Source organism: Clostridium liquoris (genome assembly GCF_002995785.1).
Taxonomy (GTDB): Bacteria; Bacillota; Clostridia; order Clostridiales; family Clostridiaceae; genus Clostridium_AO; species Clostridium_AO liquoris.
Genome location: NZ_PVXO01000047.1, coordinates 57,672 through 115,342, shown reverse-complemented (window position 1 = coordinate 115,342; position 57,671 = coordinate 57,672). Strand labels below are relative to the sequence as shown.

The following is a 57,671-nucleotide window of genomic DNA, read 5'->3' as shown; positions in this document are numbered from 1 at the left end:
TTACATGAAGGTACCCTTCTAAATCAATGCTTTTTTTCTCATCATCGTAAAAATTATATATATTTATAGAAGCTAAATTACATGAACTATCATCCAAGAAAGCATATTCTCCGCAAGGATTTGTAGAATTTATTCTATTATGTTTAGCATTGTATAATCCATCTTCTCCACATGGGCATGTATGCCATGCATTAAATGTATCTGAAAATTGAGGAGCAGGATCAGCACACTGCCAAGCGGAATTAATAAAAGCATCCCATAGAGTTTTAACTTTAACTTTCTTATTTACAGAAGTATCTGCACGTCCTGATAATTCTATAGTAGCTTCAGGATCTTTATGTAAATTTTCAACTTTTCTCATAAATTCATCTGAAAATCTTACAGAGTTGTTACTGTTTTGACCAGATACAGTTTCATAAGCTTCTCCATCAATATCTGTGTCATATCCCATTTTACCAAGGGCTCTTACTTTATCTTCTTCATGAGCTTTCCATGTTATAAAATCTAATATTTCAGGATGATCTATATCAAGACATACCATTTTAGCTGCACGTCTTGTAGTACCTCCAGATTTTATGGCTCCAGCATTTCTATCTAATCCTTTTAAGAAACTCATAAGACCAGATGATACTCCACCGCCAGATAGAAGCTCGCCTTTAGCTCTTAGTGAAGAAAAGTTAGTACCTGTCCCTGAGCCACCTTTGAAGAGCTTTGTTTCAGTTACAAATTGCTCTGAAATAGAATGATGTCCTAAAAGCTTATCTTCTATTGATAGTATAAAACAGGCGGAAGCTTGAGTCCTAGTATAATTATCTTCGCTTTCTACAACTTTTTCTAAGGTTTCATCGTAATAATAATTTCCCTGTTTATTTCCTTTTATACCGTAGCATAGGGACAGTCCTGTATTAAACCATTGAGGTGAATTAGGTGCATACATTTGAGCAAGTAAGGCATACACCATTTCATCATAAAATATGATCTTTTCCTCTTCTGTTTTCAAAATGCCCTCATCAGTTAAAGCTTCACACCAAAAGGTTACCATTCTATGAGCTACCAGTTTCATACTATTTTCATATCCACATTCATTTGGGACTCCAGCTTTTCTGAAGTATTTTGAAGCTATGATATCACATGCGTTTTGTGAGTAATGTTCCGGAAACTCCAAATCCTTCATATCTACTAAAACTTTTCCCGTTTTATGATCCTTCAAAAATACATCGACTTTCTTCCAGTTGAATAAATCATAAACTGACAAATTTTTATTTTTTTCCAACTCCTTAGTAAAATACCTTTTTACAATTTTATGAATAGAATCTATTCCTTTTAAAAATTCCAAGGTTTAATACCTCCCTTTAAAGTAATGCTTATTTAGTATACAATAATTATTTAAAATGTAAAAGTACCATTTGATAGCATATATAGTATTATACCATATTTACATATACAATATATTGTGCTTAAACCTTATTTATGACGTTTCCGTTAATTTATAAATATTTTTTAAAATAATAAATAAAAAATTATAAAGAATAAATATAGAAGCTTTATTATGTTAGTAAGCTAAAAAAGAGTATTGACATTTATTTATGTAGATAATAATATAAAGAGGACTATATAAGTATAGTTAATGTAGAATATAAATAATAAGGTGATGAATTATGAATATAACTCAAGAAGCGGATTATGCTATAAGAGCTGTTTTAATATTATCCAAAGAAGGAGAAGGGGCGAAGTTAGATGCTAAAACTATAGCTGAGAGGGGCTGCGTACCTTTAAGGTTTTTATTAAAACTATTAAGAAAGTTAATAAAAGCAGGTATAATTAAATCCTTTAGAGGAGTAAATGGAGGATATGCTCTTTTAAAGAATAGTAAAGACATAAGTTTAAAGGAAGTTATAGAAGCTATAGATGGCCCAATAGCTATTAATCGTTGTTTAAAAAATGATAGTTTCTGTAACGCAAATAGAAACTTCAATTGTAGTGTTCATAAACACTTAGATACCATTCAAAAGGTACTTGAGGATGAACTTGAAAAAGTCAATTTTGAAGAGCTAAAAAATAATTAAAATAAAAGTGGGAGTAAAGAGCGGCTACATCCCTAGATAACGGTTTCCAAGCTTTAAGGGAAGTAAAAGCTTCTCTAAAGCTTAGAAATCTGTTTATTTTAACATACCAAAAATTGCACCGGATATGAAAGGAATTAGCCAGATAATCCACACAAAAATGCTAAACTTATGGAAATTAGACTTTGCTTTTTCATCATTTTTAATTAAAACAAAAGTCGCCCAAAGTGCATGGAAAAGCATTAAAACTATTGCTAATAAACCTGTTATACCATGAAAATTAAATTTAAAGCCTCCATTAGCAATGTTGCCCATAATGGTTGTCCCCAAAGTGTCAAATACTAGACCAATCCAAAATACAATTAGATGCCACCTCTTTAATTCTCCTTGTTTCTTTTCACTCCATACTCCTATTGTATAAAATAATAGGGCTAAATTGATAGATATTACTGCATAAGCTAACATAATAATCCTCCTATAATAATTCAATCTTTTAGATATGATTTATTTTAGTAATTCTTTTAAAAAACATTCAAAGGATGAATATTGAAAAAGAGGCATACGTATCATTGTAATAAAATTCATTAAGATAAATTTGGCTGTTTCATAAGAATCTAGTTTAATATGAATTGCAGAATTTTTATTAGAAGCTTCCTTTATTAAAATATCTTCAATTTTTCTGATTAATTTTTCTATGTAAATCGATTCCTTTTCCACTCCGCTTGTTATATAATCAGGGGTATCATAAAATTCAGCTTTTAGCCATACTTCCTTAAAGGTCTTAATAAAAATGCTAAGTTCATTGAAAATATTATTTAGCTTTATATAAAAATTATCATTTGAATTTATTAGTTTTTCAACTACACAAAAATATTCTTCCCAATATTCAGTCATCATTTCTATAACTAGATCTTTTTTAGTAGAATAGTAATTATAAATTGTTCCAATAGCTATATTGCAAGCTTTGGCAATATTTCGCATACTCAATTTTTTATAACCTTCAGTATATAAAATTTCCTTGGATTTATTTAATATAAGCTGTTTAGGATTTTCAATCATTTTTGCCAAATAAAACACCTCATAAATACATATAATAAAATTCATTTGAACAACGTTCATTATATATTTTTTATATATTCTTGTCAATATTACATTAAAATTTTATTCACATATGGATGATAAAAAAATAAACTAATAATAGTAACAATAATATTGTGGTGGATTTTATGAGAGTTTTAAAATTAGGTTCTAAGGGTTCAGATGTAATGGGAATACAATCAATGCTAAAGAAAATAGAAGATGTAGTTCAAACAGATATTAATTATACCTATGATGTACTAATCAATGACATAGAAGGGCTGAAGGCCAGATACCCTTTTATAACTATAGGGGTAGCGGGGAAAAGCCTTTTAGGAAAAAATTTATATTATATAAAGCTTGGAGCTGGATCAAATCAGGTCTTTTATAATGCTGCGCATCATGCTTTGGAATGGATAACTTCCCCTCTATTAATGAAATTTATAGAGAATTTTGCTAATAACTATGCATTGGGGAGAAAAATGAGAGGATATGATGTTGCTGATATATGGAGTAAAAGCAGTATTTATATAATGCCTATGGTTAATCCTGATGGAGTGGATTTAGTATTAAATGGACTTAGTAAAGATAATCCTTATTATAATGATTTAATAGTGTGGAACAATGGAAGTACTGATTTTTCAAAGGACTGGGAAGCTAATAATAGGGGAGTAGATTTAAATCATAATTATAATGCTTCATGGCAGCAATCTAAAGAAGCAGAAAAGTTATATGGAATTTATGGACCGGGTCCTACCAGGTATTCAGGACTTTATCCAGAATCAGAGCCAGAAACCCAAGCTGTAGTAAATTTTACAAAGAATCATAATTTTAGACTAGTTATTGCCTATCATAGCCAAGGTGAGGTTATATATTGGCAGTATGATAATATAATTCCACCGGGTTCAAGAAGAATAGGCGAACTATTTTCAAAGGCTAGCGGATATAGTTTAGAGGAGGCTTCTGGCATAACTGCATATGCAGGCTATAAGGATTGGTTCATAGAAGCCTTTAGAAGGCCAGGATATACAATAGAAGTAGGTAAGGGCAAAAACCCTCTTCCTATATCTCAATTTGATAAAATATATAATGATAATGAAGAAGTATTACTTTTAGCATCAATAGTTTAGCAAAAAGGATATGCATGTGATAAATATGGTATTCACTGCATATCCTTTTTAGTTATTGAAAAACATGGACACTTTGTATATAATAAAATGATTACACTATAAAAATATTGTGCAGCAATATTTTTAGATTAGGAGGGGATTGGTTGGATAGATCAAAACAGTTAGGAGAAGAGAGTATAGGAAAACTTTTATTAAAATTCTCTATTCCAGCTATTGTAGGAATGTTAGTTAATGCATTATATAACATGGTAGATAGAATATTTATAGGAAGAGGGGTAGGTTCTTTAGCTATATCAGGTATAGCTGTAGGATTTCCTCTTTCCATAATCAACATGGCCTTTGGAATGTTAGTAGGAATAGGTTCTTCTACTATGGTTTCTATAAAACTTGGAGAAAAGAAAAAAGATGAAGCGGAAAAAATACTAGGAAATGCTTTAGTATTGGATGTAGTAATATCATTGATTATAAGTGTGCTAGGGGTAACTTTTTTAGACAGTATACTTAAAGTATTTGGTGCTAGTGCAGATACCTTGCCATATGCTAGAGATTACATGAAATATATAATTGGAGGGGCGCTGCTTCAAAATATAGGTTTTGGTATAAATAATATTATTCGTGCAGAAGGAAATCCTAGAATTGCTATGGCTACCATGATGATAGGGGCAGTTTTAAATACTATTCTAGATCCTATATTTATTTTCATTTTTAAAATGGGAGTAGAAGGAGCGGCTATAGCTACTATATTATCTCAGGCTGTATCATCAGCATGGGTACTATATTATTTTTTAAGTGGCAAAAGCACATTAAAATTTAAGAAGGAAAATTTAAAATTAAATGCACCTACAGTAAAAGACATTTTTTCTGTAGGAGTTTCACCTTTTGCTATGCAGTTGGCTTCAAGCCTTGTTACTACCCTATACAATAAGGAACTAGTAACATATGGTGGAGATTTGGCAGTAGGAGCAATGGGAATTATAAATAGTATAATAATGCTCTTTTTTATGCCTATGTTTGGAATAAACCAAGGTTATCAACCAATTGTAGGATATAACTATGGAGCAAAGCAGTATGATAGAGTTAAGAAAACATTAAAAATTGCAGTAACTGCAGGAGTTATTATAGCTACCATAGGATTTATAATTATACAGTCATTTCCAGAAGCTTTAATAAGCATATTTAACAAGGAAGATACTCAACTTATTGCTATAGGAGCCCATGGCATAAGAATTGACATGATAGCTTTGCCAATCATAGGATTCCAGATAATAAGTTCAAACTATTTTCAAGCTATAGGAAAGGCTAAAATAGCTATATTCTTAAGCCTTTCCAGGCAGGTAATACTTCTCATTCCAATGCTAATTATACTTCCGCCAATATTTAAATTAGATGGAGTATGGATGGCTGGACCAATATCAGATGTTTTATCAGCTGTGTTAACTGGGGCTTTTTTATATAGGGACATGAGACTTTTAAATAATATGGAAAATAATCAAAAGCGTAATATGGAAATTAAATTCGGAAATGATGCTACTAACTAATAAAATCTCCAAGTCTAATATTTAGATTTGGAGATTTTATGTTTATTTGAAAATATAAAAATTGTCCACTGTCAACTTAAAAAGTGCTAAGCACTTTTTAACCACCATCTCTCTCGTCAATTAAGCCCTTTCTATAGGCTACAAGTAGTTTTTTTAAATCATTAATTTGATTTTTAATTTCTGCTCCTATATCTGTGTCTTCAACTCTTTTTCTTGTAGCAGCATGTTCTAGTATAACAGTAGATGAAAGTATGTCCTTTTCCTCTTCTATGGCCTTTTTGGTTGATTCAAAAGGCTCGTGGGAGGATAATAAAAAACCATAGGAATTATAAATTAAAGTGTATCCTGCAATTCCGGTTTCGGGCTGATAAGCTCTACAGAAACCTCCATCTATAACTAATAATTTACCATTAGCCTTTATAGGACTTTCGCCATCCTTTGTTTTTACAGGTATATGTCCATTTATTATATGAGAATTTTCAGGATCTAAATTAAATTCTGCAAATATTTTATTAGAAAGTTCTTCTTCGTCTCTTAATTTATAATAAGTATTTCTATTTTCCTTATGGGTTTCTTTTTCGTCAATAAAATATCTTTCAAAAGTGGTTATTCTTTCTTTTCCAAACAAAGGTGAATAAGGGCCACACCATAGGTACCACATTATATCCATGGCATAATTTTTAACAGCCAAATCATTTTTATAGAAATAAGCTTCTCTAGCATATCGCTCAAAGACATCTAGTAGCGATTTCCCGCTAAAGTTTTTTCCCTCTATTTCTAATGTTTTAAATGAACCATCATCAGCTAATGGTATACAACCATGGAACAGTAAATTTGAGTTATAAACTAAATATAGACTTCCTTTACTGTACAAAAATCTAATATGTTTTTGAAGCCTTTCACTATTTATAAATGAATTTCTAAGTTTATTTATAACGGCTTCCTCTTGTTGTGTTAGCTTAAAAGGATCTGATGGATCAATTGTAGGAAAATTAGTATCATTTAATTTATATTCTTTACCATTTACCACTACAGTACCTTTTTCAAAATCTATTTTATCTAAAAGGAGCATATAGTCCATATGAAATTCAGGATGTCTTAATATTTTTTGCCCTTCTAATTTAAACTGTATAATGGATATAGCCTTATGCATTTTTGCAAATAAAGCTTTGTCATTATCGTTCAATACTTTATCTAAAGTTTTAGGAATAAAGCTATTGCAGGGATCATCTGTATAGGTTTCCATAGCAAAACTAGCTAAAGGTAAAAGGTTTATACCATAGCCATCTTCCACTGTGGTCAAATTTGCATATCTTAAACATATTCTTAATACATTGGCTATACAAGCTTTTGAACCAGAAGCTGCTCCCATCCATAAAATATCATGATTACCCCATTGAATATCAATAGAATGATGATCCATAAGTGCATCCATAATAATTTCAGCACCAGGACCTCTATCATAGATATCACCAACAATGTGAAGCCTATCAACTGCAAGTCTTTGAATTACCTTTGATAGAGCAATTATAAAGGAATTAGCACATCCAATATCTATTATGGTGTTAATAATGCCAGTGTAATATTCTTGTTTATTAATTCTATCTGCTTGCTCATTTAGTAATTCTTCAATAATATATGCAAAATCACTTGGTAGAGCTTTTCTAACCTTTGAGCGTGTATATTTTGAAGATACGGATTTGCATACTTGAATTAGTCTATATAATGTAACTTTATACCACTCGTTTAAATCGATGTCTTCTTCCTTTAGTAATTCTAACTTTTCTTCTGGGTAATAAATTAAAGTAGCTAGACTAGCTTTATCTTTTTCCATAAGGGAAGTACCAAATATATCATCTAATTTTCTTTTAATTACTCCAGAAGCATTTTTAAGCATATGGGTAAAGGATTCATATTCCCCATGAATATCGCTTATGAAATGTTCTGTTCCCTTAGGTAAATTTAAAATAGCCTGTAGGTTTATAATTTCTGCACTGGCAGAAGAAATAGTAGGATACTTAGTACTTAATAATTTTAAGTATCTTAAGTCATCTTTAATAATATTTATATTGGTCTCATCATACAATGTCATAGGTAGTCTTTCCTTTCCCTTCCATATTTTTAAAAAACATATTATATATTATATAATAATATTCATGTAAATTCTATATATAATAATGATTTATTTCATATTAATATACAACATTTAAATTAATAGTATATGCTAATTACGACTAAAAATATGGAAAAGGGGTATCATTTTACAAATATATGCAATTCATGCAAGAGCTATATTGTATGAATAGGAGAAATTTTTATTTTATATTTATTTTAGTTTCATATTGCTTCTTAGCTCTTATCCTTAACTGTCCACTGTCAATTGTCAATTGTCAACTTATAAGGCATACTCCCTATAAGTCATCCATCTAAAATCCTGCCATTTAAGTATGGATATGTTATCAAAATAGGTGTTAAACTGTGGATTATAATTATTTACATACTCCCATATAGAGGTAAAGCTATTTTCTCTTAAGCGAGTAACTATAGTGCAGTGAAATATTTTTTCCTTGCCTTCGTGTCCTTTCCAATGAAGCCATGATACTTTTTTTAATTCATCAATAAAAGTATCATGAAGCTTAATTGCTCCATTAGAAGGAATAATCTTCATAAACACTACATCTGTTCTAAAATGACCAAAACCATCAATGAGAATATCTTCCCTGCTTTTATCCTTTATGAAATTTTCTATAGTGGTTTCTATTTCTTCTATTTTATCTGTTTCAAAGGGCGCTTTTATTGTAAAATGAGCAGGAAGCTTTTGCTTTTTAACCTTGTATTTATCACAGACCTCCTCTACCAGTTTTTCATGGAATTTAAGAGTCTCTCCCTTTAGTAAGCAGACTATGACAAATCTATCCATAATAAATCACTCCTTGTTATATCAATTATCATACTATTATTATTAACTATATGAAATCTTTTAGTAATGAATAATTTCAGATATTTTTATCTGTGCAATAAATGTTACATAAATCGTTATCCTTAATTTTACTTATATGGTTATAATAATACACCTTTTAGCATTAAAAGAATGCATAAAAGTGAAATTCATGAATCTTTCAAGCATGTATAGGGTATAAATGCAGAAACGAGAGGATAAAAAATTTAAATAATCAATAGAATTTTACAAAATATTCTTACTATTAGGTATATAATCTTAAGTGTAGGAACAAGTTAATAGCCTACAAAAAAGTTAAAAAATGGGGGTGCCGTTTATGGTAAGAGAATCTATACTTAGGTATAGAATGAATTCAGAAGATGCTCATTATTTAGGAGGAGTTGTTCAGCCTAATAAGCATCTAGATATTTACGGTGATGTTGGAACAGAGTTATGTGTATTACAGGATGGAGACGAATCATTATTCTTAGGCTATGATGACGTTGAATTCCTAGCTCCAGTTTATGTAGGAGATATTATTGAATGCAGAGGAAAAATTATAAAATTAGGAAATACATCAAGAACTTGCAAGTTTCAGACTTATAAAGTTGCTACTCCAGCAAAACGTTTAGGAAAAGAAAACGCTGCTGAAAACGATGTAGTAGCACTTGATCCTCCAGTATTAGTTTGTGAAGCAATTGGAACACTAGTAGTTAAGAAACCTATGCAAAGAGGTGTACAACCTAGCGGAGTTGTAGAAAATAAGTGGGATTAATCACTAGACCTAAATTAAAATAATTTTAAAATTATGGGGGTGCTTTAAATGGCAGATGTATTTGTAAAGCCAGAAAAGGATTATGAAGCTATGATACGTGTTCGTATGTCATCAGGACATGCTCATTATGCAGGAGAATTAGTTAATGGTTCATATACAGTAGAATTAATGGGCGATGTAGCTACTAACTTATGTGCAATGTATGCTGGCAATGAAGGCGAATGTAAAAAATATGAAAATATTAGATTTACAGCTCCTACATTTGCAGGAGACTTCATTGAAGTAGATGGAAGAATAGTAGGTGTTTGTGGAAATAAATTAAAGATTCAATGTAGATCATTTAAAATAGCTGAGAATGCAAGAATCCCAGAACAGAATTCAGCAGTTAATGTATTGGAAAAGCCTGTTATGACATTAGAAACTTTTTCAATTTATGAAGTTCCTGCAAGATAATAGCAGGCTTATAAAGAGGTTATCCCATTGGGGTAGCCTCTTATATTAATACCTATAGCACTATTATAGTATGGGAAGGAAAGTAAGCAAAATATATAAAAATAATCAAGTGAATAGCTTGAATTATTAAATAAGGGGGATAATTTATATGGATTTTAAATTAACAGAACAACAACAATTAATACAGAACATGACAAGAAATTTTGCTGAAGAAGAGCTTAAACCAATAGTAGTTGATTATGATGAAAGAGGAGAATTTCCTTTAGATGCTTATAAGAAAATGGGAGAGATGGGTTTAATAGGGCTCCCTTATCCAAAGGAATATGGTGGATCAGGTGGAGACTATCTATCCTATGCATTAGCTGTTGAAGAAATTTCAAAAATATCAGGAGCTATGGGTATATCATATTCAGTTGTAACTTCATTATGTTCAGGGGCAATATATTCCTTTGCTACAGAAGAACAGAAGAAAAAATATCTGCCAGACTTGTTAACTGGTAAGAAACTTGGTTCATTTGGATTAACTGAACCAAACGCAGGATCAGATGCAAGTGGAATTAGAACTGTAGCTGTAAAGGAAGGAGACCATTACATACTGAATGGCTCAAAATGCTTCACCACAAATGGACCTCTATCCGATACTTTTATGGTTGTAGCCATAACTGATAAAGAAAAAGGACCTAAAGGAATATCAGCATTTATAGTAGAAAAATCCTTCCCTGGATTTAAGGTGGGAAAAATTGAAAATAAATGTGGTATCAGATCAGCTCAAGTTTCAGAAATTTTCTTTGAAAACTGCATAGTTCCAGCTGAAAACTTAATTGGAGGGAAAGAAGGTATAGGCTTAAAGGTGGCTTTTAGTACATTGGATGGTGGAAGAATTGGAGTTGCTGCTCAAGGACTTGGAATAGCAGAAGGTGCTTTCAATATAGCAAAACAACACTTGAAAGAAAGGATTCAGTTTGGAAAACCATTATATAAGAATCAGTATTTAGCATTCAAAATGGCTGAATTAGATCTTGAAATTGAACAAGCTAAATATATTCTTTACAAGGCAGCTATTGATAAACAGGAAGGAAGACCATTTAGTGTTTCAGCTGCTAAAGCAAAACTTGCTTGTACAAATGCAGCTATGCATGTAACTACTGAAGCAGTTCAGATGCTTGGTGGATATGGATACATGAGAGAATATCAAGTTGAAAGAATGTTTAGAGATGCTAAGATTACTCAGATTTACGAAGGAACAAATGAAATTCAGAAATTAATTATTAGTGGAGATTTATTTAAATAATTAAAATCTGATTTAAGCTTTATAAGCTATATGGCATTGCAAATATATAAGGGGATAATCATAAAATAAGAAAAATAATAAGATGGGGGTTCTTGAATTTTTAGAAAATTTAAGAACCCTTGTGTAAATATTGGTAGCATTATATTTGAAGAATATGTTATACTAATGTAAATTAGTAATTATGAAATGAGGATAGGCATGATGGTAGATATTTGATACACCAAAAGTGGTTTTTTAAAAGACCTTTAATTAAGGTCTTTTTGTGATATATAAAAATCGGAGGGTGTATCAAATTGAATAATTATAAGAAAAATTTATATATAATGTGCATTGCAGCTTTTTTGCAAGGCCTTGTTTTTTACGGGCCTATAGCTACTATTTTTAGACAATATAGAGGACTTAATTTATATCAGATATTTTTATTACAATTTATATTTACTTTATCTATGATTCTTTTAGAGGTGCCTTGGGGACATTTTAGTGATAAATTTGGATATAAAAAAGCCCTTATAGTATCATATTTTTTATTTTTTATATCAAAAATAGTATTTTATAAAAGCTATGATTTTTATGGATTTCTTTTAGAGTCCATTGTGGTTTCTATGAGCATATCAGGAATATCTGGATGTGATTCGGCTTTAATATATTTATCTGTGGGAGAAAAGGAATCAGAAAGGGCTTTCAGTTTGTATAGTGCAGCTAGTGCAGGAGGATTTTTCACAGCATCTTTTTTATCTACCTTTATGATAAAGAAAAGTTTGGATTTTCCAGTACTACTTACTATATTTCCTTATGGCATAGCTTTTATATTAATCTTTTTTATTAAAGATGTGGAGTATGATAAAAAGGACATCAGTATAAAAAACAGCTTTAAAAATATAGCGCAAAATAAAAATATCTTTATTTTTATAATAGCCATTGCCTTAATAGGAGAAACTACTCATTCTATATGTGTATTTCTTAATGGACCTAAATATTTAAATGTAGGTATAGACTTAAAGTATTTTGGATTATTAACAGCTTTTATGCAAATAATATGTTTAGCATCCGCTAAATCATATAAGCTAAGTAAGAATTTTGGACATAGAATAGTGTTTAATTTTTTATTATTTATGATTACAATAGCTTCATTTTGGTTAGCTTATTCTAATAGTGCTATAATTACTATAATATTAATAGCTGTTATAGAAGGGGCCTTTGCTTTAGTACAGCCATTGAGCTTAGATATACAAAACAAATCTATTAAAACAGCAGATAGAGCTACTATGCTTTCTATGTATGCTATGATAAGTGATGTAATAGCATCAGCGGCTAATATAGCCATTGGTAAGGCGGCGGATATTTCTTTAGAATTTAGTTTTACCATTTGTGGGATTCTAAGTTTAGCAGCATTAATTTTTATAATTATATATTTTAATTATATTGAAGAAAGATCTTTATTGAAATTTAGTTTTATAAAAAAATTGCTAATAAAATAAACTAGTATAAAATATTTTGGAGGGACATTTGTGATAAAAATAGGAGAATTTAATGAATTAACTGTAGCTAGAAAGGGAGCTCCAGGCTACTTTTTAGATGCAGAAACAGGGAATACAACAGATGACATATTATTACCTTTTGGCAGCTGTCTGGAAGGTGAATTAGAAGAAGGACAAAAGGTCAGGGTATTCATATATAGAGATTCCCAGGATAGATTAATATCTACCATGAAGGAACCTTTGGCTAAGGTAGGAGATGTAGCTCTTCTTAAAGTTAAAGACAACACAAAAATAGGTAGTTTTGTGGATTTTGGACTGGAAAGGGATTTGCTTGTTCCTTTAAAAGAAAGAAAGTATAATTTAGAAGAGGGAAAAGAATATTTATTTTATGTTTATGTAGATAAAACAAATAGACTTGCAGCTACACCAGATGTAGATGAGTACTTAGAAATAGCTGAGGATTATAAAATTGGAGATGAAGTACAGGGCAGAATAGTTGAACTTTATAAAAGTGAAAATTTAGCAGTGGCTGTGGAAGATAAGTATAAAGGTATATTGTTAAAAAATGAATATTTTATGGATGTTAATATGGGAGATACATTAAAACTTAAGGTTAAAAAAATATATGAGGATGGAACTTTAGGCCTTACTCCTAGAATAACAGGTAAGGAAGAAAGAGATAAGCTTCAGGAAGACATACTAAAATATTTAAAAGAGCATGATAGCTTTATGCCCTATAATGATAGCTCTTCACCTGATGAAATAAGGGAAGTATTTCATGAAAGCAAAAATTATTTTAAAAGAGCATTAGGCGGGCTTATGAAAAAAGGATTAATTAAGCAGGACGATGAAGGAACTAGGCTTATTAGGTAAACTAATAATGACTAAATAGCATATAAACTCTTAAGGAAGGAATTCTAGAAAGGATTCCTTCAAATTATTTTTTGACCCAATATTTTACTCCTTTGAAATTAAACCATAAATAAATATATTAGATTGTAATAGAAATACTAATATTAAATGTAACAAAAGAAGGTGAAAAAGTTGAGATACTTAAAGAAGATATGCTATGTTATTGCAATTTCTATTATTCTATGTAGTTTAAAGGTTTATGCAAAGGAAAAGTATGAAATACATTTCTTAGATACAGGACAAAGTGATTGTATTCTAATTAAGGGGAAAAGTTTTAATATACTAATAGATACCGGAGTTAATTCTACAGCTGATAAGGTTATTAAATATTTGGATAATGAAGGGGTAAAAACAATAAATTATTTAATACTTACTCACTATCATGATGATCATTATGGTGGATTAGAGAAAGTCCTTAGTAATAAAAAAGTTGAAAAGCTATATATACCTATCTATCCTAATTCCATGAGAGATATCATATATAGGCATGCATATTTAAGCCATATAGAAGTTAAATATATAGAAAAGAATTTTATCATAGAGGAAAAGGAGTTAAGCCTCAAAGGGATGGTACCAAATGAATATGATGAGCATATAGAAAATAATAATTCTATAGTATTATTAGGGAAAATTAAAGGTAAAAAATATTTATTTGCTGCGGATATAGAAAAGAAAATGGAGGAGGAAATTGGAAATAAGTATAAAGAAGAAATAAATAATTGTGATATTTTAAAAGTGCCTCATCATGGTTTAAATACTAGTTGTAGCCAAGAATTTTTAAATATAGTGAATCCCAAAATGTCTATAATAACTTGTAATGGAAGGGAAAGTCCTGAGAATGAAACACTAAATAGATTAAAAAAAATAAATACTAATATATTAAGAACAGATATAAATGGAAATATTATAATACGTTAATTATCAATGCCACTAATAAAGGAAGTTTTCTATAAGTAATGTATCTAATGTATAATAAATATATGTGTATAATAAATATATGGCTGGCATGATTATCATAATTCTCTAATATTTTGGGGGTGGAGTGATGAAAAAGCTTTTAACTATGTTCTGGAGCTTTTTTAAGATAGGAGCTTTTACTTTTGGTGGAGGCTATGCCATGATTCCTCTTATTCAAGGGGAAGTTGTGGATAATAAGAAGTGGATAAGTAAGGAGGATTTTTTAGATATATTGGTAATATCTCAATCCTTTCCTGGAGCTCTAGCGGTAAATACTTCAATTTTTATAGGATATAAAATAGGAGGAGTAATAGGCGCAATTATGGCACTTTTGGGTACAGTGCTGCCTTCTTTTATGACAATACTTTTAATAGCTGCCTTTTTTATGGAATTCAGAAATTATCATTATGTGGATTTAGCCTTTAAGGGAATTTCTGCAGCAGTTCCAATGCTTATATTGATTGCTGTGGTCAGTCTTTCAAAGTCCGTAGAAAAAAATTATATAAATATTATAATTATTTTAGTTACAGTTTTTCTTATAAGTATTCTTAATATACATCCTGTTATAGTAATTCTAATTGCTGGGCTTTATGGATATCTTTATTACAGGAAGAAGGTGGAGTGATTGGGGATTCTAATTCAATTATTTTTAATCTTTCTAAAGATAGGAGCTTTTAGTTTTGGAGGAGGCTATGCTATGCTTCCATTAATAGAAAGGGAAATAGTAAATAATAAGTCATGGATAAATTATCAGGAATTTAGTGATATAATAGGAATTTCTCAGATGACACCAGGGCCTATAGCTATAAATTCTGCTACCTTTGTAGGTTATAAAGTGGCAGGGTTTTGGGGAAGCTTTGCTGCTACTTTAGGGGTTGTAAGCTTTTCGTTTTTATTGGTATCCATAGCCAACCATTATATATTAAAATTTAAAGAATCTAAAGCATTAGGTGCAGCATTAATGGGAATGAGACCAGCCTTAATAGGACTTATTATTTCCGCCTTTTTATCCTTAGCTAAGGGAGCTTATAAGGATTTTAAAAGCGTATTTATTGGAATAATAATAATGGGAGCTTTGCTTTCCAAAAAAATTCACCCTATATTGGTGATAGTTATAGCAGCAGTTTTAGGAATAATTTTATATTAATTTTTTCTATAAAAAGTTATTGTATATAGGTGGAGTATATGCTATAATTTATCTTACGAAGGGGAGTAGCAAAAGTTTATAACTATTCGTCATGACGGCATATACGCCCGGATAGTTACTCGTAATTGGGATTGCAAGACCTTTGTTCTATTTTTATAGGACAAGGGTCTTTTTTTATTTAAATATATGAAAGGAGAGGATTATAAAAGAGTTTAATAATTTAAATATAATGACAAATAATATAAAAGAGGTGAAGTTTTATGTGGTTTGATAAAAGCAAAGAAGAGGTTATTAAGGAATTATCCGTAGATACTATAAATGGTATTACATCTGAAGAAGCAGCTAAAAGAAAGGAAAAATATGGCGCTAATGAATTAACAGAAAAAAAGGGGAAATCAAAACTTAGATTATTTTTTGAACAATTAAATGATCCTCTTATCTATATTTTATTAGTTGCTGCAGCAATTTCAGGTATTCTTGGAGAAACAGCTGATGCTGTAATTATAGCCTTTGTAGTGGTTTTAAATGCAGTAATAGGAATGGTACAGGAATCAAAAGCAGAAAAGGCTTTAGAAGCTTTAAAAAAGTTAGCAACTCCTAAAGCCATAGTAAAAAGGGATGGAGAGCTAAAAGAAATCCCTTCAGAGGATGTAGTGCCAGGGGATATAATAGTTTTAGATGCAGGCAGATATGTCCCTTGCGATATAAGACTTATTGAAACTGCTAATTTAAAAGTTGAGGAATCTGCTCTAACTGGAGAATCAGTGCCAGTAGAAAAAGATGCAGAACTTATTTTAGATAGTAATGGAACAGCCTTAGGTGACCAGAAGAATATGGCATTCATGTCCACTCTTGCAACATATGGAAGAGGTTCAGGAGTAGCCGTATCTACAGGAATGGATACAGAAATAGGTAAAATAGCAAAAATGCTAGAAAATCAAGAAGAAGACCTAACTCCTCTACAAAAAAAGTTAGCTGAACTTGGCAAAATGTTAGGTATTGCTGCTTTAGGAATATGTGCTGTAATGTTTTTAGTTGCAATAATTCAAAAAAGAGATGTATTTGAAATGTTTTTAACTGCAATAAGTTTAGCAGTAGCTGCTATTCCTGAGGGGTTGCCAGCAATAGTTACCATAGTTCTTGCAATGGGCGTACAAAAGATGATAAAGAAAAATGCCATAGTAAGAAAGCTTCCAGCAGTAGAAACTTTAGGTGCTGTTAATGTAATATGTTCTGATAAAACAGGAACACTTACTCAAAATAAAATGACTGTAACTAGATTCTATGCAGACAATTACCTAGGGAATATAAATACACTAAAAATAGATAATCCAATTCATAGGTTATTATTAGAAAACTTAGTACTATGCAATGATGCAACTTATTCTGAAGATTCTAAGACAGGAGACCCTACAGAAATAGCATTGCTTGAAGCTGGGTTTAAATATAACTTAATAAAAGCAGATTTGGATAAAAAACGTACAAGAGTTAATGAAATACCTTTTGAATCTGATAGAAAACTTATGACTACAGTAAATGAATATGATGATAAATACTATGTAATGACAAAAGGAGCTACGGACAATTTAATAAAGCTATGCAATAAAGCTTATATAAATGGAGAAATAGTTCCAATAACGGAAGAAATTAAGGAGAATATTACTAAGGCTTCTATTGCTATGTCTAATGATGCTCTAAGGGTTTTAGGAGCAGCATTTAAAACTACAGAATCCAAAGATATAGAAATAGATTCTTTAGAAAAAGACTTAGTATTCATAGGATTGGTAGGAATGATTGATCCACCAAGAGAAGAAGTTAAGGATTCCATTGCTGAATGTAAAAAATCTGGCATAAAGACTATAATGATTACAGGAGATCATAAGAATACTGCCTTTGCCATAGCTAAAGAATTGGGCATTGCAGAGGAAGAATCGCAAGCAGTATTTGGAGCAGAAATAGATAAGATAAGTGATGAAGAGTTAGCTAAAAAGGTAGATAATCTAAGAGTATTTGCTAGAGTATCACCAGAACATAAGGTTAGAATAGTTAAAGCCTTCAAAGCTAATGGAAACATAGTATCCATGACAGGAGATGGCGTAAATGATGCTCCTTCATTAAAGATGGCCGACATAGGTGTAGCTATGGGTGTCACAGGCACTGATGTAGCCAAAGGTGCTTCTGATATGATTTTAACAGATGATAATTTCTCAACCATTGTTTCAGCTATTAAAGAAGGAAGAAATGTTTTTAATAACATAAAAAAATCTATAGTATTCTTATTATCTTGTAATATAGGTGAAATATTGTCACTTTTCTTTGCTATACTTTTTGGATGGCCTTCACCATTGAAACCAGTACATTTGCTTTGGGTTAACTTAATTACTGATAGTTTACCAGCTCTATCATTAGGTGCTGATCCAGGAGATCCAGATGTTATGAAGGAAAAACCAAGAGATCCTAATGCTAGTTTATTTGCAGGCGGTACAGGAGCATTTTTGATACTAAATGGTTTACTTATTGGATTCTTAACCTTAGTTGCTTTTGTAGTAGGAATAAAAGTTTATACAGGAAGCACTACTTTATTTCCGTTAGTTCCTAAAGATATACCAGAGGCAGCAGTAACTCATGCTCAGACTATGGCTTTTGTAGTATTAAGTGTATCACAATTATTCCATGCACTTAACTTAAGACATCCAAGCAAATCCATATTCCAAGTAGGGGTATTTACTAATAAATATCTAATAGGCTCTATATTAATAGGTATATTCCTACAGGACGTAGTAATAACAGTACCATTCTTTAGAAATGTATTCGAAGTATTTGATCTTTTACCAAGAGATTGGTTTTTAGTAGGTATATTATCTATTGTACCTTTAGTAGTTAATGAAATAGCTAAGATCTTTATTAGGGCTAGAAATAAATAATTTAAAAAAGCTAGTTTAGAGTTTTTCTCTTAACTAGCTTTTTATATCAATTATTAATTCTTTATATCAATCCCTTTGATTTTAAAAAATTTCTTGCTACTTTATCAGGGTCTTTACCTAGTTTGTCACATTGATAATTCAATTGCCTCATGGTGTCATCATCTAGGACTCCTCCCAAGCTATCTAATAGAGGCTTAACTTCAGGATACTTTTTCAATGTATCTGCTCTTACCACAGGAACAGCTTCATAAGGTGGAAAGAACTTTTTATCATCCTTTAAAACCTTTAAATCAAAAGCTACCAATAGTCCATCTGTGGAGAAAGCATCTGTTACGTCAGTTTTTTTAGAATCTATGGCAGTATATCTTAATCCAGAATCCATGCCTTTAATATCCTTAAAGTTCATTCCGTATTTTTTACTTAGACCTATTAGCCCATCATCTCTACCTATAAACTCATAAGTAGCTCCCAGCACCATTTGATTGCTTATCTTCGATAAATCGGAAAAAGTATTTAAGTTATATTTTTCTGCATCTTCTTTTCTTACTGCTAAAGTATAGGTGTTGTTAAAGCCAAGAGGCTTTAACATTTCTAAGTTATATTTTTCTTTAAATTCATTTTTAGTTAATTTATAGGCTTCAGAAGGGTCAGTTATAATATCCTTCTTTAATATACTTACAAGTGCAGTACCAGTATATTCAGGATATATATCTACTTCACCCTTATTAATGGCTTTGAAAACCACATCTGTACCTGCCAAATCAAATTTTCTTTCAACTTTTATATCGGTTTTTTCTTCAAGTAATATTGCAAACATATTGGCAAGTAATTTGTTTTCAGTGTAGTTTTTACTGCCTACTACAATTCTATCCCCTTTACTAAAGGCGCTGGTAAATAGCGGAATAAGTATGATACCAACAAGTATAGCAGATACTATGGCCATAGATCTTTTCTTTAATTTATTTTTTTTATTTTTAGGTTCTACCATTTTTTCTATTCTACCTATGACAAAGTCCATAATTAAAGCTAGTATACATGAGGGAATAGCGCCAGCTAAAATCATATTGGTATTAACAGTTTGAACTCCTGTATAAATGTAGCTTCCAAGACCACCTGCACCTATAAATGCTGACATAGTCATAAGTCCCACAGCAGTAACAGCAGATATTCTTACACCTGCCATTATTATTGGAAGTGCAAGAGGAAGCTGTACCATTCTTAGCAGCTGACCCTCTGTCATTCCCATGGCTTGTCCTGCTTCTATAGTTGCAGGGTTTATATTAATAAGCCCTGTATAGGTGTTTTTTATTATAGGTAAAAGAGAGTATAAGCATACCATGATTATAGCAGGGACTTCGCCTATTCCAAAAAATGGAATTAGGAAACCCATTAAAGCTAAACTTGGTATAGCTTGAAGCACATTAGCTAATCCAATTATTGGGGGAGCTAATTTTTTCTTCTTTGATATAAGTATACCAATAGGAATTCCTATTAATATAGCAATTATAACAGCTAAAACTGATAGCTGAAGGTGTTTAATGGTAAGTGAAAATATTTCACCTTTCTTATTCATAAAAAAGTTAAAAAAACTACCTGATTTCATAAATTATTACACCACCTCGTATAAAAGTTTTTCTTCAAATAATGTAATTAAGCTGCTCTTTGTTACCAATCCTTTTAAACACCCATTTTCATCCACTATTGGAACAAACCCAACGTTATTTTTATTCATAATCTTTAGTATTTCACCTATGGAATCATCAGTTTTAGCGTAAATTAAATCTTTAGTCATAATAGAGCCTAGTTTTACACTAGAGGAAGTTATATTCCCTTGTATATCCTTAGATGTTACTATTCCAATTAATATATCATTATTGTCTACTACAAGAAGGCTGTCAACTTTGTTTCCTTTCATTATTTCAATGGCTTGAAGTATTGTTCTATTAGGAGAAGAGGTTATAGGATTTCTAATCATTATATCCTCAGCCTTAATAAATTCAGGCTTATTCCATAATCTATTTTTTCCTATAAAATCTTCTACAAAGCTTTTTTCAGGGTTTCTTAATATATTTTCTGGAGTATCAAATTGTATTACATCTCCACCAGCCATAATACAAATTCTATCACCTAATTTTAAGGCTTCATCCATATCGTGAGTAACAAAGATTATGGTCTTTTTTAGTTCCTGCTGAAGTTTAAATACTTGCTCCTGCAAAGAGTTCCTAGTGATAGGGTCTAAGGCACTAAAGGGTTCATCCATTAGAATAATATCAGGATTTGTAGCCAAAGCTCTAGCCACCCCTACTCTTTGCTGCTGTCCACCACTTAGTTCATCTGGATATCTATCTGTATACTTATCTGGATCTAATCCTACTAAGGATAGAAGCTCTTTTGATCTAGCCCTTCTCTTCTCCAAGGGCCATTTTTTTAAATACGGTACAAGTTCAATATTTTCTCCTATATTCATATGTGGAAATAACCCTGTCTGCTGTATAACGTATCCAATATTTCTTCTAAGTTCTATAGTATTCTTTTTGGATATGTCTTCTCCATCTATTAATATAGAACCTGAAGTAGGACTTATTAGCTTGTTTATCATTTTTAAAGTAGTGGTTTTACCACAGCCACTAGGTCCAATAAGTACCAATAACTCTCCATTGTTTATTGTTAAGTTTATATTATTTAATACTGTATTATTTTTAAAGCTCTTATGCACATTTTTGAATTCAATCATTTTTATATCCCCCTCATACAATAAATTCAAAGTAACAACTTTATTACAATATTGGAGATGCTACTTGTAAAATTTATTGTAACACTAAAAATGTTACTTGTAAAATTCTGTGGACAATTATTAATATAATATTAACATTTTATATAAATAGAAAATGGAATGGTTATAATAATATTCTTATAAAATAATAAGTGAACTATTAGGCTTTTTGATATAGAATAATATATAATAGTAATATATAATAAATTATTTATGGTATTGTGAGGGATTGATTATGGAAATATCTAGGGTGGGTAATAGCTCTCCAGTAAAATCTGGTGATAATAAAATTATATCAAATAAAAAAGATTTTTCTCAAAGCTTTAGCTTTGCTAGGGAAAGAAAGTCACAAGCACAATTAAAAGAAATGTTAGGGGATATAAAGAAAAAAGGCAATAGATTATCAGTAACCAAATGTTACGCAGATGTAGCTGCTTATAAAAAGATAATAAAAGAATATTTAAAGTCTGTTTTAGGTTATATGTATAATGTAAAAAAGGATATAAGCTTTTGGCAGACACAATATTTTATTACGGTGGACACTATTGATAAAAAGCTAGAGGAGCTTACGCAAATGTTATTGAGTGGCGAAAAAGAAAATTTGAATATAGCCAGCAGTATTGATGAAATTACAGGATTATTAGTAGACATATATAAATAAAAACAAGGGTAATTGGATTAAAACACCACCAATTGCCCTATTTTTTTGTAAGCACATTAATAATTATGTTAATATAAAATAGGGTGATTCTATGGGAAAAGAAATAAAAAAGGATTTATTAGAAGAATATGTGCTAATGGCTAGCATGATTAAATGGGTAGTATTATCAGTAATAATAGGACTGGTAGTTGGTGGAGCTACTGCCTTGTTTGTTAAGCTAGTATATGTAAGTTCTTCTATAGTTCATAAGAATAAATATTATTTTTTATTTATGCCTTTAGCATTTTTCTTGAGTAGCTTTATAGTTCTAAAGCTAGCACCAGAAGCTAAAGGTCATGGTACGGAAAAAGCTATAGAAGCAGTAAATAAAAAAGAAGGCAGAGTAGATATAAAGGTTGTACCTGTAAAACTGCTTACAACTTTAATAACTATAATATTTGGTGGTTCAGTTGGATTGGAAGGTCCAGCAACACAAATTGGTGCAGGAATATCATCTAAAATTGGAGAGATGCTAAAACTAAAAAATATTGATAGAAAAAGAGTGGCAGTTTGTGGTATAGCCTCAGGATTTGTAGGAGTATTTGGAGCTCCCGTGGGAGCTGCTATTTTTGCAGCGGAAGTATTGTATATAGGCCAATTTTCCTATCTGGCATTATTTCCTTCTTTAATATCTGCATTTGTAAGCTTTTTTGTAGGAAAGGCTTTAGGTACAAAAACATTAATCAAATATTTTATAAATATAAAAGAATTTAGTACTGGAATAATGCTTTTAAGAATGATTTTGTTTGGAATAGTTATAGGTATACTTGCTATGGTTTTCATAAGATTCGTAAATAGGGTAGAACGTTTTTTTCAAAAATTGAATATATATGCACCTTTAAAAGGAATTATAGGGGGATTATGTGTATTATTAATAGTATTAGTTACTGGAAGTCATGATTATATGGGAATAGGGGAAGAAGTGATTGAAAGAGCAGTTACTGGGCAAAGTATTAATCCATTAGCTTTCTTTTGGAAAACCTTAACCACTTCTTTAACTTTAGGTTCTGGTGGAAGCGGAGGAATACTTACTCCTATGTTATATGTAGGTGCTGCTACGGGAAGTGTTTGGGCCCATATAGTAAATGGCGGCAGTACCTTTTATGCTGCAGTAGGAATGGTATCTTTTTTAGCTGCTTGTACCAATACTCCTATTGCAGGAATAGTTATATCAATGGAGTTATTTGGATCTGATGTAGGTATGTATGCGGCTATTGCTTGTGTTATAGCTTACCTTATAGTAGGGCATAAGAGCATATATCCAACTCAAATATTAGTTAAAAGTAAGACTCCATCTCTTTTTATGGATACGGATTGTGAAATATGTAAGGCAGATAAAAAGTTTACCATAAAAAATAAGGTGTTGAGGAATATTGTTAAAAGAGACAGATGATAATATAAATTAAAGGGGGTCACTAAAGCATATGATAGAAAAAATACAAAGTGAACTTCAAGAAATAGCGGAAACTATTAAAGCAATTGTGAACATAGATATAACTATTATGGATAAGAATCTTAAAAGAATTGCAGGCACCGGAAAGCTAAAAAATAAAATTGGCTCTAGGGGTCCTGAAAATTCAGTTTTCCAAAAATGCATAGATACAGGGAAAAGCTATTTCATAAGTAATCCTGTAAATTGTGAAGAATGTTTAAGCTGTGAAACAAATGATAATTGTAAAGAAAAGGCAGAAGTTTGCTTCCCTATAATAATAGAAGGAAAAGTTGAAGGAGTTATAGGGATGATAGCTTTTTCTGAAAAACAAAAGTCTATTTTCTTAAAAAAACAGGAAAGCTATAAAGATTTTGATAATAGATTGAGTGAACTTATATCCTCTCGTGTTAAAGAAAATACTATTTCAAATAGATTGAAATATAAATCTGTTGAGTTGCTGACAGTAATCGATTCTGTAGATGAGGGAATTATAATCATAGGTAAAAATAATATTATATTATCTGTCAATGAGTACATAAGGAAGGAACTAGGGAAAGGAAATATTGTAGGTAAAAATATAGAAATAATATTACCAGCTTTTATTGTAAATAAATTTAAAGAAAAGAATTATAAATTACAAGAAGAAGAAGTAAATATAAAAGTGGGGGAAGTGAAATATAAATTTATATTATCCTTGGTTCCTATATACATGGATGAAAAAATGGTAAGTGCTGTTATTACCTTAAAGGATTTTAATAAATTGCAGAGATCAGTTTTAAAAATAAGTGGTAAATGGGATAATTATGGTTTTGATGAGCTTATAGGACATAGCCCAAACTTTATGCAGGTAAAGAATCAGGCAAAGCATATTGCTAAGGGTAGTGCTCCTGTTTTGCTTTTGGGGGAAAGTGGTACAGGAAAGGAATTATTTGCAAGAGCTATTCATGGAGAAAGTGATAGAAAAAATGAACTGTTTCTTCCTATAAATTGTGGAGCTATACCGGAAAATTTAATAGAAAGTGAACTTTTTGGTTATGATAAAGGTGCTTTTACTGGAGCTAATCCCAATGGAAAGATTGGAAAATTTGAAACTGCTAAGAATGGAACCATATTTCTAGATGAAATAGGAGATTTACCTCTTCATCTACAGGTGAAACTTCTAAGGGTGTTGGAAGAAAAAAGCATTGTAAGAGTGGGTGGTATAAAACCTATAGAAATTGATTGTAGAATAATAGCAGCCACAAATAAAAATTTAATTGAGAAAATAAAGAAAAAAGAATTTAGAGAGGACTTATTTTATAGATTAAGTGTTATACCTATAAATATCCCTCCTTTAAGGGAAAGAAGAGGAGATATAATAGAATTAGCTACTTATTTTTTAAATAGATTTAATAAGATCTATGGTAAAAGTATTAAGGGATTCACACAATGTAGTAAAGATATGCTATTAAATTACTCTTTCCCTGGGAATGTAAGAGAATTACAGAATATTATAGAATATGCTATTAATTTTGAGCAAGGGGACTTAATAGAAGAAAAATTGCTGGAAAAAAGAATAACCACAAATAAGGATAATATCTCAGAAGAAGCAGGACTTAAAGAAATGGTAGCCATATATGAAAAAGAAGTAATAAATAAGTTAATTAATCATTATGGAGATAGTACTGAAGCAAAAAAAAATATAGCTAAAAAACTAAAGATAAGTACAGCTACTCTTTATAGGAAACTAGAGGAAATGAATAAAAAAGGAATCTGATTAAAATTAGGTGGAATCAGATCCCTTTTTAGAAAAGCGGTTTTCTATATTAAATTTTTATATTTGGCCTAAGCATTTTAAAATAAATTGAGCTATTACAGCAGAACCTAGATAGGTTCCTGTAAATACAAAAATTGAAACAACTGCAATTCTCCAGCCAGATTTCTTAAAGGTGTCTAAATCTTTACCAATAGATATACCTACATATGCAAGAATAGGGGTAGTAAGAGCTAAGAAATCTACCTTTGAAATATAATTTGAAATTATTGCAGCACCTGGTATTCCTGGGTAGGTAACAATACATCCTAAAGTAACAATATAAGCAACAGCAGGAATTTTTCCAGGAATAACTTTAGCAAGTATAATTCCTCCAATTGATATTGCAATTAAAATAATCATTCCAGGTATAGCTTCTAAAATATTATTTTTAGGGCCAATCATATTTCCAACTAATGAAAGAATTCCTATTAAAACTAATATAAAAAGAGAATCTTTAATCTTCATAATTAAGCCTCCTCAGAAGGATTTACTTTTGGAGCCTCTACTCCATATTTTATTCTATAGAATCTTTTATATAACCATTCTGTTAATGGTAGTGATATCCATAAGGACATATATAATCCGTCTAATCCAGATAGCATATTACTTGCAGCACCAAAGGCAGCTAAGGTATCTTTCATATCAGGATACATTGCACTTAATGAACCAACAGCTGCAGTCATCATGCTGGCACTTCCAACTCCTGATGCCATAGCTAAGGAGTATGGATGCAATGGAAGATAAGCAGCACAAAAGCTAGCTAAAATTCCAAAGAATATAGTTCCAAAAACAGTACCACAGATATATACTCCCATAACACCTCGACCTTCTGCACCTTCAAGACCATATACATCACTGATTAAGGCTACATTAGGCTCACGAGCTATAGAATGGGCTGCTCCAATGGTTTCCCTCTTTAAACCAAGCATTACTGCCAGAGGTACTCCAAAGAATACAGTACCTATATTACCAAACTCCTGAAGTATTAATGCAGGACTGGATTGTATTATCTTTGGTAAAGTAGGTCCTATCATTGTTCCGTATCTTGCCATTAAAAGCATTAGGGAAACAGTGGTAAGAGTTCCAGCATCCTTCATGTCTTTATCATTTACAATTTTTAAAAATTTAGGAGTTAAAAGTACTCCAAATATTAAAGCATATAGCATTGGTAAAAGAACTATGGTACCAGGGCCAACTTTATATTTAACTATTCCTATCATTTCAGATATAATAACCAATATAAGAACTAATATATGGTTTTTCCAATTTTTCATTATTGCACCTTCCTTTCAAAACAGCTTTCTAAGAAATTAATATATTCTTTCTTATTTTTAAAAGTTGGAATAAAGGAATCCATAACTTGTTTAGCCTTTTCTCCATTATTATACAAAAGATCTATTACTGTCATTGCCATTATCTTTGCAGGCAGTACACAAGCTGCATAATAATCTTCTACTTTAAAATCTTTTGTATGTAAAGCTCCGGATACTCCTCCTATAAAAGGATGTATTGAAGGTATTAGATTTGACACATCACCCATATCAGTAGAAGCAGCAAAGTGACCTGCATCTATAACCCTATCTTCAGGTAGTAGAGTTTTACTATTTTCTTCAAATAATGAGTTCACATATTTAGAACATTTTAATGGAAGATGGCCAGGTATTGTATTAATTATGGTTTTAGCACCTATAGCATATCCACCGGCAATTAATGCTCTATCCACTTTTTCATTAGTTAATTTCATAGCATCTACATTATTTGCCCTAACGTAGCTTTCCATTTTAACATCAGAAGGAACACTGTTTACAGTATCTCCCCCTTTAGTTATGATTGGATGAACTCTTATAGAATCCTCATCCCTAAAGGTCTCTCTTAAAGCATTTATTCCCATGATACCAAGCATAGCAGCATTTAGTGCATTTACTCCATTATGAGGAGCTTCTGCAGCATGTGCAGCTTGTCCGATATATTGAATTGTTTTTCCAAGAAATCCATTACTGGTTTCTCCTATAGCTACAGTAGGTTTAGGACAATTTTTTCGTGAATGCATCATCATAGCAATATCTATATCATCCAATTCACCTCTATATATGAGCTCTTGTTTTCCAGCTAAAAAATGGAGCTTTCCATCTTCCCTAAGCTTTTGTCTGTATTCTATTTCTATATATTCCTCTGCAGGAACACCCATAAATGTTACATTACCGGCTAGTTTATCTTCAATTCCTGATAATTTAAGTCCAAGTGCAGCCCCTAGCATTGTGGTAATTTGAAGATTGTGTCCACAAGTATGGGAAGCCCCAGTTTCTTTGTTAGCTTTTGGGCTATCAAAGCATATAACTCCATCTAGCTCTCCAAGTATTGCTACATTAGGACCAGAAGAGTTTTCTTTTAGTTTAGCTTTCACCCCTGTTATGGCTAATTTATTTCTGTAAGGTAAATTTAATTCTTTAAAGAATTGACAAACTTTTTCTGAGGTCCTTTCTTCTTTAAAACCTAACTCAGGGCATTTTTCTAAGTCTTTAGCAAAAGAGATAAGTTTATCTGAATTTTTATCAATAGTGTTACAAACTAGCTGTTTTAATTCTTCTATAGTCATTTTTATCCCCCTTTTAAATAAAAAATTATCTAAGTAATGGTAGAACTAGTATTATCAGATATGTCTTCCTTTTGAAAACAAATGTATTTAACAAACGTACTGATTATATTTTATATATTTATGTATAACATGTCAATAATATTCTTAAATTTGTATAAATATAAATATTCAAAAAACAATAATTGACATGGTAAAAAAAAAGTGATATTCTTAAATCGGAAATTAAATAGAATTAGTCCTTCAGGGTTTGGTGAAATTCCATACCGGCGGTAAAGCCCGCCAGCCGAAAGGCAGATCTGGTGAAATTCCGGGGCCGACAGTAAAGTCTGGATAAAAGAAGGAAAGCGAAACAAAATTACATGGTAATTTTTTAGAGTACAGATAACAGAGCATAGAGTACAGATAAGGAGAATTTTTCTTCATTGGCATTATGGAAAAATTTTAATTTAAGTTTTTCATAGTACCAAGAAAAGGTTTTTTTTAATTGTTGCTGTGAACTATCAACTAAAAGTTACGATGTAATATTATAAGTTCGTATTTTAAGCCCTGAAAGAAATTTCAGGGCTTTTTTGGTCTTTAAAAATAAAGAATAAATATAAAAATCTTACCTTAGGAATAAGCTGAAATTTAATTAAAAGCTTTTCTAAAGGGCAAACTATAATATGGGAGATGAGTAGTTTGGAAGAAAAGTATATGAGAAGAGCATTGGAACTGGCAAAGCTAGGAATAGGTGCTGTAAATCCTAACCCACTAGTAGGGGCAGTTATAGTAAAGGACGGAAAAATAATAGGAGAAGGGTATCATAAAGCCTATGGAGGTTCTCATGCTGAAGTAAATGCTTTTAATAATGCTGTAGAAAATGTGAGGAATGCTCATATGTATGTTACCTTAGAGCCTTGTTCACATTATGGTAAAACACCACCTTGTGCTAAGGCAATTGTAGAAAAAGGCATAAAAAAGGTTACAATTTCTATGATGGATCCCAATCCTTTAGTTTCAGGAAAGGGGATAGAAATACTTAAAAATAATGGAATTGAAGTTGAATTAGGATTGCTTGAAGAAGAATCAAGAAAATTAAATGAAATTTTTATAAAATATATAACTACAAAAGAGCCATTTTGCATAATGAAAACTGCCAGCACTTTAGATGGCAAAATTGCTACAATAACTGGAGATTCAAAATGGGTAACCAATGAAAAATCTAGGGAATATGTACATTATATAAGACATAGACTTTCTGCAATTATGGTAGGAGCAGACACTGTAATAAAGGATAATCCAAGTTTAACAACAAGGCTTAAGGATATAAAAGGAAGAAATCCCGTAAGAATAATAACAGATAGCAGTGCTAGAATTCCTCTTGATTCTAAGGTATTTAAGGAAAAAGGAAGGACAATAATTGCTACCACAGAAAAAGCTTCAAAGGATAAATTAAATTCAATAAAAGAATTAGGAGGAGAAATAATAATTACTCCCCTTAAGGAAGACAGAGTGGACTTGAATTTTCTTATGAAAAAGTTAGGAGAAGAAAAAATAGATAGTGTACTTTTAGAGGGAGGGGGAACTTTAAATTATTCAGCACTGAGGGCAGGAATAGTAGATAAAGTTATGACATTTATTGCACCTAAAATAATAGGAGGCGCTTTAGCTAAAACTTCTGTAGCAGGAGAAGGAATAGAATTTATGAAAGATGCAATAAATTTAAAAGACATAAATATAACCAGATTTGATGATGATATTTTGATAGAAGGATACCTAGAATGAAGGGGGTGATGCTTTGTTTACAGGTATTGTAGAGGAAATAGGAATAATTAAGGGTATAAATAAGGGGGCGGAATCAGCTAGTATTACCATAGGAGCTAAAAACATATTAGAAGATGTAAAGCTGGGAGACAGCATAGCTACCAATGGGGTTTGTCTTACAGTGACTCACTTTACAAAGGATAGTTTTACTGTGGATGTAATGCCTGAAACTATGAGAAAAAGTAGTTTAAGTAATATATCTATAGGCAGCAAGGTTAATTTAGAAAGAGCATTAAAGCTTTCTGACAGACTAGGGGGACACATAGTAAGTGGTCACATAGATGGTACCGGAGTGATAAAAGAGTTTAAAAAAGAGGATAATGCAGTATGGATTTCTATAGAGGCTCATGAGGAAATTTTAAAATATATTATCAACAAAGGTTCAATTGCCATTGATGGCGTAAGTTTAACTGTAGCCTATGTGGATAAAAAAATGTTCAAGGTTTCCATAATACCTCATACAGGAGAAGAGACTACTCTTTTAAACAAGAAAATTGGTGATAAGGTTAATCTGGAATGTGATCTTATTGGGAAATATGTGGAAAGGTTATCAGGATTTAACTCAAAAGAGGAAAATAAAAGTCCCTTAGATTTAAATTTCTTAAGTGAACATGGGTTTTATTAAATTTTGAAAGGATGGTATTGATTATGTTTAAGTTTAATACTATTGAAGAAGCTATTATAGATATAAAAGAAGGGAAAATGGTAGTAGTTATAGATGATGAGGATAGAGAAAATGAAGGCGATTTGATTATAGCAGCGGAAAAGGTTACTCCTGAAGCTATTAATTTTATGTCTAAGTATGGAAGAGGCCTTATATGTATGCCTGTAATAGGAGAAAGATTAAAACAGTTAAATATATGTCAGATGGTAGATGAGAATACAGATTACAATGGCACTGCTTTTACAGTATCAATAGATGCTAAGGAAACTACCACGGGAATTTCAGCATTTGAAAGAGCAGATACTATAAGAAAGGTTTTAGATCCACAAGCAAAAGAAGATGATTTTAATAGACCTGGACATGTATTTCCATTAGAGGCTAGGGATGGAGGAGTGTTAAAAAGGGCTGGTCATACAGAAGCTTCAGTAGACCTAGCAAGATTAGCTGGATTTTATCCAGCAGGAGTAATTTGTGAGATTATGAATGAAGATGGAACTATGTCCAGAACCCCTCAGCTTATGGAATATGTAAAAGAACATAATTTAAAAATAATAACAATTGCTGATCTTATTTCATATAGGAGAAGAAATGAATCATTAATAGAAAAGGTAACTAAAGCAAAAATGCCAACTAAATATGGTGAGTTTACTATATATGGTTATGTTAACAAATTAAATGGTGAGCATCATGTGGCTTTGGTTAAGGGAGACATAAATAGTGAGGAACCAGTGCTGGTTAGAATGCACTCTGAGTGCCTTACTGGGGATGCACTAGGTTCTATAAGATGCGATTGCGGCGATCAATATGCTGCAGCAATGAAAGCTATTGCTAAAGAAGGAAGAGGAGTCTTAGTATATATGCGTCAGGAAGGAAGAGGCATAGGACTAATAAATAAGCTAAAAGCCTATGCCCTTCAAGACCAAGGCATGGATACAGTAGAAGCTAATATAGCATTAGGATTTCCACCAGATTTAAGGGATTATGGTATTGGAGCTCAGATACTTAAGGACTTAGGAGTAAAACAAGTTAAGCTTATGACCAATAATCCTAAGAAAATATCAGGGCTTTCAGGATATGATTTAAAAATAGTAGATAGAATACCAATAGAAATTCACTCACATGAAGAAAGTGAATTTTACTTAAGAACTAAGAAAGAAAAAATGGGACATTTACTAACTTTAGATAATGAAGAATCAAGTGATTCATAGAAATAGCAGCTATGGATAAAGAAAATAAGGTTTTAGGAGGAGTGCAAAATGAAAATGTATGAAGGAAAATTAATTGCAGAAGGTTTAAAATTTGGTATAGTTATAGGAAGATTTAATGAATTCATTGGAAGCAAGCTTTTGACAGGGGCTTTAGATGGATTTAAAAGACATGGTGTAAAAGATGAGGATATAGAAATAGCATGGGTACCAGGAGCTTTTGAAATACCTCTTATTGCTAAAAAAATGGCGAAATCTAAAAAATATGATGGAGTTGTATGTTTAGGAGCAGTTATAAGAGGAGCTACATCACATTATGAACTTGTTGCAGGAGAGGTAACTAAGGGAATAGCAAAGGTATCCTTAGATGAAGAAGTACCAATAATATTTGGAGTGCTTACTACAGAGAATATTGAACAGGCTATTGAAAGGGCAGGAACAAAATCAGGAAATAAAGGTTATGAAGCAGCAGTTGCTGCTATTGAAATGGCAAATTTAATAAAAGAATTATAAGATAAAAAGCTTTATTCTAATTTAAAAATTGGGATAAAGCTTTTTATTTTTAAGAATAAATTATATTTAATATCATATAGAATAGTAAGGAGAAAATAAATGAATTTTATAAACTAATACATGAATTAAGTTGTTCTTTTTCAAGAATATTATAGGAAATATGTCAATTTTATATTGACACAGCTTTGATAATATATTAACATAAAAATGATGAATGAAATATTTTACAATTTTAAGGGGGAGAGTTTTTTATGAAAAAAGCATTAAGTATTGCCTTAACTTCTATTTTATCATTATCATTGTTGGCTGGTTGCGGAAGCAAGGAAACAAAGGCACCAGCAGGCTCAGCCTATAAAGATGGGAAATATAAGGCTGCATATGATAAGTTAGATTCCCATGGGTGGAAGGCTTTTGCAGAAATAGAAATAAAGGATGGGAAAATAGCTACTGTGGATTTTGACTATTTAAACAAGGACAATAAGAGAAAATCAGAGGATGCAGAATATACTAAAGCTATGAAGCCAAAATCAGGAACATCTCCAGATGAATTCTGTCCAAAATTAGAAAAAGATTTAGTAGAAAAGCAGGATGTAGATAAAGTAGATGCAATAACAGGGGCTACTAATTCTGTGACAAACTTTAAAACCTTATCAAAGACTGCACTGGAAAATGCTAAAAAAGGAGATACAAAGGAAGCTGTAGTTCCATTAAAAGAATAGTTATATAATTTATGGTAAAAAGGTTAGGGACTTTAATTGGTATAAAGTCCCTTTATTTTCCGAATTATTAGATTGATAATTTGTAAAATTTAATAATATGGGGGTATTTATAAGTGAAAAATAGAGTAAAATATGTGGTAGTGTTATTTACAATAACTGCTCTTTCTGGGCTTATATTAGGTATTACGCATGAAGCTACAAAAGATGTAATAGCAGCAAGAGAAAAGATGGAGAGTTTGCAGTTAAATGCAATATTGCCTAACAAAAATGCAGATGATGTTAAAAAAATGAATGTAGAAATTGCAAAAGATGATGTAGTTAATGATGCTTATGAAGCATATGAAAAGGGTGAGTTAGTAGGACATGCAATTATAGTTTCCCCTAAAGGCATGGGTGGGCCTATAAAAATGACAGTTGGCATATACGAGGATGGTAAAATAGGAGGACTTAAAGTAGTAACTCATTCGGAAACTCCTGGAATAGGAGACATTGTGGAAAAAGAAGAATTTATGGGAAGATTCAAAGATAAACCAATTAAAGAAAAGCTTGAATTGGTAAAAACTTCTCCTTCAAAGGAAAATCAAGTGCAAGCTATAACCGGAGCTACAATTACTTCTGGTGCAGTAAATTCTGGAGTCAATGAGGCTATAAAATTTTATAAAGGAAAAGTCCTAGGTGAAACCGTTGAAGATGAGAATAAAGAGATAACTCCAAAGGATATAATTCCTGAAGGAGAAACTATGAAGCCAATAGATGCTCAGTTAAATGAAAAGATTACTGATGTTAAGGGAATATACAAGGGAGAAGAATTGTTAGGTTATGCTATTACGGCTTCTGCTAAAGGTATGAATGATGAAGTTAAAACTATGGTAGGTATTTCTGTAAAGGGTAGTATTACCAATATAAAAGTAGTAAAACAAAAGGAAACAGAAAGTTTAGGAGATGACATACTTAAAGAAGAATTTACGGATAAATTTAAGAATAAACCTACAGATAAACCTCTTAAAAGTGTAAAGGAGAAACCAAAAGATAATAGTGAAATAGAAGCTTTATCAGGAGCTACTATAAGTACAGATGCAGTAATAAATGGAGTAAATGAGGCCGTTAAATTTTATAATGAAAAATTAAAGAAATAATATATTTATGGGGACTTTTCACTAGTCCCCATATTAATTTTCCTATGTTATCCACGTATTAAACATAATTAAAAGCAAAAAATATGTTTAAAATACTATTTCATAATGAGATAATACAAGGGAGGAATTAAAATGGCTAAAAAAGGTATGAAAAGACCTACTCCAAATGAAAATCCAACTTATGATACTAAAAAGAGAAATAAGAATCAGCAGCCTGTTCCTGAAACTAAAAAGTAAAGGAAGATTATTATGAAAGACAAAAAAGAAATATTTCTAGAATTTGATAAACATCTTTTAAAGGATGATAAACCTTCTATATACTTTGATGATTTGGCTAGAGCTGAGATGTTTAAAGAAATATATCCACTGAACTTTTTATGGGATTTAATAAAGATAGAGCAAAGTCCTAAACATCACCCTGAAGGAACCGTCTGGAAACATACTATGATGGTGTTGGATAAGGCAGCAGAAAATAAACACTTAAGCAGTGATAAAAGAGTATTTATGTGGGCAGCATTACTTCATGATATAGGGAAAGCTCCTACCACTAAATTGAGAAAGGGAAGAATAACTTCTTATGACCACGATAAAGTAGGAGCAGGTATGGCTATAAAATTTTTAGAAGAGTTTACTAATGACAAAGACTTTATAAAAAAGGTTTCACTTCTAGTAAGATGGCATATGCAGCCACTATTTATAGCAAAAAATATGCCCTTTGGAGAATTAGATAAAATGCTAGAACAGGTTTCTCCAGAGGAAATAGCTCTGCTTGCAGTTTGTGATAGACTTGGCAGGGGAAAAATCACAGAGGAGAAAGCAAGAGAAGAAAAGGAAAGCATAGAAAGTTTTTTAAGAAAAGCAAAGGAAAGAGCTGAAAATATGTTAACTATATAAAATGAGCCCTCTAAAATTTAATGTTTTAGGGGGCATTTTTTACTATGGTTTTGTTTCAAACAATTAAATTTGTACATAAATATAAGTATAATAAAATTATTTTATAAAATGTAATTCGGAATGGCACGTATGTTAATATAAAGTTTACAATTGATAATATAGATTTTACAAAGTACATGTACAATTTTCTGCGTAAACATGATATAATAAATTTAGGAAACCTATATAATTAAATAAGGGGGTCTTTAAATGTTAGATGGGAAAAAAATAAGGGAGTATAGATTAAGGTTAGGGTATACTGCTACTGATGTTGAGAACCTGACTAAAGATTCTAAATATTTAACCTCAATTTCAAAATCCTATTTAGAAGAACTTGAGAGAGGAGACAAGAAGAACCCCAGTTTACAAAAGGTTGTTGTATTAGCCAACATACTATGCTGCAAATTAGATGATTTAATCGTACATTAGAAAAACTATCCTTTAGGGATTCGGATATAATAATTGCTATAGATGCTATGTAAAAATAGTATTTATGGCAATTTTCATTTACATTTTTATTGTAAATTATAACTACAAATAATATAATTAGCTTTGTATTACAAGAAAAGGAGGAATAATTATGCAGAATCCAGTAGTTACTATACTTATGGAAAATGGAGATATGATGAAGGGGGAATTGTATCCTGAAATAGCTCCAAATACAGTAAATAACTTTATTAGTTTAATAAAGAAAGGCTTTTATAATGGATTAACTTTTCATAGAGTAATTCCAGGATTTGTTATCCAAGGCGGCTGCCCAGAGGGGACAGGAGTAGGTGGACCAGGTTATTCTATAAAGGGGGAATTTGCCTCTAATGGTATTAAAAATGATTTAAAACACACTGAAGGTGTTTTATCTATGGCAAGGGCTATGCACCCTAATTCAGCAGGAAGCCAATTCTTTGTTATGGTGGGAGATGCTCCTCATTTAGATAGACAATACGCAGGATTTGGTAAGATAACTGAAGGATTAGACATAGCTCTAAAAATAGCTGAAGTTAAAACAGATCCTATGGATAAACCAGTAGAACCACAGGTAATGAAAGAAGTAACAGTAGAAACATTTGGAGTGGAATATCCAGAGCCAGAAATTATTTAATAAAGTGAAAAGTGAAGAACTAAGAGTGAAAAGTAAAGGAAAGAATTTTTTATTGAATAAAAAATTCTAGTTTATATTGAGCTGATGACAATTGTCATCAGCTTTTCTCCATGTTTCATAAATGATTTGCACAGGGCTATAAAAATCTATTATCTATTATCTATTAGTTATTCTCTATAATCTATGCTCTCCAAAAACAGTGTACTGCTGGCATCAGAGGGCATTCGTAAGTCTCCACGAGGAGAAAGACTTATGGTACCTACCTTTGGTCCATCAGGCATAGCAGAACGTTTAAATTGTTGTGAGAAAAATCTCCTAATAAAAGTGTTTAACCATTTTTTAATAGTATCCTCATCATATAGTCCCTTAAAGGCTTCCTTTGCCAAAAATAATATTTTTCCAGGGGCAGTACCCTTTACAAAATAATATAGGAAAAAGTCGTGAAGTTCATAAGGGCCTACTATGTCTTCAGTCTTTTGAGTTATATTACCTTCTTTATCTTTTGGAAGAAGCTCTGGGCTTACTGGCGTATCTAAAATATCTAAAAGTATATTAGAAGTTGTTTTATCCGCTTCGTTGTCTGCTACATATCTAACCAAATATCTAACCAAAGTTTTTGGAATAGAACAGTTTACAGCATACATGGACATATGGTCTCCATTATAAGTGCACCATCCTAGTGCTAGTTCTGATAAATCGCCAGTACCTATAACAAGACCACCTTCCTTATTGGCTATGTCCATAAGTATTTGAGTCCTTTCTCTTGCTTGAACATTTTCATAGGTCACATCATGGATTTTAGGATCATGACCTATATCTTTAAAATGTTGAAGGCATGAGTCCACTATATTTATTTCTCTTAAATCTGTGCCTAAGTTTTTACATAAGTTTACTGCATTATTATAGGTTCTATCTGTGGTTCCAAAGCCTGGCATGGTTATAGTTATTATATTTTTTCTATGAATATTCAGCATATCAAAAGTTCTAACAGCAACAAGTAATGCTAGAGTAGAGTCAAGACCGCCGGAAATGCCTATAACAGCTTTTTTTAATCCTGTATGAGTAAATCTTTTAGCTAATGCAGAACTTTGTATATTAAATATTTCTTTACAACGAGATTCTCTTTCACTATTTTCTCTAGGTACAAAAGGATGTTTATCAACAAATCTATGAAAAGTAAAATTATTAAAGTTTTTAAACTGAAATTCTATTTCCCTTATTTTAAAAGGACAAAATCTTGAATTATCCCTATAGCTTACATTTTTTAATCTTTCTCCATTTAATTTCTCTACGTCTACAGAACAGGTAATTATTTCATTATGTCTTTGAAATCTTTCATTTTCTTTTAGCAGTATGCCATTTTCTGAGATAAGTAAGTGTCCACTAAATAATAAATCTGTGGAAGATTCAAATACTCCAGAAGAAGCATATATATAGGCAGCCATACATCTGGCACTTTGTGATTTTACTAAATCTCTTCTATAAACAGCCTTACTTACAATTTCATTTGAAGCGGAAAGATTTCCAATAATATTGGCTCCTTTTAAGCTTAAATAACTGCTTGGAGGAATGGTTACCCACATATCCTCACAAATTTCAAAGGCAAACTTAAAAGCCCCACTTTTAAATAATAAATCCACTCCAAAGGGAATATGTTTTTGAAAATATAGATCTACAGTTTTATCTACAATGTCTATTCCTTCTGTAAACCATCTTTTTTCGTAGAATTCAGTGTAGTTAGGTATATAACTCTTTGGAACTATACCTAATATGGTTCCGTCGTATATTATAAAGGCACAATTATATAGTAAATCACCATATATTAAAGGAGCGCCCACTGCAACTAAAATATCTTTATTATTTAAATAATTACATAAATCCTCTAAGGCTCTTAAAGATGATGATAGTAGCTGTCTATTTAAGAAAAGATCTGAACAGGTATAGGATGTAATGCAAAGTTCAGGAAAAACTACTGCCTTCACATTTTTAGCTAAAGATTCATCAATACATTCCTTTATATTTTTTATATTAAAATCTATATGGCTCACACTGGTTATAGGGCAAGCTGCAGCTACATTTATAAAGTCTTCATGAGGGCTGTAATAACCTTCTTTTATAAAAGCATCCATAATAATACCTCCAATAATTGTTTACTATTATATACTTTTTACAAACTTATTATGGATTAACAAAAGTTAATTGTCAATTAACTATAGCATTACTTAAATCTATCTTATAAATTAATAAATCTATGCAAAATAATTTTAAAATAGTGTATAATGATAATAAATAATAACTAAAAAATTTAAAGTAGTTAAAACATTTTAACTGATAGTTTATTATTTAGGAAGGAGGAGGTTATCATAGGTACTACTGCCTCAATATTACTATGGGTTGCCATAGGAATAACATCTATAACCATTGACATGATAACCAGTAACTTACTTTTTGTATGGTTTACTGTAGGATGTTTAGCATCATTAATAGCATTGATCTTAAATTACTCATTTACAGTACAGTTAATTACCTTTGTAGGTGTTAGTGCACTATTTATGGCTATAGGATATCCATTAGCAAGAGAAGCTTTAAATAAAACCGTGTCTAAAACTCCAACTATGGAAGAGGGGTATATTGGCAGGGAAATAACAGTAGATGATGAAGTAATAGAAAAAGCTATGATAAAGCTTGATGGTATATACTGGACTATAAAGAACCAAGGAGAAGTAATAAAAAAAGGAGATAAAGCTCAAATTATAGGCATAGAAGGGAATAAACTAATAGTTAAGAAATTATAGGAGGAGTTTATTATGATAGGGAAAATAATAATATTAATAATACTCGTAATAGCATTAACATCAATTTTATCATCTATAAAAGTAGTTAACACAGGATACGTTTACATTCTTGAAAGATTTGGACAATTCTTTAGGATATTAGAGCCAGGCTGGCACTTTACTATTCCATTTGCAGACTTTGTAAGGAAAAAGGTTTCAACAAAGCAGCAAATATTGGATATAGAACCACAAAGCGTTATTACTAAGGATAATGTTAAAATTTCTATAGACAATGTTATATTCTATAAGGTAATGAATGCTAAAGATGCAGTTTATAATATTGAAAATTATAAATCAGGTATAGTTTATTCAACTATAACAAATATGAGAAATATAGTAGGTAATATGAGTTTAGATGAGGTATTATCAGGAAGAGATAAAATTAATAATGAACTTTTAGATGTGGTAGATCAAATTACTGATGCTTATGGAATAAAGATTCTTTCTGTTGAAATTAAAAATATTATTCCACCAGCAGAAATACAACAGGCTATGGAAAAACAAATGAGAGCAGAAAGAGATAAGAGAGCGGCAATACTTCAAGCAGAAGGACAAAAACAATCAGATATTGCAAGGGCAGAAGGTGAAAAACAGGCAAAAATACTTCAAGCAGAAGCAGAAAAAGAAGCTAATATAAGACGTGCTGAAGGTTTAAGGCAATCACAGGTTCTTGAAGCTGATGGTAAAGCTGAAGCTATTGAATCTGTAGCAAAAGCTCAAGCTAAGGCAATTGAGATGGTTAACAAAGCTATACTTGATTCTGGAACAAACGAAACAATTATAGCATTAAAACAGGTAGAAGCTTTACAAGAAATGGCTAAAAATCCTGCCAATAAGCTTATACTTCCAAATGAAACTTTATCTTCTTTAGGCAGTATAGCTGCTATAGGAGATTTATTAAGCAAGGATAGGGGACAACAGAAATAGTTAAATAAAAAAGCGTGTTCTAAAATTGAACACGCTTTTCTTATTTCATTTAATATGGCTTCCTAATTGTTAAATATTATGATAAAATACAAAATATAAGTAAATGAAAATTATAAATAGAGTAAGAGGTAAGATTATGAATAGAAAAATTATTATTATTATAGTTACAGCAATTGTGGTCATAGCTGGAGGGCTTGGTATATATAGGTATAACAACATAAAAGCATATAATAAACTGGTAAACAGCGCTAATCAGTATATGGAGAAAGGCAAGTATGACCAATCTTTAGCACTGTTTGAGGAAAGCTTGTCATATAAAAATGATGTTAAAGTAAAAAAAAGTATTGACTTGGCAAAACAACTTAAAGAAGCAAATGAGATATATAATAATGGTATTAAATTTATGGATGAAAAGAAATATGCTCGGGCTATAAATGAATTCGAAAAGATAAATAAAGAAGATGATAAAATCTATGAAGAAGCAAAGAAAAAAATTGAGGAATGTAAAAAAGTAAAGGGTGCTTCAGATAAAAATATTAATAAAGAGAATGAAAATAAAGCCAGTGGGAAAATAACCCCACAGGGGGCCTGTGATATAATTAAAAATCAGATAAAATCAAATAACGCTAATATAAAGTTTAAATATGATCATGATGATACCAAAGATGGTATTAAGTATTATGTAATACAAGGCTTTGAAGATATGTCAGATCATGTTGCTACAATAGGATGGTATTATGTAGATATCAATACTGGAAAAGCATATGAATGGGATTTAATAGCAAATTCCTTAATTCCATTAAAATAAAATGAATATAGAAAGAGAAATAATGTATTAAAATTTAAGCTATTGTTAAGATTTAGGTAAGAATATAGTAAGAATCTCCCCTTATAATGTAATTGTAGTGAAAATTATAAGGGGGGATTTCTTTATGGTTAACTTTTTATTATTTCTATTAATTTCATTATTTGTAATGGTGTTTTTAGAATGTTATGTAAAAGATAAATATTTTAAGGATGATATTAGAAAGCACTATTTTAGAATACTAAAAAGCATACTTAACATTCTAGTTATAATGTTTATGTTTCATTACAGAACGTATATGCTATCCCTTAATCAGTTAGGTATAATGCTAATCATAGCTTGTATAATAGCCTTAATAATTAATATAGCTGAGATTAATAAAACTATACAATTTCTAAAAAAGGAAAATGCTTTATAAATATAAAATTAAATTTAGTTGAAAAACCCAGTGCTAAAAGTGTATTATTAGTCTAATGACTATGAAAATATATTATTAAAGGCTGATGATTATGGATAATGAGGTAAAAATTTCTGTAAGGAATTTGGTGGAATTCATATTAAGATCCGGTGATTTAGACTCAACTTTTGTAGGCAGTAGTAGAGCAGTGGATGGAACTAGAATTCATCAAAAGATACAAAAAAATAAAGGAGATAACTACTTAGCTGAGGTATCTTTAAAACACACCATTGAATATGGCGATATGTTTATTACAGTAGAAGGGCGTGCTGATGGAATAATAAAGGAAGAGAATAGTGTAATTATTGATGAAATAAAAAGCACTACTAGAGATTTAGATAAAATTGATGAAGGATATAATCCTCTTCATTTTGCTCAAGCAAAGTGCTATGCCTATATATATGCGAAGAAAAACTCTATGGAAAATATAGGAGTACAGTTAACTTACTGTCAGGTGGATACTGGAAAAATTAAATACATATTAAAGGAATATTCTCTAAAGGAATTGGAGGATTTTTTTTATTCACTAATAGGGAAATACTTTATTTGGGCAGATTATACAAGAAGATGGACAGAAAAAAGAGATAAAAGCATAAAAGGTTTACCATTTCCCTTTGAAAATTATAGGCAGGGGCAAAGAGAGCTAGCAGTAGGAGTTTATAGAACCATATTCCAAAGTAAAAATATATTTATTCAAGCTCCAACAGGTATAGGAAAGACTATATCTACTATATTTCCAGGTATAAAAGCCATGGGAGAAGGACTAATATCAAAGATATTTTATTTAACTGCAAAGACCATAACCTCTTCTGTGGCAATGGAGACTTTTAATAAAATGGAGGATAAGGGAATTCAGTTTAAAGTTGTAACCCTTACTGCTAAGGAAAAGATATGTTTTAATGAAAAGACCACCTGTAATGCAGAGCAGTGCCAATATGCTAAAGGGCATTTTGATAGAGTAAATAAAGTTATAATGGAAATACTGAAAAAGGAAAATTTAATAAATAGAACTGTCATTGAAAAATATGCTAAGGAATATAGAGTATGCCCATTTGAGTTATCATTGGATTTAACCCTTTGGGCTGACTGTGTAATTTGTGATTATAATTATGTATTTGATCCTAGGGTGTATTTAAAAAGATTTTTTGATGGAGGAAAAGAGGATTTCTTGTTTTTAATAGATGAATCCCATAATTTAGTGGACAGGGGAAGGAATATGTTTTCTGCAGAATTAAAAAAAGAGGATTTTCTACGGGGAAAGAAGTTAACTAAAGATTCTTCGCCAAAGCTTTATAAAGTATTGAATAAGCTAAATTCTTATATGTTAGATATGAGTAAAAGGTGTAATGAACAGGGATTTTATATGCAAAAGGAAGAACCTTTAGAAATATATTCCCTTTTAAGGAGCTTTGTTAAAGAAGGAGAGGATTGGTTAAAGGGAAATGAAAAAGGAGAAGGATATGAGGAAATATTGCAGCTTTACTTTAATATTTTAGCTTTTTTAAGAATAAGCGAATTTTATAATGAAAGCTATGTAACTTATGTACAAAAAGATATTAAAGAAACAAAGATAAAGCTCTTTTGCCTGGATCCTTCCAAGCTTTTAAGGGAAGGGATTAACAGAGGAAAGTCAGCAATATTTTTTTCTGCCACATTAACTCCTATAGGATATTTTAAAGATATCCTAGGAGGAGAAGAGGATGATTATTCTATGAGGTTTCCATCTCCTTTTCCAGTAGAAAATAGAGCTTTGATGATAGCTGGCAATATATCCACTAGATATAAAAATAGGGGAAACAGTATTTATAAAATAGTAGAATATATAAAGGCATTTATATATGGTAAAAAGGGGAATTATCTAGTGTTTTTCCCATCTTATAAATATATGAATATGGTGTTAAAGGCATTTGAACAGGAATGTAAAGATGTAAAAATAATTGTTCAAAATTCCTCTATGAAGGAAGAAGAGAGGGAAGAATTTCTAAATAATTTTAATGAGAATGGAGAAGAAACCTTGGTAGCTTTTTCAGTACTTGGAGGAATATTTTCGGAGGGCATAGACCTAAAAGGCGAAAGACTTTCTGGAGCTGTTATAGTTGGGGTGGGTCTTCCGCAGATATGCTTTGAAAGGGATATAATAATGAATTATTTTAATGAAAAGAATAATAAGGGCTATGAATATGCCTATATGTATCCCGGTATGAATAAAGTACTTCAAGCTGCAGGACGAGTAATAAGATCAGAAAAGGATAGAGGGGCAATTTTACTTATAGATGACAGATTTGTCAGCAGGAGCTATGTAAATTTATTTCCTAAAGAGTGGATGAATAACATAATAGTTAGAAAATCAGAGGATGTGGAGAATGTTCTGGATCAATTTTGGAGAGCATGATTCACACATCCTAGGAATCACTTGATTACATTATAAAAAATTCTATAGATTGAACAAAAGGGCTGTGGTTATTGTTAATTAAATCAGTTGTTTTCTTTCGTTAAAAAATCCTTTATAAGCAAGGTAGCAAGCTAAAAATGAAGCAATCGAAGTAGTGGATAACATCATAAATGTGACCAGTATTTGAAATTTTATGGCCTCAATGGGAGATGTTCCTGCAAGTATTAAACCTGTCATCATACCCGGCAGAGCTACTATTCCTAAGGTTTTCATAGAGTCAATAGTAGGCAACATTCCAGTTTTTATAGAATCTCTTATTATTTCTATAGAGGAGGGTAGTATATCTGCCCCTAAAGCAAGTTTTGTTTCCACTTCCTCACGTTTATTTTTAAAATTATCTAAAAGTTGTTTATAACAAAGCCCTATAGCTACCATGGCATTGCTTATAATCATTCCACCAATAGGCACAATTTGATAGGCTTCGTACTTTATTGCATCAGAAGCAACTAGTATAAATAAGGTTATAAAAGCACCAATAGCTATGGCAATAAAGGATATTAGAAATCCATTTTTTATTCCCTTTCCTCTTTTTGATGCATTAAAAGATGCATTTATAGTCATAAAGAGAAGTAATAGGGTTGTAAAGAAAGGATTTTTTAGTCCAAAAATAAAATTAAGTAAATATCCTACAATAGTGAGCTGAACTATGGCTCGAATTACTCCTATTATGGTTTCCTTCTCCAAATTAAGTTTTTGATAATAAGAAAAAAATAAAGATATAAAGATTAAAGAGGAGGCAATAATAAGGGATGAAATACTCAAGGTAGCACCACTATTCATTTTTTAACACCTCCAAAGATTTTATTTCACCATTTTCCAAAGTTAAAAGTTTATTTGCATATTTTGTACTCTGCTCTTTATTATGAGTTACCCAAAGTACTGTAGATCCTTCACTATTTAATTTATTAATAATATTTTCAACTATTAAGGTATTTTCACTATCCAATGCAGAAGTGACTTCATCTAAAAGAAGAATTTCTGGAGCAAACATCAGCGTTCTCATAAGGGCGATTCTTTGCTTTTCTCCACCAGAAAGATTTAACACTTTTTCATCTATAAATTCTTCATCCATACTAAATAAGGAAAATAAATATTTTATCCTATCCATATCCACTTTTTTATTACGTATTTTGAAGGGAAAACTTAGATTATCCATTACAGTATTGCCAAATAAATGAGGCATTTGAAAGCAATATGCAATTTCCTTTCTCAATTCTATGGGGTTGTATTCTGATATATTTTTATTATTAAATGATATATTTCCTTCACTGGGACTAATTAAGTTATTACATAGTTTTAAAAATGTACTTTTCCCACTACCAGAGGGCCCCACTATAGATATATAGTCTCCAGATTCTATATGTATATTTAAATTTTTCAATATACTTTTTCCGTCATTAGAAAAGGAGACATTGGAAAACTCTAGTATTGACATATATTTTACCTCCTGTATATTTTATAGTAGACAATTAAAAAGTTTACCACCGTATCATTAAACTAAATATGCGGTGGTACTTTCATTATACACCATTGATGAATAAAATAAAATTAATAAGGTATGTTATTAGGAGGTTTTTTATATGCAGATTGGCGTAGTAATGGGTGGTATATCCACTGAAAAAGAAGTGTCTAATTTAACAGGAAAATATATAATAGAAAACTTAGATAAAAATAAATATGAGGTTTTACCAATACCTATAAATACAAAATATGAACTTATTGATAGAGCAAAATGTTTAGAGTTTGCATTTATTGCTCTCCACGGAAGCTTTGGAGAAGATGGCCAGGTTCAAGCTATTTTAGAAAGTATAGGGGTACCATATTCCGGGTGTGGAGTTTTAAGCAGTGCTTTATGTATGGATAAGGACATGAGCAAAAAAGTATTTATTGCAGAGAATATAAAAACTCCAAAATGGACTATGGTAAAAAGAGAAGAAGAAATAGATTACAATAAAATAGATGAAATAGGATATCCTATTATAGTTAAACCTAATAATGGTGGTTCAAGCATTGGAATAACATTAGTTAATCATGAAGATGATTTAAAAGATGCAGTAAAGCAAGCTTTAAAATATGATGAAGAAGTTATGATAGAGAAATATATAAAAGGAGAAGAAATAACCTGCTGTATGCTTAATGGAAAGGTATTACCTATACTTTCTATAAAAACAAAAGAAGAATTTTTTAATTATTCTTCAAAGTATGATGATAATGGAGCAGAAGAAAATATTATAGAACTTCCTGAGGCTTTAAAAACCAGGGTAGAAGAAATATGTATAAAGTGTTGGAAAAGCTTTAAGTTGAGAGTTTATGGTAGAATTGATATTATTATAAAAGATGGAGAAATATATGTTTTAGAAATAAATACTATTCCGGGAATGACTAAGAATAGTTTATTTCCTAAAAGTGCAAAAGCTTATGGATTAAGTTTTAGTCAGCTTTTGGATAAGATAATAGAATCTTCATTGAATACAGATAAATATTGAGGTGTTTTCATGTTCCACAATATAAAATTAAAAAACGGAGAAACTGCCTATGTTAAAATATATAATTATATAAAAGAAGTAATAGAAAATGGTATGCTGCCACATGGAAGTAAACTGCCATCTACTAGAGAAATGACATCCATGATTAATGTCAGTAGGAACACTATAATTAAGGTATATGAGCTTCTTGAGGATAATGGATTAGTCTATACGGAAAAAGGAAAGGGAACCTTTGTTTCTAAAGTCAATATAAATAAAAATAGTGATTGGAATATAGACTGGTTAAATAAAATTAATAATTATGCTAAAACTGCTGAAGAATTAGATATTATGAAACATGAGCAGCTATATAAAAAAGGTATGATTTCCTTTAAAAGCATAGCTCCAGATGAGAGTTTATTTGATATGGAAGAGTTAAAAAGAGCTTTTTTAAATAGAATAACCTTAGAAGGCGAAAAAATATTAAATTATGGCTATGCCAAAGGCTATAAGCCTCTTATAGATTTTTTAATGAATTATATGAAAGAAAAAGGTGTAAATACAAAAGGAAAAAGTATACTCATAACCAATGGCTTTACTGAGGGATTTGATATATTGTTATCCTCTCTTACGAATAGGGGGGATAAAATATTATGTGAAAATCCTACTCATAATACTTCTATTAAATTAATGAAATTACATGAGTTAGATATTATAGGGGTAAGAATTAATGAAGATGGAATAGATTTAGAAGATTTAGATGAAAAACTTAAGGACAATAAGGTAAAGTTAGCATACATTATTCCATCCTATCACAATCCAACAGGAATGGTTATGTCCTTTGAAAAAAGGGAGAAACTTTATAGTGCATTAAAAAGCCATGAAGTACCTATAATTGAGGACGGATTTAATGAAGAACTTCAACATTTAGGTGCTCATATTGCCCCAATAGCTGCTATTAGTGGAGAAGAAAATTCTGTGATTTATATAGGGAGTTTATCCAAAATACTTTTTCCAGGCATGAGAATAGGATGGATATTTGGAGATGAGAAACTTATATATACATTAGAAAGTGTTAAGAGGAGTAGAAATATCCATACTTCATCCTTAGATCAGGCAATCCTATATGAATATATGAAGAGCGGTTCTTTTGAAAAGTATGTTAAAAAGGTTAGAAACATATATAGAGAAAAATATGAATTAGCAAAGAGACTTTGTGAAGAGTATATACCAAATAAATTTATTTTAGGAGATGGCGGTCTATATTTATTTATTAAGCTAAAGGATATAAATGCTAGGGAATTGTTGGATAGGTGCATAAAAAGGGAAGTTATTTTTACCCCTGGAGATATATTCTATACAAATGGAGAAGGCCTTGATACTTTAAGATTAGGATTTTCCAGGCTTACATTGGATGAGATAGAAAAAGGTATAAAAATAATAGGAGAAGAAGCTTATTCAGATAACAGAGTACAGAGGACAATTGACAGTTAAGGAAGTAGCACCCTGTAGTATACAACTCTAGTTGCTTAGGCAACTGGCATAACTAAATTTAATATATTAAAAAAAGTAGCTTTACCAATTGCAGCGGTGGGCTACTTTTTTACTTTATGTTAAAGATAGAATATAATAGAATTGTATTAAATTTCTTTGAGGTGAGTTATATGAGTTTGAGGTTTATATATGGAAGATCTGGCAGCGGAAAAAGCTACTACTGTTTTAAAGATATAAAAAGAAAAATAGAGAGTAATGAAAAAAATCCATTAATATTATTAGTACCAGAGCAGTTTTCATTTCAAAGCGAAAAAAATTTGATCCATTATATAGGAGAAGAGGCTATATCAAGAGCACAGGTATTAAGCTTTAAAAGAATGGCCTATAAGGTATTTAACGAAGTAGGTGGGATTACCCATGCACATATGAATGAGTCGGGGAAAAGTATGCTTATATATAAGATAATGGATGAATTAAGTGATAGATTTAAAATATTTGAAAAAGCATCTAAAAGAGATGGCTTTGTAACCACTATGTCAGAGCTTATTACGGAATTTAAAAGATACAATATTACCCCGGAAATGATAAATGAGTCCTCAGAGGCAGTAGAAAATGAAAACCTAAAGGATAAGCTATGGGATATATCTTTAATATATTCAAAATTTCAGGAGAATCTGCAGCAAAAATACATAGATCCCGAGGATGATTTAACTATATTGGTAGATAAACTTGATAAATCTAATTTATTTTATAATGCTGAGGTTTGGATAGATGAATTTTTTGATTTTACTCCTCAGGAATATAGTGTTTTGGAAAAAATATTAAGGAAAGCTAAAAGAGTAAATGTGACATTAAGTACAGATGTTTTAAATGGAGGAAAATCTGCAGATAATTTAGATTTATTTTACCCTATAAAAAATACAGAGGAAAAGCTTTTAAAAATTATAGAAAAAAATAATATAAAATATGAAAAACCTATAGCACTTCAGTGTTCTCCATGTTATAGATTCAAAGATAGTATGGAATTAAGTCATATGGAGAAAAATTTATTTTCTTTTCCGTATAAGACTTATAAGGGAGATACAAAGGATATCTGCATGTTTAAAGCTCTAAATAAATATACAGAAATTGAAGAAACCGCTAGAGATATTTTAAAGTTAGTAAGAGATAGAAATTTTAGATTCAAAGATATTGCAGTAATTACAGGGGATTTAGATGGATATGAGAATTTAGTTCGTGCTATATTTAGTGAATATGAAATACCATATTTTATAGATAAAAAAATAGAAATAAATAATAATCCTTTAATAGTATTAATTATTTCTTGCATTGAGATATTAAGTAAGAGGTGGAGTTATGAAAGTGTGTTTAGATACTTAAAAACCGGCCTTACAGATATCAGCAGAGAGGAAATAGATTTAATTGAAAACTATGTTTTAGCTAATGGAATACGAGGAAGAAAATGGACTGAAGTTCCTAAATGGCAGTATAGAATAAGATATAGTTTTAATAAAGAGGAAGATATATCAGAAGAGGAACAGGCAAATTTAGATAAAATAAATACCATAAAAGATAAGATAGTTCTGCCTCTTAAGGCATTTCATGAAAACATAAAAGGGAAAAAAACTGCTAGAGAAATGTGCACAGCTCTTTATGATTTTTTGAGTAGTATAAATGTGCCGGAAAAAATTCAGGGTTGGATAGAAGGGTTTAAACAGGAAGATAGATTAGATAAAGTAAATGAGTACAATCAAATATGGAATATTATAGTGGAACTCATGGATCAAATTGTAGAAGTTATGGGAGATGAGAAATTAGATTCCAACATATTTGCTAAGTTACTTAAAAATGGATTTGAGGAGTATAAATTAGGTCTTATTCCTCCAGCCCTAGATCAGGTTTTAGTAAGCAGTATTCAGCGTCTTAGAAGTCATGATATAAAGGCTTTATATGTAATTGGAGCAAATGATGGTATATTTCCAAGTGTAATGAATTCTGAGGGAATACTTACGGATATGGAAAGGGAAAGTTTACGATCAAAAGGGGTGGAATTAGCAAAGGATACTAAAAATAAAGCCTTTGAAGAGCAATTTTTAACATATATAACCCTAACAACTATGAGCAATTATTTAAGAATAAGTTATCCTATAGCGGACATGGAAGGAAAAACCTTAAGGCCTTCCATAGTTGTATCAAGATTTAAAAAGATCTTCCCAAAGTTATGTGAATACAATAATATAGTAAATACAAATACGGAGGAAGAGGAATTAAGGATGGTAACGGTACCTAAGGCTACTTTCAATGAACTTATAGCCCATCTTAGAAGTGGTGCAGATGGGTTAGAGGTTAGTCCATTATGGCTTAATGTTTACAATTGGTATATGAAGGATGAGCATTGGAGAAAAAAGTTAACTACCATACTGGAGGGCTTTTCTTATAGTAATGAAGCTGAAATAATAGATACAAAAAAGATAAGAAAGCTTTATGGATCCAAAATGAATATAAGTGTATCCAGATTAGAAAAATATGCGGAATGCCCCTTTGCGTATTTTGTAAAATATGGTATAGCAGCAAAGGAAAGAAAAGTATACAAATTATCTACTCCAGATGTGGGAACACTTATGCATGAGGCTTTAGAGTCCTTCTCTAAACAATTAAGAGAAAAAAATCTTACATGGGAAAATGTAGATAAGGAGCTTTGTGAAGGGGTAGTATCCAACATAGTGGATGAAAAAGTATCAAATATGCCAGGTTCCATATTAAATAGCTCTCCAAGGTATAAACACATGACAGAAGGGATAAAAAGAATTATTTCAAGGGCTATATTTGTAATTGGAGAGCAGATCACTAGAGGAGAATTTGAACCTTCAGGATATGAGATATCCTTTGGAATTAATGGAGACTTTCCACCTATTTCTGTGGAACTTCATTCAGGGGAAACTGTTAATTTAATAGGAAGAATAGATAGAATTGATGAGCTGAAAGAAAAGGATGGAACATATATTAGAATAATAGATTATAAATCAGGGAATAAGGATTTTAAATTATCTGATGTATATTATGGACTTCAGATCCAATTATTAGTATATTTGGATGCTTTGTTAACAGAAATTGAAGAAAAATATAAAGAAAATGCATTACCTGCAGCAATGCTGTATTTTAAAGTTGATGATCCAATTATAAAAACTAAGGATGAAATAGATAAAGAAGAAGTACAACAAAAGATATTAAAGGAATTGAAAATGAAAGGTCTTCTCCTAGCAGATTCGGAGATAATAAAGGCTATGGATAAAGATATAAAAGGTTTTTCAGATATTCTTCCAGTAAGAATGAATAATGATAATTCCCTTTCCAAAGGTTCTTCTGTAGCTACTAATGAAGAGTTTAATTTATTAAGAAAATATGTAAGGGAAACCATAGTAAATCTTTGTGAGGAAATGCTGGAAGGCAACATAGGAATAAAACCATATAAGAGAAAAGACAGCTCAACTCCTTGCAGATTCTGTGAATATTCACAAATATGTCAATTTGATACCTCTGTAAACGGAAACGGCTATAGGGTTATTAATGATAAGAGTGATGAGGAAGTGTGGAAGCTTATAAAAAAGTCTGTGGAATAAAAAAAGAGTGTTAATGAAAACACTCTATTTTTTTTAACATTTCTAGAGATTTTACCGCATTTTCTCTAGGCCTTACCTCTATAATATATACAATATCCTTGCTTTCCATTAACTTGAAATGCTTGACAAAATCTAAATTTCCGGTACCTATAATTTGATGATCACTTTTGCCATTGTTATCATGAATGTGGCAAGTTCTTACCTTATCTATATTTCTTATAAAGAATTCTACTTCATTATATTTATTTTCATAGGAATGCCCTATATCCCAGGTTAAATAAAGATTATCATTTTCTAAAAGTTCCTGAAGAACTTCCTGAACCACTATTTTAGGGAATCTTCCTGAATTCTCCACACATATAAAAATTTTATCCCCAGCTAGGTGGATTAATTCTTGAAGACTTGTTCTTAATATTTGTTTATATTTTTCTCCATAAAATTCTTCCATATAGCTTTTTCTATCTACTAAAGTAAAACATACTGCGCTACCTACATGAAGTGTGATTCTGCTGGCACCAATGTCTATTCCAAATTGAATTACTTCTTTTAATCTTTCAATACCTGCTTTTCTAACACTTTCGTGAAGCTGAAGAAGGTTTATATCCTCAGGAGCATGCATGGTAATTTCTACAGCTTTACTTTTGGCATAATATTTAATTTTTTTTCGTTCTTCTTTAGTAAAGTTTTCAGGAAAATATATAGGTATATTCATATTTATTTCTACAGCATTCATACCATTTTCCACGGTAAAGTCTATGGTTTTATAAATATTTTCTTCACCAATAGAAGCTGCGTAGCCAATATATTTAAACATTTTAATACACATCCTTTTAAGATTAAAGTTCTATAACTTTTGCCCATATTATGTTATCTATTGAAACAAATTTGTCCAAAGCTTTTTTATCTATTCTATCATCAATATTTAAAATCATTAAAGCTTTATCACCTTTTAATTTTCTTCCTACTTGCATAGTGGCAACGTTAATATTTTCATTTCCTATAAAGGTTCCCACTTGACCTATAACACCGGGGACATCCTTATTTTGTAGAAATAACATATAATCAGTAGGTTTTACATCTACCTCATAACCTAATACTTCCACAATTTTACCTTCCCCTTTAGTGGAAAGGGTTCCTGATAGTGTAAATATACCACATTTATTATCTGTTATTTTTATGGTTATTAAATTTGAATAATTATTATAGTGTTCATAAATATTTTTTGTGGTTATTCCTATTCCACTTTCTTTAGCTTTTAATCTTGCATTAATATAGTTTACTCTATCTGATATTACAGGCTCTAATAATCCTTTAGTAAAGGCTATAGTAACCATTTCTGTATCTTGGCAAGCTATTTCTCCCCAGTAGGTTATTTCAACGAATTTAACTGCTTCTTTATTTATTTGATAATAAATTTTACCTAGTTGTTCCATTAAATCAATATAAGGTTTTATTTCTTTTAGTTCATCTCTGTGGATAGTAGGAAGATTAACAGCATTTGGTACGATTTCACCTTTAATGCCTTTTATAACTTGCTGAGCTATAGTAATACCTACATTTTGCTGAGCTTCTACTGTAGTGGCACCTATATGAGGGGTAACTACTACATTTGGGAACTTATATAACTCTGCACTATATCTAGGTTCTTTTTCATGAACATCTAATCCAACGCTTGCAATTTTACCACTAGCAAGACCTTTGCATAGTGCGTCTTCCTCCATAAGTTTTCCCCTAGCGCAATTTATAATTCTAACCCCATTTTTCATAAGATCTACTTCTTTTTCTCCAATGATTCCTATAGTTTCTTCTGTTCTTGGTGTATGGATAGTTATATAGTCAGATTCCTTTAATAATTCTTCTAAAGTATTTTTTTTCTCCACATTGTATCTTTCAAATCTTTCATTTGCAATATAAGGATCATAGGCTATGACTTTCATGCCAAAGGCATTCATTCTTGTGGCAACAAGAGCTCCAATTCTTCCAAGACCTATAATTCCTAAGGTCTTATTATATAGTTCATTTCCCATGAAGCTATCTCTATCCCAATTTCCATCCTTTAAAAATTTATCTGATTGTGGGATATTTCTTGATGTTGATAGTAATAATCCTATGGTAAGCTCACAGGCTGAAATGCTATTGCTGTCAGGAGTATTAGCTGCAATTATACCTCTTTTTGTAGCTTCAGGAATATCAATATTATCTACTCCATTACCAGCTCTGCCAACTATTTTAAGCTTTGTAGCCTTTTCCATAAGTTTAGCATCAATTTTTGCATCACTTCTTATTATAAGGCCATCATAGTCACCAATTACATTTAATAATTCTTCCCTTGCTATACCTATTTTTATATCTATTTGAAAGTTTGGTTCCTTCTTTAAAAGTTCTATTCCTAAATCATCTATTTTATCAATTATCAATACCTTTTTTAATTCCATGTTTATTACCTCCAGTTATTTTGTTTAAATTGAATTTTTTAAAGCATTTAAAGTTCTGTCTATCATTTCTTCATTAACATAGCCCATGTGACCAATTCTTATAAGTTTTCCTTTGGTATATCCTTGTCCACCAGCTATAATTATCCCATAGTTTTTTTCTAAGTTTTCTTTTATAAAAGAGGCTTTTCCATCCTCTATATTTATTGCAGTTACTGTGTTTGAAAAAGCATTTGGATCTGTGAAAAGGGTAAGACCCATTTTTTTAACTTCTTCTCTAAATTTATTTGCCAAATTTTTATGCCTTAAAAATACATTTTCTAAGCCTTCTTCTTCAATCATTTTTAATGCTTCATTTGCTCCAACGATAAGTGGAACTGCAGGAGTATAAGGGTTCTCCGGATTCTCTTTGTCTAAAAACTTCTTAGCATTTAGAAAATCGAAATAGAATTTTGGTAAGTTTGATTTTTCTGCACTTTCTAAGGCCTTTTCACTTACTCCTATAAAAGCTAGACCAGGAGGACTCATTAAAGCTTTTTGAGAAGCAGTAACTAACACATCAATACCCCAATCATCCATTTTTATATCAATTCCACCTAGGGAACTTACAGCGTCAACTATAAAAAGTATATTTTTATTCTTTAAGAATTCTCCAATTTCTTTTATAGGATTTACAGCTGCTGTAGAAGTTTCATTATGAGTGATTATAAGGCCTTTATGCTCATCTGTAAGTTTTTCTTTTATTTTATCTATGGTAACAGCACTTCCCCAAGGAATTTTAATTTCATCTACATCCAATCCATAGGTTTTAGCAATTTTAATAAATCTATCTCCAAAATCACCTATGGATACAGCTAAAATTTTATCTCCTTTAGAGAATGAATTTACAAGTGCAGCTTCCAATCCACCAGTACCAGATGACGGAAAAGTAAGCACTGAATTTTTGGTTTGAAAAACATATTTTAATCTTTCGTTTAACTCTCCAAATATTTTACTGTATTCTTTAGTTCTGTGATGTAACATTCCTTGGCTAATTTTTTTTATAACCCTCTCAGGAACATTTGTTGGTCCCGGAGTCATCAATAACTTATTCATAAATAACCCTCCAATATTTAAGTTGATTTTTGCCCCAGTTAATTAAATTTAATTATTTATAGTATGTTAATATGTTTTAAATGTTCAATTATTCTTAAGTAAAAAAACCGTCCCTAGCCAAAAGCTAAGGACGGAGATAAATTTCCACGTGGTACCACCTTATTTTACTACTTGCAAGTAGTCTCTCAATTTTAACGGAATTAGTCCGGTATAGGTTATTACTCCTATACAGCTCCAGACCGGATTCAACAAGCTTCACTGCCGATTTTCACCAAACATCAGCTCTCTGAAAATGAATGATTGTTTACTACTGTCTTTCATAGTTTTAAATTGTTTTTAATTATAGTGCATTTAAAAGTATATTGCAATAGGTTTTTAAAAAATATTTTTTTAGTGCTTAACTCATTATGATTAAATTATTTGAAAATTAGCTATTAAATGATATAATGTAAGCGAATGCAATCCTAGTGATTACCATAGTGATAGTATAAAAGTGTAGACACCAAATAGTAGATTTACTTAGGTATATAATAAAATATATTGGTTTTAACATCAAATAAAACTTGGAAATAAAACTACAAAATAAGGGAAGGAGAGGTTAAGTTTGTTCAAGTTTTCTTAACCAGGTCGACAATGGAATGGAAGCATAAAATACCAAAGGATTTAGCAGAAAAAACTGTAGAAATGTTAAATAACATTACAGGTAAAAATGTAAATGTAATGGGCGAAGGTGGAGAGATTATTGCTACAGCTCAGAAAGAAAGGCTTGGTAGTATTCATGAAGCCGCAAAAAAAATTATTAACGGGGAAATAAAATCAGCATCTATTACTGTAGAGGAAGCAAAAAAACTTAAAGGAGTTTTACCAGGGTATAATGGACCTGTAGTTATAAATGGTGAAATTGTGGGATGCATTGGATTAACAGGTGATCCGGATATGGTTAAGCCACTGCAGCAAATGGCAGCAATGATTATTGAGGAAGAAATCAATAAAAGAATTAAAGAAGAAGCAAAACATGAAACTATTAGTACAGTTTCAGCAAAAATACAGGAAGTTACAGATCTAATTAAAGGTATTTCTAAATCGGCAGAAGATATCTCTGGTACTAGTGAAAATATAAGAGATACAGCAAAGAAGCTGGAAGATGAGATAGTAAACATAAATAAGGTATTGGATTTTATAAAAAATATAGCTAGGCAAACAAATCTTTTAGGATTAAATGCGGCTATAGAAGCAGCCAGGGCAGGAGAATATGGAAGGGGATTTTCTGTAGTTGCTACAGAAATTAGAAAGTTATCTTTGAATTCTGCAGATTCTTTAAAGGATATAGAAGGAATATTAGAAGAAATAAAAAAATTTATTATATATATAGCTAACACAGTAGATGAAAATCTGGTAAAAACCAATGAACAGGCGGAGGGACTTGTTCAAGTTGAAGAAAATATGTCTAACATAGAAGAGAAAATAGTTAAAATAAATAATTAACATATTCACTATTAATTAAAAAAGTGCATCGCACTTTTTTTTACATTGCAGTATAATAGTAAATATACAATAATTTAAGAATATGGGTGAAGCTATGTTAGCAAAAGGTAAGTTAAAAGAAATCCCTCAAAATGCATTATTATATTTATATAGTATAGCATTTTTCTATATTTCATCAGGGGCTTTTAGTATGCTTCAGGGAATATACATAAAGGAGCTAAACTATGGGGAAAGCTTCCTAGGTACTATACTAAGTTTAAAGATATTAGCTACAGCAGTATTTTCCATACCTTGTGCTATTTTTGTTAATAAAATGGGAAAGAAAAAGGCAATGATGATGGCCTTTATTTTTGTGCCCTTGATGAATATATGCCAAGGATATTTTAGCAATAGATGGCTTATGCTATTATTTGCAGTTATGCAGGGAGCCGCCACATCCTTTTTGTTGGTTTCAGAAGGGCCATTTTTTATGGAAAATAGTACAGAAAAAAATAGACTAAGACTTTTCAGCACATCTTTTGTGGTAAATGTATTTTCAAATATGATTGGTTACTTTTCTTTTGGACAAATATCTCAAAGACTTGAGTTTAAATTAACTTCTATAGAAGCTTTAAAATATTCCATAATAGTTTCAGGAATAATAGGTTTTGTGGCTTGTGTTTTTGCCATAAAGATAAAGGATAGTAATGCTCATAATGTAGGGAAAAATGAAAATTTAATAAAGAAGTATATATATGTATTAAAACAAAAACATCCTTCCCAATATGTTATATATAATTTTATAATAGGTTTTGGAGCGGGTCTAGTAGTACCTTATTTTAATGTTTATTTAAAATATAAAGTAAATGTATCTACGGAATCCATAGGAATTATAATGGCTTTAGCACAAGGAGCCATGGGTATAGGAGGGCTTATTACTCCAATTATGGCTAAAAGATATGGCAAAATAAAAACTATAATTATTTGTCAAACTCTTTCTGTCCCATTTTTAATGCTTATAGCTTTACCGCCATCAGTAATAATAGTGTCTTTAGCACTATTTATAAGGAATGCTCTTATGAATATGGCAGGCCCTATTACGTCCAACCTTTCTATGGAAATGGTGGATAATGATCATAGACCTATTTTTTCAAGCATAATAAATATTTCAAGTAATTTAAGTAGAGCTTTAAGTGCTATGGTAGCAGGTTTCATAATGAATAACTTAGCTAATGGCTATGAAATACCTTATTTTATAACTGCCATAATGTATATAGGTGGAACAGTTTATTTTTATAAATGTTTTAATACCTTAGATAAAAGAAACAAAAGTATTATTGCAGATAGATAGATGGCAAGTGTTTGATAAAGGCAAAAATATATTGACAAACATTTAACATGATTGTTATAATATTATCAAGAAATAAAATAGCTAAAGATTATGGAGGGATATAATATGTTAACAAAAGATAAAATAAAGTCATGCATGATTGGAGAAAGTGTATTTAAAGTAGGTGATTATGCTTCATTAGCTCAGGGATGGAGTATTTACAGGAATGTATTATCTTTAGAAGA

General features: G+C 30.8%; 50 protein-coding genes, 1 pseudogene, 1 riboswitch and 1 other annotated feature (2 of these 53 cut by a window edge). Of the genes and pseudogenes, 35 read left to right on the top strand and 16 right to left on the bottom strand.

The features are described 5' to 3' along the window. Positions 1-1,318 carry the 5' portion of a vitamin B12-dependent ribonucleotide reductase gene (locus tag CLLI_RS08915; protein ID WP_106063891.1) on the bottom strand. The gene continues 1,805 nt to the left of window position 1, outside the view, so only the first 1,318 of its 3,123 coding nucleotides appear in the window; the start codon lies at positions 1,316-1,318; its stop codon lies beyond the left edge, outside the window. A gap of 340 nt (positions 1,319-1,658) precedes the next feature. On the opposite strand from CLLI_RS08915, the gene CLLI_RS08910 reads away from it, so the two are divergent. After that, complete coding sequence (locus CLLI_RS08910; protein ID WP_106063865.1) at positions 1,659-2,066, top strand: RrF2 family transcriptional regulator; 408 nt, start codon at positions 1,659-1,661, stop codon at positions 2,064-2,066. A gap of 93 nt (positions 2,067-2,159) precedes the next feature. Here CLLI_RS08910 and CLLI_RS08905 read toward each other — a convergent pair whose 3' ends face one another. Together CLLI_RS08905 and CLLI_RS08900 are read right to left on the bottom strand one after the other, a co-directional pair. Then, entirely contained in the window at positions 2,160-2,528 is a 369-nt protein-coding gene (locus CLLI_RS08905; RefSeq protein WP_106063864.1) for an HsmA family protein, read from the bottom strand. Between the two features lie 39 nt (positions 2,529-2,567). Further along, positions 2,568-3,122, bottom strand: coding sequence for a TetR/AcrR family transcriptional regulator (locus CLLI_RS08900; protein WP_242975568.1), 555 nt, complete (start codon positions 3,120-3,122; stop codon positions 2,568-2,570). Between the two features lie 203 nt (positions 3,123-3,325). Here CLLI_RS08900 and CLLI_RS08895 point away from each other — a divergent pair. After that, a pseudogene (locus tag CLLI_RS08895) lies at positions 3,326-4,270 on the top strand (M14 family metallopeptidase); the annotation flags it as partial. Between the two features lie 143 nt (positions 4,271-4,413). Further along, positions 4,414-5,808 carry an MATE family efflux transporter gene (locus CLLI_RS08890; protein ID WP_106063861.1) on the top strand — a complete coding sequence of 465 codons (1,395 nt, stop codon included), beginning with the start codon at positions 4,414-4,416 and terminating at the stop codon, positions 5,806-5,808. Positions 5,809-5,905: 97 nt separating this feature from the next. Here the strand turns inward: CLLI_RS08890 and CLLI_RS08885 are convergent, their stop codons facing one another. After that, positions 5,906-7,900 carry a fructose-1,6-bisphosphatase gene (locus CLLI_RS08885; protein WP_106063860.1) on the bottom strand — a complete coding sequence of 665 codons (1,995 nt, stop codon included), beginning with the start codon at positions 7,898-7,900 and terminating at the stop codon, positions 5,906-5,908. A 303-nt stretch (positions 7,901-8,203) separates the two neighbouring features. Further along, positions 8,204-8,728 carry a 2'-5' RNA ligase family protein gene (locus CLLI_RS08880; protein ID WP_106063859.1) on the bottom strand — a complete coding sequence of 175 codons (525 nt, stop codon included), beginning with the start codon at positions 8,726-8,728 and terminating at the stop codon, positions 8,204-8,206. A 355-nt stretch (positions 8,729-9,083) separates the two neighbouring features. Between CLLI_RS08880 and CLLI_RS08875 the strand changes: the two genes are divergently transcribed. The 9 genes from CLLI_RS08875 (at position 9,084) to CLLI_RS08835 (ending at position 18,683) form a co-directional block, all read left to right on the top strand. Continuing rightward, positions 9,084-9,521 (top strand): hotdog domain-containing protein, encoded by a 438-nt coding sequence (locus CLLI_RS08875; RefSeq protein ID WP_106063858.1) that lies wholly within the window; start codon positions 9,084-9,086, stop codon positions 9,519-9,521. Positions 9,522-9,569: 48 nt separating this feature from the next. Next, positions 9,570-9,974, top strand: a complete 405-nt coding sequence (locus CLLI_RS08870; RefSeq protein WP_106063857.1) for a hotdog family protein — start codon at positions 9,570-9,572, stop codon at positions 9,972-9,974. Positions 9,975-10,122: 148 nt separating this feature from the next. Next, positions 10,123-11,265, top strand: a complete 1,143-nt coding sequence (locus tag CLLI_RS08865) for an acyl-CoA dehydrogenase family protein (RefSeq protein WP_106063856.1) — start codon at positions 10,123-10,125, stop codon at positions 11,263-11,265. Between the two features lie 293 nt (positions 11,266-11,558). Beyond that, positions 11,559-12,743, top strand: a complete 1,185-nt coding sequence (locus CLLI_RS08860) for an MFS transporter (RefSeq protein WP_106063855.1) — start codon at positions 11,559-11,561, stop codon at positions 12,741-12,743. Positions 12,744-12,773: 30 nt separating this feature from the next. Beyond that, a complete protein-coding gene (locus tag CLLI_RS08855; protein ID WP_106063854.1) occupies positions 12,774-13,616 on the top strand; it encodes a CvfB family protein in 843 nt (280 codons plus the stop codon). 171 nt (positions 13,617-13,787) lie between these two features. Next, positions 13,788-14,573, top strand: a complete 786-nt coding sequence (locus CLLI_RS08850; protein WP_170063685.1) for a ComEC/Rec2 family competence protein — start codon at positions 13,788-13,790, stop codon at positions 14,571-14,573. A 127-nt stretch (positions 14,574-14,700) separates the two neighbouring features. Further along, positions 14,701-15,237: a chromate transporter gene (locus CLLI_RS08845; protein ID WP_106063852.1), complete on the top strand. Its 537-nt coding sequence runs from the start codon at positions 14,701-14,703 to the stop codon at positions 15,235-15,237. After that, positions 15,238-15,759, top strand: coding sequence for a chromate transporter (locus CLLI_RS08840; RefSeq protein ID WP_106063851.1), 522 nt, complete (start codon positions 15,238-15,240; stop codon positions 15,757-15,759). It begins immediately after the preceding gene. A 260-nt stretch (positions 15,760-16,019) separates the two neighbouring features. After that, on the top strand, positions 16,020-18,683 hold the full coding sequence (locus CLLI_RS08835; protein ID WP_106063850.1) for a cation-translocating P-type ATPase: 2,664 nt from the start codon (positions 16,020-16,022) through the stop codon (positions 18,681-18,683). A gap of 61 nt (positions 18,684-18,744) precedes the next feature. Here CLLI_RS08835 and CLLI_RS08830 read toward each other — a convergent pair whose 3' ends face one another. Both CLLI_RS08830 and CLLI_RS08825 read right to left on the bottom strand, forming a co-directional pair. After that, entirely contained in the window at positions 18,745-20,286 is a 1,542-nt protein-coding gene (locus CLLI_RS08830; protein WP_106063849.1) for an ABC transporter permease/substrate-binding protein, read from the bottom strand. 6 nt (positions 20,287-20,292) lie between these two features. Then, positions 20,293-21,417: an ABC transporter ATP-binding protein gene (locus tag CLLI_RS08825; protein WP_106063848.1), complete on the bottom strand. Its 1,125-nt coding sequence runs from the start codon at positions 21,415-21,417 to the stop codon at positions 20,293-20,295. Between the two features lie 274 nt (positions 21,418-21,691). Between CLLI_RS08825 and CLLI_RS08820 the strand changes: the two genes are divergently transcribed. From CLLI_RS08820 to CLLI_RS08810, 3 genes are all read left to right on the top strand, one after another. Beyond that, positions 21,692-22,117 carry a YaaR family protein gene (locus tag CLLI_RS08820; protein ID WP_106063847.1) on the top strand — a complete coding sequence of 142 codons (426 nt, stop codon included), beginning with the start codon at positions 21,692-21,694 and terminating at the stop codon, positions 22,115-22,117. A gap of 91 nt (positions 22,118-22,208) precedes the next feature. Further along, a complete protein-coding gene (locus CLLI_RS08815) occupies positions 22,209-23,549 on the top strand; it encodes a chloride channel protein (protein WP_106063846.1) in 1,341 nt (446 codons plus the stop codon). Positions 23,550-23,580: 31 nt separating this feature from the next. Beyond that, the gene (locus tag CLLI_RS08810) at positions 23,581-25,344 is read left to right on the top strand and encodes a sigma 54-interacting transcriptional regulator (protein ID WP_106063845.1); all 1,764 of its coding nucleotides are present in this window, start codon (positions 23,581-23,583) and stop codon (positions 25,342-25,344) included. A 57-nt stretch (positions 25,345-25,401) separates the two neighbouring features. Here the strand turns inward: CLLI_RS08810 and CLLI_RS08805 are convergent, their stop codons facing one another. From CLLI_RS08805 to CLLI_RS08795, 3 genes are read right to left on the bottom strand one after another with little or no spacing between them, the layout of a single operon-like run. Continuing rightward, positions 25,402-25,848, bottom strand: coding sequence for a LysO family transporter (locus tag CLLI_RS08805; RefSeq protein WP_106063844.1), 447 nt, complete (start codon positions 25,846-25,848; stop codon positions 25,402-25,404). A 2-nt stretch (positions 25,849-25,850) separates the two neighbouring features. Further along, the gene (locus CLLI_RS08800) at positions 25,851-26,657 is read right to left on the bottom strand and encodes a DUF3100 domain-containing protein (protein WP_106063843.1); all 807 of its coding nucleotides are present in this window, start codon (positions 26,655-26,657) and stop codon (positions 25,851-25,853) included. After that, complete coding sequence (locus CLLI_RS08795; RefSeq protein WP_106063842.1) at positions 26,657-27,979, bottom strand: amidohydrolase; 1,323 nt, start codon at positions 27,977-27,979, stop codon at positions 26,657-26,659. Before CLLI_RS08795 ends, CLLI_RS08800 begins: the two co-directional genes overlap by 1 nt. 232 nt (positions 27,980-28,211) lie before the next feature. After that, positions 28,212-28,325: riboswitch (FMN riboswitch) on the top strand. Positions 28,326-28,648: 323 nt separating this feature from the next. Here CLLI_RS08795 and ribD point away from each other — a divergent pair. The 9 genes from ribD to CLLI_RS08750 all read left to right on the top strand — a co-directional run bounded on the left by ribD (position 28,649) and on the right by CLLI_RS08750 (position 36,051). Further along, entirely contained in the window at positions 28,649-29,743 is a 1,095-nt protein-coding gene (gene ribD, locus CLLI_RS08790) for a bifunctional diaminohydroxyphosphoribosylaminopyrimidine deaminase/5-amino-6-(5-phosphoribosylamino)uracil reductase RibD (protein ID WP_341457003.1), read from the top strand. A gap of 13 nt (positions 29,744-29,756) precedes the next feature. Beyond that, entirely contained in the window at positions 29,757-30,407 is a 651-nt protein-coding gene (locus tag CLLI_RS08785; RefSeq protein ID WP_106063840.1) for a riboflavin synthase, read from the top strand. A gap of 20 nt (positions 30,408-30,427) precedes the next feature. Beyond that, positions 30,428-31,654, top strand: a complete 1,227-nt coding sequence (locus CLLI_RS08780; RefSeq protein WP_278335575.1) for a bifunctional 3,4-dihydroxy-2-butanone-4-phosphate synthase/GTP cyclohydrolase II — start codon at positions 30,428-30,430, stop codon at positions 31,652-31,654. Between the two features lie 48 nt (positions 31,655-31,702). Continuing rightward, positions 31,703-32,164: a 6,7-dimethyl-8-ribityllumazine synthase gene (ribH, locus tag CLLI_RS08775; protein WP_106063838.1), complete on the top strand. Its 462-nt coding sequence runs from the start codon at positions 31,703-31,705 to the stop codon at positions 32,162-32,164. A 251-nt stretch (positions 32,165-32,415) separates the two neighbouring features. Beyond that, complete coding sequence (locus tag CLLI_RS08770; protein WP_106063837.1) at positions 32,416-32,883, top strand: FMN-binding protein; 468 nt, start codon at positions 32,416-32,418, stop codon at positions 32,881-32,883. 113 nt (positions 32,884-32,996) lie between these two features. Then, positions 32,997-34,019, top strand: coding sequence for an RnfABCDGE type electron transport complex subunit G (locus CLLI_RS08765; RefSeq protein WP_106063836.1), 1,023 nt, complete (start codon positions 32,997-32,999; stop codon positions 34,017-34,019). Between the two features lie 249 nt (positions 34,020-34,268). Next, the gene (locus CLLI_RS08760) at positions 34,269-34,913 is read left to right on the top strand and encodes an HDIG domain-containing metalloprotein (RefSeq protein ID WP_106063835.1); all 645 of its coding nucleotides are present in this window, start codon (positions 34,269-34,271) and stop codon (positions 34,911-34,913) included. A gap of 249 nt (positions 34,914-35,162) precedes the next feature. Further along, positions 35,163-35,381, top strand: coding sequence for a helix-turn-helix domain-containing protein (locus tag CLLI_RS08755; RefSeq protein WP_106063834.1), 219 nt, complete (start codon positions 35,163-35,165; stop codon positions 35,379-35,381). 151 nt (positions 35,382-35,532) lie between these two features. Further along, on the top strand, positions 35,533-36,051 hold the full coding sequence (locus CLLI_RS08750) for a peptidylprolyl isomerase (RefSeq protein WP_106063833.1): 519 nt from the start codon (positions 35,533-35,535) through the stop codon (positions 36,049-36,051). A gap of 167 nt (positions 36,052-36,218) precedes the next feature. On the opposite strand, the gene CLLI_RS08745 is transcribed toward CLLI_RS08750, so the two are convergent. After that, the gene (locus CLLI_RS08745; RefSeq protein WP_106063832.1) at positions 36,219-38,180 is read right to left on the bottom strand and encodes an NAD(+) synthase; all 1,962 of its coding nucleotides are present in this window, start codon (positions 38,178-38,180) and stop codon (positions 36,219-36,221) included. A gap of 423 nt (positions 38,181-38,603) precedes the next feature. On the opposite strand from CLLI_RS08745, the gene CLLI_RS08740 reads away from it, so the two are divergent. The 5 genes from CLLI_RS08740 (at position 38,604) to CLLI_RS08720 (ending at position 43,466) form a co-directional block, all read left to right on the top strand. Next, positions 38,604-38,846 (top strand): NfeD family protein, encoded by a 243-nt coding sequence (locus tag CLLI_RS08740; protein ID WP_242975566.1) that lies wholly within the window; start codon positions 38,604-38,606, stop codon positions 38,844-38,846. Positions 38,847-38,858: 12 nt separating this feature from the next. Continuing rightward, the gene (locus CLLI_RS08735; protein WP_106063830.1) at positions 38,859-39,812 is read left to right on the top strand and encodes an SPFH domain-containing protein; all 954 of its coding nucleotides are present in this window, start codon (positions 38,859-38,861) and stop codon (positions 39,810-39,812) included. 136 nt (positions 39,813-39,948) lie between these two features. Next, complete coding sequence (locus CLLI_RS08730; protein ID WP_106063829.1) at positions 39,949-40,620, top strand: hypothetical protein; 672 nt, start codon at positions 39,949-39,951, stop codon at positions 40,618-40,620. 124 nt (positions 40,621-40,744) lie between these two features. Beyond that, entirely contained in the window at positions 40,745-41,035 is a 291-nt protein-coding gene (locus tag CLLI_RS08725) for a hypothetical protein (RefSeq protein WP_106063828.1), read from the top strand. 85 nt (positions 41,036-41,120) lie between these two features. Continuing rightward, positions 41,121-43,466, top strand: a complete 2,346-nt coding sequence (locus tag CLLI_RS08720) for an ATP-dependent DNA helicase (protein WP_106063827.1) — start codon at positions 41,121-41,123, stop codon at positions 43,464-43,466. A 78-nt stretch (positions 43,467-43,544) separates the two neighbouring features. Here the strand turns inward: CLLI_RS08720 and CLLI_RS08715 are convergent, their stop codons facing one another. Together CLLI_RS08715 and CLLI_RS08710 are read right to left on the bottom strand one after the other, a co-directional pair. After that, positions 43,545-44,306 (bottom strand): ABC transporter permease, encoded by a 762-nt coding sequence (locus tag CLLI_RS08715; RefSeq protein ID WP_106063826.1) that lies wholly within the window; start codon positions 44,304-44,306, stop codon positions 43,545-43,547. Next, on the bottom strand, positions 44,299-44,961 hold the full coding sequence (locus CLLI_RS08710; RefSeq protein WP_106063825.1) for an ABC transporter ATP-binding protein: 663 nt from the start codon (positions 44,959-44,961) through the stop codon (positions 44,299-44,301). The genes CLLI_RS08715 and CLLI_RS08710 overlap by 8 nt, the downstream gene beginning before the upstream one ends. A 145-nt stretch (positions 44,962-45,106) precedes the next feature. Between CLLI_RS08710 and CLLI_RS08705 the strand changes: the two genes are divergently transcribed. The 3 genes from CLLI_RS08705 (at position 45,107) to addB (ending at position 51,105) form a co-directional block, all read left to right on the top strand. Beyond that, a complete protein-coding gene (locus tag CLLI_RS08705) occupies positions 45,107-46,012 on the top strand; it encodes a D-alanine--D-alanine ligase (protein ID WP_106063824.1) in 906 nt (301 codons plus the stop codon). 9 nt (positions 46,013-46,021) lie between these two features. Further along, a complete protein-coding gene (pdxR, locus tag CLLI_RS08700) occupies positions 46,022-47,485 on the top strand; it encodes a MocR-like pyridoxine biosynthesis transcription factor PdxR (RefSeq protein ID WP_106063823.1) in 1,464 nt (487 codons plus the stop codon). A 170-nt stretch (positions 47,486-47,655) separates the two neighbouring features. Further along, positions 47,656-51,105: a helicase-exonuclease AddAB subunit AddB gene (gene addB, locus CLLI_RS08695; RefSeq protein ID WP_106063822.1), complete on the top strand. Its 3,450-nt coding sequence runs from the start codon at positions 47,656-47,658 to the stop codon at positions 51,103-51,105. 10 nt (positions 51,106-51,115) lie between these two features. Here the strand turns inward: addB and CLLI_RS08690 are convergent, their stop codons facing one another. The 3 genes from CLLI_RS08690 to CLLI_RS08680 are packed head-to-tail and all read right to left on the bottom strand — an operon-like array spanning position 51,116 to position 54,632. Further along, positions 51,116-51,919 (bottom strand): sugar phosphate isomerase/epimerase family protein, encoded by an 804-nt coding sequence (locus CLLI_RS08690; protein WP_106063821.1) that lies wholly within the window; start codon positions 51,917-51,919, stop codon positions 51,116-51,118. Positions 51,920-51,941: 22 nt separating this feature from the next. Then, positions 51,942-53,540 (bottom strand): phosphoglycerate dehydrogenase, encoded by a 1,599-nt coding sequence (gene serA, locus CLLI_RS08685; protein ID WP_106063820.1) that lies wholly within the window; start codon positions 53,538-53,540, stop codon positions 51,942-51,944. A 24-nt stretch (positions 53,541-53,564) separates the two neighbouring features. After that, positions 53,565-54,632, bottom strand: coding sequence for a pyridoxal-phosphate-dependent aminotransferase family protein (locus CLLI_RS08680; protein WP_106063819.1), 1,068 nt, complete (start codon positions 54,630-54,632; stop codon positions 53,565-53,567). A gap of 123 nt (positions 54,633-54,755) precedes the next feature. Beyond that, positions 54,756-54,962, bottom strand: a binding site (T-box leader). Between the two features lie 303 nt (positions 54,963-55,265). Between CLLI_RS08680 and CLLI_RS15005 the strand changes: the two genes are divergently transcribed. The 3 genes from CLLI_RS15005 to CLLI_RS08665 form a co-directional block, all read left to right on the top strand. Further along, positions 55,266-56,117, top strand: a complete 852-nt coding sequence (locus CLLI_RS15005; RefSeq protein ID WP_106063818.1) for a methyl-accepting chemotaxis protein — start codon at positions 55,266-55,268, stop codon at positions 56,115-56,117. 94 nt (positions 56,118-56,211) lie between these two features. Continuing rightward, entirely contained in the window at positions 56,212-57,447 is a 1,236-nt protein-coding gene (locus CLLI_RS08670; RefSeq protein ID WP_170063684.1) for an MFS transporter, read from the top strand. A 105-nt stretch (positions 57,448-57,552) separates the two neighbouring features. Next, positions 57,553-57,671, top strand: the start of a protein-coding gene (locus CLLI_RS08665) for a hypothetical protein (protein ID WP_106063816.1). The gene runs 283 nt beyond the window's last position; 119 of the gene's 402 nt are visible here — the first part of the coding sequence; it begins with the start codon at positions 57,553-57,555; its stop codon lies off the right edge, out of view.

Bases quoted from the DNA above. Each gene is read 5' to 3' on its own strand.
- ribD (WP_341457003.1), top strand. From the start codon at position 28,649: ATGAGTAGTTTGGAAGAAAAGTATATGAGAAGAGCATTGGAACTGGCA.
- CLLI_RS08735 (WP_106063830.1), top strand. From the start codon at position 38,859: ATGATAGGGAAAATAATAATATTAATAATACTCGTAATAGCATTAACA.
- CLLI_RS08795 (WP_106063842.1), bottom strand. From the start codon at position 27,979: ATGACTATAGAAGAATTAAAACAGCTAGTTTGTAACACTATTGATAAA.
- CLLI_RS08715 (WP_106063826.1), bottom strand. From the start codon at position 44,306: ATGAATAGTGGTGCTACCTTGAGTATTTCATCCCTTATTATTGCCTCC.
- CLLI_RS08745 (WP_106063832.1), bottom strand. From the start codon at position 38,180: ATGGATGCTTTTATAAAAGAAGGTTATTACAGCCCTCATGAAGACTTT.
- CLLI_RS08830 (WP_106063849.1), bottom strand. From the start codon at position 20,286: ATGAAATCAGGTAGTTTTTTTAACTTTTTTATGAATAAGAAAGGTGAA.
- CLLI_RS08760 (WP_106063835.1), top strand. From the start codon at position 34,269: ATGAAAGACAAAAAAGAAATATTTCTAGAATTTGATAAACATCTTTTA.
- CLLI_RS08750 (WP_106063833.1), top strand. From the start codon at position 35,533: ATGCAGAATCCAGTAGTTACTATACTTATGGAAAATGGAGATATGATG.
- CLLI_RS08800 (WP_106063843.1), bottom strand. From the start codon at position 26,657: ATGAAAAATTGGAAAAACCATATATTAGTTCTTATATTGGTTATTATA.
- CLLI_RS08720 (WP_106063827.1), top strand. From the start codon at position 41,121: ATGATTATGGATAATGAGGTAAAAATTTCTGTAAGGAATTTGGTGGAA.
- CLLI_RS08710 (WP_106063825.1), bottom strand. From the start codon at position 44,961: ATGTCAATACTAGAGTTTTCCAATGTCTCCTTTTCTAATGACGGAAAA.
- CLLI_RS08725 (WP_106063828.1), top strand. From the start codon at position 40,745: ATGGTTAACTTTTTATTATTTCTATTAATTTCATTATTTGTAATGGTG.
- CLLI_RS08815 (WP_106063846.1), top strand. From the start codon at position 22,209: ATGGGAAAAGAAATAAAAAAGGATTTATTAGAAGAATATGTGCTAATG.
- CLLI_RS08820 (WP_106063847.1), top strand. From the start codon at position 21,692: ATGGAAATATCTAGGGTGGGTAATAGCTCTCCAGTAAAATCTGGTGAT.
- CLLI_RS08900 (WP_242975568.1), bottom strand. From the start codon at position 3,122: ATGATTGAAAATCCTAAACAGCTTATATTAAATAAATCCAAGGAAATT.
- CLLI_RS08835 (WP_106063850.1), top strand. From the start codon at position 16,020: ATGTGGTTTGATAAAAGCAAAGAAGAGGTTATTAAGGAATTATCCGTA.
- CLLI_RS08845 (WP_106063852.1), top strand. From the start codon at position 14,701: ATGAAAAAGCTTTTAACTATGTTCTGGAGCTTTTTTAAGATAGGAGCT.
- CLLI_RS08705 (WP_106063824.1), top strand. From the start codon at position 45,107: ATGCAGATTGGCGTAGTAATGGGTGGTATATCCACTGAAAAAGAAGTG.
- CLLI_RS08885 (WP_106063860.1), bottom strand. From the start codon at position 7,900: ATGACATTGTATGATGAGACCAATATAAATATTATTAAAGATGACTTA.
- CLLI_RS08680 (WP_106063819.1), bottom strand. From the start codon at position 54,632: ATGAATAAGTTATTGATGACTCCGGGACCAACAAATGTTCCTGAGAGG.
- CLLI_RS08730 (WP_106063829.1), top strand. From the start codon at position 39,949: ATGAATAGAAAAATTATTATTATTATAGTTACAGCAATTGTGGTCATA.
- CLLI_RS15005 (WP_106063818.1), top strand. From the start codon at position 55,266: ATGGAATGGAAGCATAAAATACCAAAGGATTTAGCAGAAAAAACTGTA.
- CLLI_RS08690 (WP_106063821.1), bottom strand. From the start codon at position 51,919: ATGTTTAAATATATTGGCTACGCAGCTTCTATTGGTGAAGAAAATATT.
- pdxR (WP_106063823.1), top strand. From the start codon at position 46,022: ATGTTCCACAATATAAAATTAAAAAACGGAGAAACTGCCTATGTTAAA.
- CLLI_RS08865 (WP_106063856.1), top strand. From the start codon at position 10,123: ATGGATTTTAAATTAACAGAACAACAACAATTAATACAGAACATGACA.
- CLLI_RS08810 (WP_106063845.1), top strand. From the start codon at position 23,581: ATGATAGAAAAAATACAAAGTGAACTTCAAGAAATAGCGGAAACTATT.
- CLLI_RS08805 (WP_106063844.1), bottom strand. From the start codon at position 25,848: ATGAAGATTAAAGATTCTCTTTTTATATTAGTTTTAATAGGAATTCTT.
- CLLI_RS08910 (WP_106063865.1), top strand. From the start codon at position 1,659: ATGAATATAACTCAAGAAGCGGATTATGCTATAAGAGCTGTTTTAATA.
- CLLI_RS08870 (WP_106063857.1), top strand. From the start codon at position 9,570: ATGGCAGATGTATTTGTAAAGCCAGAAAAGGATTATGAAGCTATGATA.
- CLLI_RS08770 (WP_106063837.1), top strand. From the start codon at position 32,416: ATGAAAAAAGCATTAAGTATTGCCTTAACTTCTATTTTATCATTATCA.
- addB (WP_106063822.1), top strand. From the start codon at position 47,656: ATGAGTTTGAGGTTTATATATGGAAGATCTGGCAGCGGAAAAAGCTAC.
- serA (WP_106063820.1), bottom strand. From the start codon at position 53,540: ATGGAATTAAAAAAGGTATTGATAATTGATAAAATAGATGATTTAGGA.
- ribH (WP_106063838.1), top strand. From the start codon at position 31,703: ATGAAAATGTATGAAGGAAAATTAATTGCAGAAGGTTTAAAATTTGGT.
- CLLI_RS08880 (WP_106063859.1), bottom strand. From the start codon at position 8,728: ATGGATAGATTTGTCATAGTCTGCTTACTAAAGGGAGAGACTCTTAAA.
- CLLI_RS08755 (WP_106063834.1), top strand. From the start codon at position 35,163: ATGTTAGATGGGAAAAAAATAAGGGAGTATAGATTAAGGTTAGGGTAT.
- CLLI_RS08825 (WP_106063848.1), bottom strand. From the start codon at position 21,417: ATGATTGAATTCAAAAATGTGCATAAGAGCTTTAAAAATAATACAGTA.
- CLLI_RS08670 (WP_170063684.1), top strand. From the start codon at position 56,212: ATGTTAGCAAAAGGTAAGTTAAAAGAAATCCCTCAAAATGCATTATTA.
- CLLI_RS08740 (WP_242975566.1), top strand. From the start codon at position 38,604: ATGGCTATAGGATATCCATTAGCAAGAGAAGCTTTAAATAAAACCGTG.
- CLLI_RS08875 (WP_106063858.1), top strand. From the start codon at position 9,084: ATGGTAAGAGAATCTATACTTAGGTATAGAATGAATTCAGAAGATGCT.
- CLLI_RS08905 (WP_106063864.1), bottom strand. From the start codon at position 2,528: ATGTTAGCTTATGCAGTAATATCTATCAATTTAGCCCTATTATTTTAT.